This window comes from Priestia sp. YIM B13491, assembly GCF_042787605.1.
Lineage (GTDB): Bacteria > Bacillota > Bacilli > Bacillales > Bacillaceae_H > Priestia > Priestia megaterium_E.
The window spans coordinates 1-57,671 of record NZ_JBHZOR010000013.1; the positions used below are offsets into that span (position 1 = coordinate 1).

Consider the following 57,671-nt stretch of genomic DNA (forward strand, 5'->3'; position numbering starts at 1 on the left):
CCCGTGGTGTAGCGGTTAACATGCCTGCCTGTCACGCAGGAGATCGCGGGTTCGATTCCCGTCGGGACCGCCATTTTAAGAAAAATGCGGGTGTAGTTTAATGGTAAAACCTCAGCCTTCCAAGCTGATGTCGTGAGTTCGATTCTCATCACCCGCTCCAAAAATGGGCCTATAGCTCAGCTGGTTAGAGCGCACGCCTGATAAGCGTGAGGTCGGTGGTTCGAGTCCACTTAGGCCCACCATATTCCACAGTAGCTCAGTGGTAGAGCTATCGGCTGTTAACCGATCGGTCGTAGGTTCGAGTCCTACCTGTGGAGCCATACTGGCCCGTTGGTCAAGCGGTTAAGACACCGCCCTTTCACGGCGGTAACACGGGTTCGAATCCCGTACGGGTCATCTTAAAAGCAGTTTGCATATGCAAACTGCTTTTTTATTTGGAAACAATGAATGATTATACTTTTAAAAAGATATATTTTTATAGTCTTTTTTGAAAGAAATTTCTTTATAATAATTAAAAACCTCTTTACTTATTTAAATGAGTATAATGCCTGTATTACTAATAGGTATTAGAATTTAATATCATATTTCCAATATAAAATAATTTTTTAAAATGATCAAATTAAATATATCGTATAAAATTATCTTAATAAATAAAGTAAATGATAAAACTACGTAATAAAATATAGAGTTTTATCATTTACTCTAACTGACGACAAATAGATCATTTTTCTACAAATAGTCATATATTTTAAATAAATATATATAAAGTGTTTTATCATTTACACATATAAAGAACAGAAATATTAGAGTTTATATAAATTTAAAATGTTTTTTAATTTACTTTTAAAATATAAATAATAGTAAATCTAATCTTATAAAAATAAAGTTATGAATTATAACATTTCATCTATATTTTCAAATAAAAAAACTTAATGACTACATGATGTATACAAAATGTATTCGAATAAATAGCAGGAAATAAGGTTTCTGTATTGAACATGTATACAAATTGTATAAGTATGAGGTGATTAGTTGGGAAAATTAGATAAGTACGCTCGTCAATCGAAATCAAAAGAAAAAAGTAAAGTGTTACCGATTCGATTACCAGAAAGTATATATGAGCAATTTCGACAACGTTGTGTTGAGCTAGGATTGTCTATGTCAGAGGCTGGATATTTGCTAATTAAAGAAGAATTAGAAGATAATTTATACATCTCGAATACAAATGAGGTTGCTGTGACTACAGAACAACTACAAAAGCCTATACATGACGTGAACACATCGTATACGAAAAACAATACAGGTAAATCTTCTTCTTTTTCTACAAGATGGACCTCAAACCATTATGAGATTGAAAACGAATTGCCATGTCCGTTATGTCAGCAATGGTATAGCAAAGCTAATTTTTCTCGTCATGCAAAAAATCATCATACAACCACTAAGGAACTTTTAGAATGTAATGAAGATCTTGTTTATGAAATGATTGATAAACGTAAACAAAATATGTAAGGGAAATGCGTTGTTTATTAGAAGGTACCCTCTTGTTCAATTAAGAATAATTTGATTGAACAAGAGGTATATTTGGTGATGCGAAAGATAGAGAATTAAGTGATAAGTAGAAACTATTAACTTTTACATCGTTTGGAGCAACCGAACGATGTTTTTTATTTATGAAACAAAAATAAATCCAAATTCATTGGAAAGGTAACCAAACGCTTTGTTTATTAACGAGCAAATTAGTATTGGAGACAGAAAAGGTTGATTATTCAAAAATTGTAGAGGATAGAGGTTATAGGAATGTATTTACTAACAAAAATCCCTTATAAAATCTATCCTTTATGAAGAAAAAAGGACGGATAAAAAGTTGTTTTGTTAACCATACAATCATCGTTCTACTAATTCATATGTTGTTTAAAAATAGAGATAGTAGTATTTATCCTTTTACATACATAAAAAATCAATACTGGTTACAGAAGTTTCCTTTTAGGTAATATCTGCATATGCTGATATGAAATAAATCTTTATAAAAGGAGCGATCTATATGAGTGATTCATTCAAAAAAACAGAGATAGTCCCTAACAAGCTCATTGATTTATTAGTCAGTGACGTCTTTTCAAAACATGGAATTAATAAAGAGCAAGTAAAAGGACAGCTAACAGAAGAAAAAAGACAAATGCTTAAAGAGATGGTAGAGGATTTGACTAAAAAGGTCGACCAATTTGTCAATGAAACGAATTCTAAGAAAACGGGTGAAAAGTAAATAGTCTTTGCTGTAAAAGCGCCTTAAAAAGGCGCTTTTAACTCTAGAAAAATAGTTACATACCTTGGTTCGTTAGTCCAATCTCATTAATTTCTATTTTCATATATTAATACATACCATGAAAAAGGAGTGTTAACTATGTCATCTAGAGACTATTACTATTACGATTTGAAGAAAAAGAAGAAAATAGACAAAAAAAACCATTGTAAAAATGATTGTAATGATTGTAAGGTAGATTTTCATAAAGAAGATGAAGGCAGCAACCAGCGTTTTGATGTAGAAGTACTACAAGATGCAGATCAAGTTTCATTAGTAGACCAAGAATCTGAGGAGTTAATTTGGATCAAGGATTCATGCGATATTAGAGTTCATACAACAGATACCCAAGCAGCAGTTTCTATTCAAGTGGCTTTACAGGTAGCAATTGCTGTAGTAATTCGTATCGCAATTGGGGACAACATTGAAGATAATGGTGTTTTCCAAGAATTGCTCCAACTGTCAGAAATTGAACAGGTAAATAAACAAAAAATCTTTATTGAAAATTCAAAGGATATCACGATCACAACTACTGATACAGATGTTGCTCTTAACATTCAATTATTAGTTCAGATCCTAGTTGCGATTATTGTTATTCTGGACATTTTTTAATTAAAAACTAAAAGAGGTGAAAAAAATGAGTGAAAAAAAATGGAGAGCATTAGATCATTGTAATAACGCTAGATTTAACAATGGGGTTCTGCAAGAGGCAGATCAGGCAGCCCTCACCGAGCAAAAATCTTTTGAAAAGATTATTGTTAAAGACTCCGAAGGTGTTACTGTAAGAACGACAGATACACAGGTGGCAGTGAGCATTCAAGCAGCTTTACAGGTAGCTATAGCGATAGTAATACGTGTTACAATTGGCGATAATGATGAAGGAGAAGCGGTTATCCAAGATTTGAAGCAATTTGCTAGTATTAAGCAAAAAAATGCCCAAAAAACAGTTATTGAAAATTCAACAAATGTAGAAGTTACAACTATTGATACAGATATAGCTGTAAATCTACAAGTATTACTTCAAATCCTAGTGGCTATCTTAGTTTCATTAGATATTCTATAATCAAGATACCGAACGGTGGAATTTGGAATTCAATTAACTCTTCATTGAATACAGTTCAATTATTTAAATAATATTTTCAATGACGGCCTTTAGAATTTTAATTTAAGAATGCATTTGGCTAAATTTATTTGCTACCTTCTTACTAAGAAAAAGGGAAGAGATAAAATGCTTCTATCCGTAAGGAGGGGCTTTTTTATGTGAATTTTAGAGTGGGTTTCTAGCTCATATTAAATATAGTTAATAGTTAAAAAAATCCCTCTAAGTATAGCGTCGTCCCTATTTCTAAAAAGGAGGTTTTTTACACTGTCTTCCTAGAGGGTGAAGGATAACTTCTGCTTTTAGTACAATTTTCATATTTGTGCTGATAATTTATTAAGGTAAATTATTTTACATAATAATTTTATCTAAATCCCATAAAGCTAAAGATTTATCAGTGTATGCCATGTTCATCTCTGTACAATTTTCATTAATAACTAAAATTGGTTTTATAAGATTAAAAGGATGAATTTCCAAGTTGAGAGGTCGCCACTCTCCAGTTTTAATATCTATATTTTGTGAGACGTTAGTGAAAGTTGTTGTCAATAAATACTTTGATTTACTCCTTTTAAAATTAACAAGGGCCGAATGAATATCATCAAAAGAGAGGTGTACCAAACAGTCTCTGCAAAGAATTAAGTCAGCTCTCGGCAGGACATCCTGCAGTATGTTAAGGTTAAGAAATTTTTTATTGTAGGCTGAATACTTTTTATTATTCTCTTCGATTAATTCTGAAACAATATCTACACCAGTATATAATTCTAAATTGGTCTGTACTTCTTTCATCCAGTGAAAATCGCCACATGGAGCGTCCAAGAGTGTTTTTATTTGGAGACGTTTTATGAGAAGAGATAGTTCTTCTATTATTGTTCTTGTTTGGAAGAGTGAGGAACCAGAACCTGATACAGACTCAGAGCTGCCCCATGAATTTTCAGTGTAAATGTTTGTGAATATTTGTTTTATGGGATTTGTCTCTTTATGACTTTCCTCCTTATCGCAGGATGGTTGAACTGTTATTTGATCAAAGTAAAATAAATGTTTCACCCAATCCTGAATGGCTTTATCTAAGGAAAAAGTATCATTAACGTATTTTCGTACTTTTTTACCTATACCCTTTAATTCATTTCTAGATTCTAAAAGTTCATTTATTTTATTTATAAAACAGTTAGGGTCATTAGTGTTTAATATAAGATGATGAGTATCGGATGGCGTCACGTCTTTTACATACCCAATATTTGTTGAAAGTACTGGTATTCCACAGGCATATGCCTCAAGTACAGGTGCAGGTCCTCCTTCATGATTACCTGTAACAATTAATAAATCGAGACTGTTATAAAAAGCAGGCATTTCGTTTGAAGGGACAAATGATTTCATAGTAGCTTCCCTAAAACGTACTCGAGGATGGTTCTTAAAGGCTTCAACAATTTGTAGATAAGTAGTATAGTAATTTTTACATGTTTTCTCAGTATCCCCAACCCAACCAATGACAAATTCATCGGAGCTTAACTTTGTTTCGTCTGGCATAAAGTGGTCTGTATCTACAAATTGTTTAATATATTTTACGTTAGAATTTGGAGAAAGATTGCTAATTAGTTTTGCTAAATTGGAGTTAATCGCCCCAATAGATTTTATTTTACTCAAATACTCTGTAATAAAGGAATGGTTAAAGATTGGTTGATCAGTCCATTCACGAAATGTGTGGTGATTTTGCATAAAATAATAATTAGAAACAGCTGCGGAGCTATCTACCCTTATTCCCTGTGATATTAACGTTTGAGCAAGTCCTAAACACATAGTAGAGATAATATCAAACTTATTGTTTAAGGTTTCTGGTCTAAGGGTTGTTAATTGCTTAGAAATTTCGTCTATAGACATAATTTCTAAGTTGGTGTGATACTCCTTAATTAATTGAGCATGCTTTCCTAAAACCCACCAATCCACGTCAAATACAAGTAAATGTTTTTTCATATGTGTATCTCCTCCTCTTTAGTTACATTATTGGTAAAAATAAGAATTTTTTTTGATGGTGTCAGCTATATGCGATGGTAATTCTTTAATTTTAGATTGGAGACGTTTTATTGCATCGCGTCCTAAACCTTGCTTGTTTTCGGTATAATAAGCACATATGGAAATTTCATAATCAAAAAGATACTCATAAACATGATAATCTACAAAGAGAATATCTTCTTGAGGAAAAGGTATCTGTTTACCTTGTAATGCATACATCAAAGCTATGTTGTTTTTAGATTTAAGTCGATGCATTTTTGCCAGGTGATACAAAGATTCAGCTCTAGTTGGTCTATAATCCCAAGCTTTTTGGTAATAAAGGATAGACAGAGAAAAAAACTGCTCTTCTTGAAAGGCTAGGTTATTTATGGCTGATTGATTAACTGTCAATTTATTTTCTTCTGATTCTTTAATTAGCTGTTCACGCTCGAAGGAAGATATATTGGCTAAACGTTCATAACACGAACCTGTTTGTAATAGAGAATAATATACTTCTTCTACCCAACCACCAACTTCAACTCTTTTTTTGTACCATTTGATGGCTTCTTCAAGTTCATTCAGACATGAGAAAGTTTGTGCTAAGTAAAACATATACCTAGCTTTTAAATCTGGTGGGGTTTTTTCATCGTTAATTCCTTCTAGTAATAATTGTTTGTCTCGTTCGAACTTATCACCCCTACTGCCACCATCTGTTTGATCATAGATAACCAGACTATCGATTCTTCCCTGTGTACCTGAGTAGTTTAGCTGGTCCGCCTCTAATCTAGAATGGTCTATATCCCAATATTCATGTGTAACCCCTATAGATTTCCATGGTAAAGAAGTCTTGAGAAGACGAATAAGCCAATACTTTATTTGATTATCATATTGCATAGTAAGATATAAATCATTTTCTAAACTGGACTTGTCAAAGTTAGGCTGCACTTCTAAGACCATATCAGCATCAAGCAACAATAAGTAATCTGCCTCTGGATAAGTCTCTTGTGCCAAAGATGCAGCTAAAGTTCGGTTATATCCAAAATTTTTGAAAGGTTCATGATGAACAGTGCCAGGTATATTATTTTCTCTACACCAGTTTTTAATAATTTCGGGTGTATTATCAGTGGAACCCGTGTCACAAATAGAAATAAAATCAATAATGGATTTACTCGCATTTAAACATCTTTCTATAATGCTTGATTCGTTCTTTACAATCATACAAAGACATAATTTTTTTTCAGGTTTGTTAGAGCACATTTTTTTTGATGTACTTTTTTTCAATATTCTAATCCTCCTCTGTTATTGTTATAAAAGTTTATTTAGTATAGCCTACATATGTTTTTTAACTTTAAACATATGCTACAAACAGTAAAGTCACTTTTTTAGTTACCCGCATGCCGGAGAATAAGGGGGTACTTGAAATACCGTGAGTATCTTTACCTGTAGAAGAGTACCAGGTGCACTTTTTTAGTTAGAATATTTAAGTGACTAGTGTTAAGTGTTGAAAATACAAATTTTTAACATCTTCTTTTAGAGTTCCATCCTTGTCATTGAGAAATATTTAGAGAATTTTTAATCTGGAGGAGAATTACCTAAAAAACCAAGATCATATAGAAAATTCGTTTCGATAATAATTCAATGTGTCCTCTAATCCCTCTTTTAAGGTATAATTGGGCTCCCATTTTAATATTTGCTTTGCTTTTGTATTCTCCAATCTGCTATGGAGGATATCACCTTGACGTGTTGGGAGATTGATAGGCGGTTGAGTGATGAATAAAGTGGGGTTAAGTGATAAAAGCAACTGATACAGCTCTTTAATGCTCGTCTTTTCATTGCATCCTATATTGATAATCTGGTTTTTACCTTTTGTAATTGCTTTTATATTTGCTTCAGCAACATCTTTTACAAATACAAAGTCACGTGTTTGTTCACCCGTTCCATATATGATTGGTGATTCCTTTTGTAATATCTTTTTACAGAAGATTGAAACAACCCCTCCTTCACCTGAAGCGCTTTGTTTAGGTCCATATACATTGGCATACCTTAAAATGATGTAATCTAGATCATATAAGGTATGGTATACCTTCATATACAATTCTACGACAAATTTTGAAATCCCATAAAAGGATAAAGGACTAATTGAGAACGATTCTTTTATACTGCAGTCCTCTGTCACGCCATATACTGCACATGAAGAAGAATAAATAACTTTTCGAACTTTGTATTCATGACAGCAATTTAATAAGTTAATGGTTCCTAAAATATTTATAGAGGCATCATTTTGTGGATTTTTAATGGAATTATTAACATCTACCTGAGCAGCTGTGTGAATCACTATTTCAGGTTTTTCTTTCTTAAAAACTTGATTTAAATCAAGTGACTGAATATCCATAGAATAGAAAGAAATATCTTTAGGTAAAAATGATTTTTTACCTGTTGAGAGATTATCAACGACGACGACCTGATAACCTTCTTGTAATAATCGTTCAACTATATGGGAGCCAATAAATCCAGCTCCGCCAGTAACTAGTACTTTCATTAAGTCCACCTTCTTTTCTAGTTTTTCATGGTTTGAGTAATAAGGAAATGGTGTGCTTTATGAAGAGCTAATACAAATTTATGTTATTTGTGGTTTAAATTTATTTCTTCCTCTCAATAATTATGAAATGGATAAATATAATTATTATTGTAAATTTATTTTCCACTGATTTTACTATGAACTTTCTAAAAATATATTTGTATCTAAACTTATTTTTAAGGGTAATACTAAATTTAGTACAATTATTAATGTGATTACAGTCTGTATAAATAATAAAAAATTAATATTTTTTAGATTTATAATCAAAATTTGCTTTAAGTATGTTTTATTGATAAATGGATTAAAATATATCCAAATTTTGAAGTTTAATAATTTTTTACTAGCTCCTACATATCGTTTATAGAAAGTTTTTAAATAAATGTACCAGTAGTTAGGAAAATTCGAAAAAGACAATGAATATCAAAATTTTTAACTTGTAATCTGATACCGGAGCTTAAAATATCTAACATATAAAAGGAGTAGCCAATGTTTTAATTTTTAATATCATTTATTTTAAACAGTTAAATTATATAAAACCTCCATTCGTTTCATCGAGGTTTAAGAATAAAAATAATTAACATTTTATGTAATTAAGGGCGATGTGTGCAACAAAGGCTAATTTATTAGAATAGAATAGTCTTAGTATATTGAAGTTTAAAAATCTCTGCATTAAAATTTGTTCTAATACACCTTCAATAATTGTAGATATATGTTGAGTTCTATTTGAATATTTCAGATAATTATTGAAAAAAGAAGGTTTACTTTTAAGTAAACCTTCTTCATCTTTAAAAGATAAATTTTAAATGTACACCTTTTTTAAGTTGATTTTAATAAATATTGTTAAAATTGCTTAAGGGGTGATACTACCTTAAATTAATCGATTATAATACTTATATTTAAAATACTAACAATAATGGTATCAACAGTAATATACAAATAACCACGAGAGAAATCATTATTAAATGGTTTCTTCAAATAATTGTTCATTTAACATACCAAAAACTTCACTTTTGATGTCGAAAAAGAACTTTTGTTTCATCTGTTAGTAAGTAATAATAGAAGAACGCTTCCTGTTGGATAGAAAAAGAATATAAGGAGCACTATATTTGGGCCCGAACAGTAACTAAGCTTTTTACTCTATAGAGGGGGAGGGTTGCTATATTATTAAAATAGGAAGCCATTGAGGTAAACTCTTTATCCCGAAGAAATATAAATACTTCGTTAATAAGAACTTGAAGATTTATTATTGTTCCTAATACTGAGTCATAACATTCTCTCTAAATACAGTTACAGCTCTTATATTAACTGCTTCACGTGCTAGTAGAGTACTTGTTTTGAACTTTTAATAGATAAGAATGGGATAATCGAATTGTATCTTCTTAGTCCACTTCTGTTAATTCAGCGAGAATACTTTTTTTAGTTTTTGTTGCTAAAAAAGTGATATTGAGATGTAGAAATAGCCGAACCATTAGCCATGATTGATGCAGTTATAGTTACCTTGGTATCAGAAGTATTTGGTGCCACATCTGGGACAGCCAAAAAGCTACCCATAGCATTTGTAGTAACAGGGTTATTAGGGAAGCTAACTATGTCAGATGAGCTGCTTAGTTTTACATATACGTCTTGTATTGGACTTTCATTACAAGTTACTTTACCTGTAACTTCAAATAAATTGTTTTTTATTGAACGAATACTTAGTGTAATACCAGGACAAGGTGATTGATAAAGCGACTTTTTTATTATGGGCTTACTACCACAATTACAATTATGTTTCATATCATTCACTTACCTTTCTTTAAATATTGTCAATTATCATTATGTGTACTTGTTTTATGTTTAAAAACAACACATACATGACTAGTATTGATTAAAAGTTAATGTAATCCGGATAGTAACTTCCGTTCTGTAAAAAATTATTAGTAGCTAAAGGAACTTACTACCCTCTTATAAACTTAGATAAAATAAAAATAGGTGGTAAAAGACTCACTGTAATTATTGTATTCTGTTGATATGATAGTGGCGATTCAAGAGAAAAAGCAACTCTAATATAGAGTCGCTTTTTCATGAAAATTAGAAATTCTGACTACATGAAGGGCAAGGTCCACCAGTATTTTGAAATACCACATTATCAACCAAAGCTTCTCCGCCTGGTGCTGGATTCCCAATGTTTTGGAAAGTAATACAAGCAGTTGTTGCATTAGCTGGTGCGCATACAACAAGAGTATAATTTTGGAAGACACTGCTTGGTTGGTTACTCGATGTTACGATGTGTGGAATATTGTTCGTGAATATAGGATTTGTTGTAGAAAAACCTCCGCCGACGAGACCGGTTCTAGTGATCAGAGGAGTACATGGTCCGAGAGTGGTGCCTGGGAAGGAAACAGAGGCAACTAGTATGCCACCATCCCTGATTTGTGTTTCGAAGGAAAGCGTGTGGCAGCAACCTGGGGAAACTTGAACCTCCTGACTTATAAACCCTGGTGTGGTTATTGCACCTGGAGTAGCTGGAGTATCTAATCCTAATATCGAGACAGATTGGATAACGGGTGTTGTAGGGCTCAAAACAAAACGTCCGCTATGAGCATCATTTGTACCGGTGACTACAGTTCCGGTTCCGGCCCAACCTGTTGGTGGTGTTTGACCTAGTGGTGATAAATCAAACCCAGGATTCGTGAGTGTGTTAGTACATGGGCAGCATCCTGATGGTCCAGTTGGTCCAGTTGGTCCAGTTGGTCCAGTTGGTCCAGTCGGTCCAGTCGGTCCAGTCGGTCCAGTTGGTCCAGTTGGTCCAGTTGGTCCAGTTGGTCCAGTCGGTCCAGTCGGTCCAGTTGGTCCAGTTGGTCCAGTTGGTCCAGTGCCTCCAGTACCTCCAGTACCTCCAGTTGGTCCAGTTGGTCCAGTTGGTCCAGTGCCTCCAGTACCTCCAGTACCTCCAGTACCTCCAGTTGGTCCAGTGCCTCCAGTACCTCCAGTACCTCCAGTTGGTCCAGTGCCTCCAGTACCTCCAGTACCTCCAGTTGGTCCAGTGCCTCCAGTACCTCCAGTTGGTCCAGTCGGTCCAGTTGGGCATTTTCTACATTTTCTGCATTTTTTCTTTCCGCAATCATGACAACAATCATGATGATGATCATCACAACAATCATGACAACAATCATCACAACAATCATGACAGCGATCATGATGATCATGACATTTATCTTTTTGATGCTTTGCATTTTTAAGCTCAAAAAGATTTGATAGAATTGAGTCATTAGTATTTATTGTTGAATCAAATAATGTGGAATCTAATAGATGCTCAATAATTTCTTTTTTATTATTATGTCTTCTCTTACTCAACGAAAAGCCTCCTTTCAAGAACAGAAACAAAACATGCTCCTACAAAGATAAAAGGAACCAAACGAAGTTATTCAACATACATAATTACACATAAGTTTTTCTGAATTTTACTCGCTTATTATCCTTGTTAAATTTAAAATTAGATGGAGAGAAGTGTACCTTGTTCTTAATTAGTTATTTTATTTTCCTAGCTTTATATTTTATGTGAATTTTCTTGGAGGTGTGTGGGGTTATAACTATGAATGGAAAATTTTTTGGAAAATAGAACCAACTTAACGAATCGTCTCAAACTAATCTATTGAATCAACTTTATAATGGTGGATATCACCCATATACCTTTTGGAAAATACTTCAGTTTTTTGTATACCAGGCAGAACTTGATAACAATAAAATTTTCTCAGGGAAGTGCAGTGATTTAAAATTAGGGATTATATGAGGATATATAGAAGAAGCACTTACATTATTATTAACTCTTTGTTGAGGTCTAACATAATCAACTTTCTTATCAACTGGAACGTTCTCTGCGCAATAATCACTTGAATGAACTGCTTGCCACCTGTTAAAAAAGTAAATTCTTTTAATTTAATGCTTTTCTTAGTTAAAGATGATCCCCGGAAGCTACATTTCATTATTAATAACTCGTGTTACTTGTATCTTCTTCTTAAACTTTCTCAGATCCGAATCATAAGTTTACCTAATCTCAGTTATCTATCTTGTCAATTAGTGTACGTGTTCCTAATTGCTTGTAATTGATGTGCCAGTTCAAATATCCCCTCTTAATCAACTTTTTATGGATATATCTACCTTTAGGAGAATGACATAATTATTTCAAACTCTTTTACTATTATCCTGAATCTTTAAAATTCATAGTCTATCATACGAAGTTTAAACTGTTTATTCTTTTGCTTGTTACTAATTTAAATTTAACAATCTTTCCTTATTTAATTGTTTTATTTAGTTATTACAATAAATTGAACTGTCTTTTCTTCAATTTAACCTGTAACAGGGAATTAGAAACTCGGTTATAACAACGAAAATGTAAAAAAATAACATTGTGGATTTGGCAAGCATCGAATATAAAATCAAAAAATATACTCACTGAGGAAATGGTTCTGAAATAAAACAAGAAATTTTATCCTTTGTAAAAATTGAGAAAAATATAGAATGAATTTTAATTAATTATTTAAAAGGAGGAAATCCTAATTGGGAAAATTAAATTTACTACTAATTATTAAAGATTATAGTCAATCGGTTCATAGTGAGCCTTATTATCTCCAAACAGAGCTTTCAAAAATCGCTAATTTGTTTGTATGGAATAAAGATGGAAGTATTCGTAATATCCTTGATAATATTAACTTTACCCCTGACTTTATATTAATTTATGTATTCGAAACAGGTGGTCCTAAAATTACTGAACTTAGTAGTTTAAATATTCCATATGGAATATATTTAGAAGACCTACATTACTTGCCTGAACAAACAAGTGAAGCAATGAAACGTGAAAATGTTAAACATATATTCACATGTTGTAGGGATGCTTTCACTAAATATCACCCTGAATTTTCTGATAAAGCTAAATGGTTCCCCCATCATGTAAACACTGAAATTTTTATGGATTATCAGAAGGAGAAAGACATTGATATGTTATTGATGGGTGCCACAGATCCGTACTATTATCCTCTCCGATATAAAATTCTTTCAAGTTATAAAGATAAACCTAATTTTGTATGCCATCCACACCCAGGATACAGGGACATTCACAAAAATGAATTTAAAAATGTGTTTGTTAAAGAGCACTATGCACAAGAAATAAATCGAGCTAAAATATTTTTCACGTGTAATTCAATTTATGAGTATACAGTCCTAAAATATTTTGAAGTACTTGCGTGTAAAACTTTATTACTTGCTCCGAGTTCAGATGAAATCTTAGATTTAGGCTTTAAACCAGGCGTACATTTTGTAGAAATAAATGAAAATAATTTTATGGAAAATGCTGAGTATTACTTGACACATGATAAAGAGAGAGAAGAAATTAGTAGAAATGGATTTGAACTTGTACAAAAGAAACATTCAACCTCTCAACGAGCTCAAGAATTAATAAAAATGATTGATGAAATATTAGTAGAGCATTAATTCAGCTCTCTTCTGTGTATATATTTTAGGTAGATATTATAATAATCATAAGTGAATTCATAGAATTATTGGCTATTTAACTCCTCAAGCTAAAGAAGAATCTTTTACATCAAACACCTTAAAGTTAACTTTTGATCTCTAATATATTGATTCAATATATCTTCTAGACATTTTTAAAACCCAAAAAACAGAGGTTTCCCTCTGTTAAATACAATCTCTCAAAGTATACCTTTTATATATGTTTGCATAATTTTACCGCTTACCATCGAGCTATATATTATGTGTACTGTATGGATGAGTTTCTTAGAAAATAACCCTTTTTTATTTTAAAGAATAAAATTATCTTTCTTAAATAAATTAAGAAAGATGCAATGAGACAGTAACTCAACTACTGCAATATTAAGACTAGAAAAAATTTCAGTTGGCATTAGGGGAGTTTTTTTCTAGTCTTATGCTGCGGACCATATAGATTTTTAACTAACATAATCATTCTTTGTGAAAACATGCCTCAAAAACGGCTTTAATGTCCAAGTGTTCTTAGCTTTTTCCAATTTATTAATTTAGAGCTTTCATACGTCATCGCTCAAGTATCACCGTTTTAGGCACGATTAAATGCGTATTCCTATAAAAACACCATTTGAAAAGTTAACTAAGGGTTTAAATCCCCAACTTTTAAAGGTTTGAAAGGCCCGTGAGTTCCCTTTACTTACATAACCAGTCGCTCCTCGTATTCCCTGCTTCTTAGCGTACTCTACTAAATTTGGTAACAAGGAATGAGCAATCCCTCTTCCTTGATATTCGGGATCGAGAATTACATAATCAATAAAAATTATATTTTTAAGTAAAAAACGATAACAAAAAAACCCTATTTTTTCACCTTCGTTATTACAAAGAACAATAACTTCATGTGCACTTCTTAATATATTTTCGAATTTTTTCGATTCTACATTAAAATTATCAGTGGCTAAATTAATCAAATAAGGGTCATCTTGGTAAGGAATTCTTTGGCGTAAATACATTTATATCCCCTCTATTTTATTCAAGTTTTTTGTAAAAGGAGAAAATATAAGGAATCGTAAGATTAATAAATTTTATGTTTTTACAAGTGCGTCAAACATGTTTTTGTTACTAATTTTTTCTCCTTTAGTCTCCTATAGTAGTGTATGTCCTTAGATAAAATTAGCTTGGACATTTTGATTATGAAATGATGAATAGATATAAATTTAATAATAGAATAAATAATTGCGAATGAATCTTGTTAATATAGATTGAATTTCCGACGACAGTTCAAAGTGTCAGGATATTAATGAAAATAAGCATAGGTCAACTCTGCTTCTGAAATTATTGTTGTTATATGAAGTTAAAAATGTATGTAGATTCTTTGATTTCTAGCTTTAATTCATTAATTTTTTATATGAGTAATGATATTAGCCGAGACCAATTCCTCTTTAAATGTATATATTATATGGACAAACAATAAAGGGGGTGACAAATTATGAGTAAACGTATACAAAGCGACCTTTTGCTTCTCTCTTTATTACTTTCTTCTAAGACCAAAAAAACAACATCTAAGTCTGAACAGAATGAATTTGGTGATTGGAAAGAGCTGAATTTTAAAGACCAAAAAGATGGAAAAGAGCATAGTAAACACAGTAAAGACGATAAACATCATTGTCATAAAGATAAAAAACATCATTGTCATGAAGATAAAAAGCATCATTGTCATGATTGGAATGATAGTAAAGGAGGGGATAATTTAATGGGCCACGAAGATTGTGGGTGTAAGAAAAAATTCAAATGTGATTGTTGTTGTACAACAGGAATTCGTGAAGAGCTTGAAAGATTAGCAGGTCGTCGAGTACGTGTTCTTACTGGTGACACACAATTTACTGGGGATGTTGGAGCAGTAGATTGTGATACTCTTGCATTAATACCTCCAGCAAATTTCCTCCCTGCTAAAATTTCACTTTGTGCAATTACAGCTGTTGTTGAACTTCCTGCAGGTACAGTTTAAATCTAGTATAAATCTACCTGTTAGTAGAATATAGGAAGTAATTAATTGATTTTTCTAGTAGTGCATAAACTTATTTGTTTTAGTATGCTTATATATCTATAGTATAGTGTTCACACAGTACTTCAAAGGTAGAATAAAAAGGAGTTCCAAACAGTATCATTAAAAAGTTTGGAACTCTTTCTAATTTCTTGAAATAAAAGAATATTTACATAATAAATAAATCATTTCACTATCTAAAAAAAGCGAATAGGTATGTAGAAACCTCAAATTCTATGATAAAGCAGGATACTATTTTTCTATTCTTCGTTTACAGTACAGGCTTCCTATACAATATAATATTTCACTAGTTCTCTCAAAGACTAGTTCATAATGTATTAGGATGCAAATCTTTTTGAACAGCTTTTTGTATTACAAAGAACGAATATAATTAAAAAGAAATAAGTTTATAGAGATGCTAAAATTTATCCCGTACAAAAAACTATAGATAAATTTTAACATCTCTTTTTGTAACTTCATATAATTAAGATTACGAAATAATTCTCTTTCTGCTTTGGTGGACTGTGATTAAACTTATGAATATAATATGTATAAGAGTTAAGCCAACTTTATAAGGAGGAAAATTAACTAATGAAGGATATTCATGTTCTTTTACTTAGTTATTCAAGCTCAAACTCATTAAAGCAAGCTTTAGCCTCTCTAAATTTTATTCGTAATCGTATAAAGGATATTACTGTTGTGGAGGAATGCAATGTATCCTTACGGCTAAGTCTCCCTTCTATAAATAAAGAAATTAAGTATATGAAACTAATTGGTGAAGACCTAGGGGTATCATTAAATGAGTATGTCCATAACTTACCTTGTGAATATGTTTTATTTCTTTATGATCAAGATTATTTTAACTCAAATATAAAAGATACAAAATTAGAATTGTATGGGAACCATTATGTAATGACCTACCCTTATATAATCAAAGGATTAGTTATACAAAGACCTCTTTTAGTTAAGACTTCTTTCCTAAAACAAGTTAACTTTTTTTCTAAATATCAAGTTCCCTTTAAAGAGGCTGTATTGCCATCATGGCTCTCTAGGATTAATAAATCAAATATTATAGTGGTAAGGGGTGATTTTGTAAGTCAAATAGTTAAAAATACGTCCAAATATATAATACAAAAGCTTAATTTTATAGAAAAATACCAATATGAATCGGAATCAGATGGAAATTCACCTTCAATTTCAGTTCTCCTTGCTAATTACAACATGGCTGATTATGTAGGAATAGCCATTAATTCATGCCTTTTACAAAGCAATCCACCAGAGAAAATACTTATAATTGACGATGGTTCAACGGACAATTCTTATAAAGAATTAGAAAAATGGAAAGAATCACCTGAAGTTAAACTTTTTGAACAGGATAATAAGGGAAAGGCCAAAGCATTAAATAATTTAATACCTTATATTGAAACAGAATTTGTTGTTGAGTTAGATGCAGATGATTGGTTTGATCCAGATGCTTTTTCAACTATTAAAAAACATTTAAAAAATTTGCCAGATGATGTCGGAGTTCTTTATGGCAACTTAAGGAATTGGGTGCAAGAAAGTCCATATATTGTAAAATACAAAGGGGTAAGAAAAGGAAAACCAATCACTAATAAAAATGAATTACTTTCTTATCTATTTCCTGTAGGACCTCGCATTTATCGTACTTCTGCTCTGAAGGATAATAATGGTTTTCCAATAATTAAGTTTGAGGATGGACGAATGTATGAAGACGTAAGTATATTAAACGATTTATTAAAAAATAAGCGCTTGTTATATGAAGATTTTACTGTTTATAATGTTAGAGCACACGAATTCAGTATTACAAAAAAAAACCACCCCAATTGGAGCGATTTTCTCAATTATCTTGATTAATTAAGCATTTTGAGGAAGTCTTATATAATCAATCACTTGAAGTGATATAACTACTGGATCACTGGGATTACCATATGAAGAAACCTCGCGTACTGTAATAAGGTCACCTGAAACTGCTAGGAGAAGGTATTCTTGTGCTACCAAATCATCAACAAAAGCAATCTGGATAGTCTCACCAATGTGATTTTCTAATTCTGCAGATAAAAAATCTTCAAACATGTAATCATTCCCTCCTTAAATTTCCGCAACTGTTCGAATTTTAGAAATTGGAATCAAAACTAATGATCCTTGATTTTCAGCTAAAACAATATAATCTAATTTAACAGCGAACAAAACCCCTGAGAATTCCTCAGAAGACGTTGTGATCCGAACTTTTCGACTTTGTCGAGTTAATAAATAGTTTCTAAAATCATCTGAAGTGGTACAGTTACAAGGATTTTCTCCTGTAACTGGTAAATTAGCATTAGCTGAAATTATATTTGAATTAGCAGAATTACCATATTTTAATGCCAATAAAATCATCCTTTCCTAAAACATCATTTTTACATTACTATCTTTATTTTATAGTATGCTTGTTCAATTCTTAGCGTACCAAGCATTTTAATCATTTTATTCATAAATTTCCGTTCGACTTAGTAGAGTATAGAAAAAAAGAGTAAAAAAGTTTTAATCTTAAAATTCGAACATGGAATAAGATTGTTAGTTTAGAAATTAAGCAAATTAAAAACTTAAGTTATAAATATATTCAGCCTCATTACAAACAGGCTTGATTAGATGATGTAGTTTGTAGTGACTAACGCTAGGCATTTGTTACTTTCTAAAATAGAATAAAAAAGACTATCCAAAAAGATTTTAATCCGAACTTGAATAGGTTAGTATTTATAAATAGCTTCATAAGTTAAACTTTTTTATATTTTCTTCAGGGGAATAAATAATTTAGAATTAACTTTCATTATTTTTTTTCATGAATTCTTTTAAAGCTAAAATAATTCTATCTTGTTTTTCAAAATTCATAAATGGAAAAATAGGAAGAGCTAAAACTTTAGTTGCGGCTTTTTCTGCAACTGGGAAATCACCTTTTTTATAGTTTAAGTAGTTGAAAGCTTCTTGTAGATGAAGAGGGATAGGATAGTAAATAGCAGAAGAAATCTCGTTTTTCTTTAAAAAGGAGGCTAATTGATCACGTTCATCTAATTCAATACAATACTGATGAAACGTATGCTCTCTAGTTTCTATTATCCGAGGTGTTTTTAATAAACCGTTTAATTTGCTTGTATACCTTTTGGCTACTTCGCTTCTTTTATGCAAGAAAATATCTAAATATTTAAATTTGACGAGCAAAATAGCAGCTTGAAGTTCATCGAGCCTGCTATTCATTCCTATGGTAGAATGTATATATTTAATTTTGCTTCCATGATTTCTTAATGTAATAATTTTTTCATAAAGACTTTTATTATTTGTGACTATCATTCCCGCATCTCCATAACTCCCAAGGTTTTTAGATGGAAAAAAGGAAAAACAACCAATGTCTCCAATTGCCCCTACCCTTTTTCCATTATACTCAGTACCAATCGCTTGGCATGCATCTTCTACTACTTTTAGATTAAACTCATGAGCTATTTCCATTATCTCTTGCATTTTCGCTGTTTGGCCATATAAATGTACAACAAGAATTGCTTTAGTATCAGATGTTATTTTTTCTCTTATTTTTAATGGATTAATATTATAAGTGTCTTCTTCAATATCCACAAATACTGGTTTTGCACCAACATGAGCAATAGCCTCACCTGTTGCAAAGAATGTAAAAGGAGTTGTAATTACTTCATCACCCGGACCTATGTCCAGTGCTTTAAGAGCCAAGTAAAGTGCGTCTGTTCCATTTCCTACACCAATACCATAAGAAGCTTCTACATAAGAAGCTATTTGTTTTTCTAATTCTTTTCCTTTTTTTCCTAAAATATACTCTCCGCTTTCTAAAACTTCTTTTATTGCTTTAAAAATAGGTTCACGGAATATTTCTAATTCTTCCTTTAAGTCAACCATGGGAATCATATTAAAATCAGTCCTTTTTTTAAATTTTGTTCTCTAATTACCTATCCCTATATAGTTTATACCTAACTGGTTTATCACTTCTTTATTTAGAGAGTTTCTTCCATCCAAAATAATTTTGCAATTAACAAAGTCCTTAAAATTTAAGGTTTCGTATTGTTTGTGAAAAGCCTGAAGAATGATAACATCAATCTTTGACGTCAATTTATCGCTTAAAGATAAAGGTGTGACAGCGTAGTTTGCAATTTCATTATCAGTGAACAATGGATCATTTAAAAATATGTTTGCTTGTTTTTGTTTTAAATGATCTATTAATAAAAGAGTAGAGGATTTTGTTGTTTCTTTTACATTTTCTCTAAATGCCAACCCTAAAATAAGAATATTTTTATGATGTAGAGCTCCAATTGTATTTTCAATTTTTGTTATTGCATAGTTTGACATTGTGTCATTTATTTCTCTGGATAACTGGGTTAATCCATTTTTTAGACCTCTGTTAATAAAAAAATAAGGATAAATAGGAATACAATGCCCTCCTACACCGACTCCTGGAAAATGGAGGTGCGAGAAAGGCTGGCTGTTACTGGAGGCTATAACCTCCGGCATATTGACCCCTTTTTCCTCAGCGAATTTTGCAAGTTCATTTGCTAATGCAATATTTACATCTCGATATACACATTCTGCTACTTTTGAAAATTCTGCAGTTTCGAGAGAACTTACTTCTATTAAATTACAGTTCAATGCTTTTTGATAAAAGGAGGAGGCCATTTTTAGACTTACCTCATTTAGACCGCCTACAACTTTAGGATATTTTTTTAAATCCTCTATAATCCGATTAGAGTAAACTCTTTCGGGGCTATATGCTAAATAAAAATCTTCTCCAGCTTTTAAGCCTGAATGTTCCTCGATTTTCTTCCCGAATCTATTTCTCGTATCTCCTGTTGGAAGAGTAGTTTCAAAAATAACTAGTGTACCTTTTCTAATACCTTTGGCAATAGCATCAACTGCCGGGTCGATAAAACGGTAATCCACTTCATTTAGTTCATCAATTAGTACTGGAACAATTACCACAACTATCCCTGATTGCTTAACTGCTTCCGTTGTATTAGAGGTTGCTGTTAATGTTTGATTTCTGTGGGCTTTTTCTACTAATTGTTCTAATCCAGGTTCATTTTTAATATGTGATTTTCCTTGGTTTACTGAAGTAACTACTTTTTGATTAATATCTGCCCCGTAAACATTAAAGCCATTGTTTGCGAAAACAGCAGCTAAAGTCAGTCCAATTTTCCCTAAACCAACGACAGCTACATTTTTTAGGGATGAGTCTATTTCCATCATTTTTATAACCTCATTTCATGTTGTCTGTTATCTCTTCATAAACTATGTTTTTGGTTAAATAAATGATTGGACTATTTATTCTTTTATGGAATAACTTAGTCTAGGAAACACCCTTATAGTTTTCCGTAAATTTCAATATAGCGATCTACTACCTTATGAATATTATGGAAATTTTCAACATAAGATCTTCCTTTTAACCCCAATTTATTCCACTCGTTTTTTTTGTTTATAACGTCTTTTAAAACATTGGTTATTGTATCTGGGTTTGCATTTATAACTGGGAATGCTTCAGGATATTTCTTTAATAAGTCATCACGAATATAGCAAATTACTGGTTTTCCTAATGCCATAGCCTCTATAGTAATATAACCACAAGCTCCAATTCTCAATTGATCAATAACGATATCTGCCTGTAGTAAAAGCTGCTTTGTTTCTTGATGAGACATACCTTCTATTAATTTAAAATCATGTTGAATTCCAGAGGACTTTAACTCATTTACTGCGTCTAAAACAAACTCTGTACCTTTTAAATTACGTAAAGTTGGTGCATGTACAATGAGAGGTAATGGATTTGATTCGGGGTAACGGGGTTGAAATTCTTCAGGATTAATTGCATTGGGAATAACATGAACTTCCTTATAATAATCTTTAACATAACTCTCAAGTTCATAATCCTGAACAATTGCATGATCAATATAATCTGACAACAGTTTCAAGTTTTCATGAATCTTCTTTTCAGTCCATTCTGGTTTTACACAAACGTAAGGATTAAGACTTCTTGCAACTGAAAGAGAGCGAACTTCCGACCCATGGTGATGGACAATCATTTTCTTTCCAGACTTTTTCAAAAATTCTAGGTCACTTTTATCTGGAAGAAATGTCTCTCCAAAGTGAAAATGAAATATGTCGTATTCCTTTATTGCTTGATTCATATAACTTTTAATCTTTTCTTCTCGTAAATCGATGGGAATAGCATTAAAATTTAAACAAATATCCGGTTTGAAATTATATCGATTAGTATAAAAATGACAGGAGGTTGCATTGACCCCTTTTAAGCGTAAAGAACTGCATAAGTCAATCATGGGAGACCCATATGGAAGATGTAATATACGCATTTTTATTCACCTTTTTCATTTTTTTATTAAATCACTTTACCTTGGTTACTCAATTGATCATAGACAGCGAAAAGTCGTTTCTCCATTTTTTCCCAACAGTATAGTTCCTCCATTATTTTTCGTGCATTAACACTCATTTTTTTTAATTCTTTTCTATTATTACAGAGATGAAGAATAGCTTGGCAGTAGTCTTCTACTGATGCCTCTGATTTGTTAACTACTAAACCACATTGATGGGTTTGTATGAAGTTTTTTATGTCAGTGCATTTATTTACTAGAACAGGAAGACCATTATTTAAATAACTGAAAAGTTTATTGGGCATAGCATACATATTATTAAGTGAATGAGCCGTATTCAGATCAATCCATCCTATATCCGCATTTTCCATCTCCTTTGGAATATGGTAATAATTAACCCAATCCACAAGTTCTATTTTATTTGATAGATGTGAAGGGATTTTCACTATATCCTGATCAGATTTCTTTGCCCCCCCAATAATTTTAAATTGAACATCCATTTTCTGATTACAGATTTCAGTTATTTCTATTATCTTTCTCAAATTCCCCCTTGTTTTGCCCACAAATCCTTCATGTACGATCCGAAAAGTGGTTTCATAAAAATCTTTAGGTTCATAATTAGTTGTTAAAGGAGGAGAATTATAAATAACTTCTACTGGAAGGAAAGGATTGATAGATAGGTACCACGCCTTAATTGATTCAGAAACTGTAATAACATAGTCTACTTCTTTTAACATTGATTGAAGTAAAGACATCATGTGTTTTTTCATTAGAGTAGAGGTGATTTCATGTGGATCAGGAACTAGTTCATGACTATCATAAATTAATTTTATGTTTTTTTTACTTAATGTTTTTAATGCTCGTTTTATTCCAACTCCTGAATATAAGGAAAAAAATTCATGGGCATGATAGATATCTGCCTCTTCGGAAAGGCCAAGCTGAGTTAGAGGGTCTATAAATCTTCCTTGTTTTTTGGATTGAAGATTATAATTTAGCTTCTTTATATGCTTTTCTAAATACATCCGCTCATAAGTTACAATTTTAATCCCTTCATATATAAAAATCTGAGAATGAAATTGATTAGTAAAAAACGTTCCGTCTATATCAAATAAATAACCATTAATCCTAGGGACTATCATAGTCACGTCATAGCCTTTACTTAAAAGACTTTTGGCTTCTTTTTTAAAAATTCGTGCGTCTAAAAAAGGATGCTCTGCTACTAAAAAACAAACTTTTATTTTCATTTTTCCTCCTGAAAATAAATAAAATTATACTGTAAGATATTTCGTAGTTTTTGAGTCTAATGAATCGTAAACGTTAAACAACCTATCTTCCATTTTTTCCCAAGAATAAAAATTTTCCATGATTCTACGGGCATTAATACTCATTTGTTGTAACTCTTCCTTATGGTTATATAGATAAATTAATGCTTCAGTATAGTCATTAGCTGTTGGATTCACTTTATCAATAACAAGGCCACAATGGTAGGTACGTATAAATTTTTCCATATCACTGCATTTATTTACTAAAATTGGAATGCCGTTATTAAGATAACTAAAAAATTTATTTGGCATGGCATACATATTATTAAGTGAATGAGTTACCTCCAGATCTATCCACCCTACATCCACATCTAACATTACATCAGAAAGAGAATAATAATCTACCCAATTAGTAAACATCATATTTGTTTGTAAATGTTGAGGGGTATCAATAGTTTCACCGTACCTTGGGCCACCAATAATTTTAAATTGAAAATCCATTATTTTTCTACATGAATCAGTGATAGAAAATATTTTGTTTATATCGCCAGTAGTCTTGGAAAGATTTCCTTCGTGACAGACAACAAATCGGTTATCATGATTCCCTTTTTGGTTGAATTTGGATGATAGTGGAGGAGAATTGTAGATTATTTCGACTGGGAGTGAGGGATCCAAAGATAAATACCACGATTTGATGGATTCCGAAACTGTAATAATATAATCAACCTCTTTAATCGAATTAAGAAGCATTGTATACCAGGCTGTTTTTGTTTTATCATTTATCTTGGTGGAAAAAGGATCTGGGACTAGCTGACGGCTATCATAAACCAACTTTACATTTTTTCTTTTTTGTTCTCTGAGGCTTTTTTTAATTTCACTTCCATAGTAAAAAGAGGATAGTTCATGTGCATGATAAATATCTGCCTCTTCAATGAGTCCCAATCTATAAAGGGGATCTGTTAATGGGTTAGATGTTCTTTTACTGTCATCATAAGTTACGACTTTTACTCCTTGATATAAAAAAGTTGGTTTGAGAAATGTCTCAGTGAATGGTTTTCCATCAATATTATATAGATAACCATTTTTTCTAGGAACAATCATGGTTATGTCATATCCTTTTTTTAGGAGGCTTTTTACTTCGTTTTTAAAAATTCTTGCGTCTAAAAATGGAAGGTAACATAATAACATACATACTTTTTTACTCATCTTATTTTCTTTCACTCTCCTACTTTTACCCCTGTTTTAAACTTCATATTTTAAGATCATAATGAATTATAAAAAATTAAGTAGACAACGACAGGAGTATTTTTTATTAAGGTAAACAATAGCTCATTGTTGTTTAATAGATTTACTTTCATAAAAGTTTAACCTGTAATAATACTTAGAAAAATTGTTCTAAGTATAGTTCGCTTAATAACTATATAATCTTAGTCTAGAATAGTAAAAACTCACATAAGAAAACTTAGCTTGTTATTCACGATTTGCTCATAAAGCTTAAGTAACCTTTTCTCCATGTGCTCCCAAGAGTATAATTCTTCCATCACTTTACGAGCATTCTCACTCATTTGTTTTAGTATGTCTTTATTCTTATGAAGATAAATTAGGGCATTTGCAAAGTCCTCTGCTGTAGCATGGGTCTTGTCAACGACTATTCCACATTGATGGCTACGTACAAAGCTTTCCATTTCATGAGACTTATTAACTAAAATGGGAAGTCCGTTGTTTAGATAGCTAAAAAACTTATTTGGCATAGCGTATGAGCGGTTAAGCGAATGGTCTAATCCATCAAAGTCAATCCACCCAACATCTACTTCTTCCATTTCCTTTGAGATTGAATAATAATCAACCCATCCGGTCAATTTTATATTACTTCGAAGATGTTGTGGTAATGTAAATGAATCACCAAACCTTGGGCCACCGATAATCTTAAATTGAAAATCGATGCTTTTCGAACAGATTTCAGTGATATCAAATATTTTGTCTTTACTACCTTTTTTATAATCAATATTTCCTTCATAGCAAGTAATTAATTCATTTTTGTTGTAGTTTTTCAATTTATATCCTTGAGCTAATGGAGGAGAATTATAGATAACTTCCACAAAAAGTTTTGGATCTTGAGCTAGATACCATGATTTTATAGATTGAGAAACTGTAATAATGGAATCAACTTCTTTAAGCATATAAAGAAGTTTTTCTTTTAAACCTTCTCTTACCTCTTCAGTGTATCTTGTATCAAGAGGATCTGGAGTTAGTTCGTGACTGTCATAAATTAGTTTTACATCTTTTCCTTTTCTTTTTTTCATTATTTGTTTTATACCGATTCCAGCAAAGAGGGAAAGGTATTCATGTGCATGGTAGATATCTGCATCTTGTAATATTCCAAGTTGTGTTAAAGGATTATTAAATGCATTTTTTTCCCAGGTTTTCATATCACTTCTCACTTTGCTCAATGGGCCTCTGCTCTCTTCCCAATGATAAGTTATAATGTTAATCCCTTCATGATTAAAGGTTGTATTTAAGAATTGATTGGTAAAAGGAGTACCGTCTACATCGAAAAGATGGCCATTCTTTCTAGGTACAATCATAGTTACATCGTATCCGTTTTTTTGTAAAGTTTTAGCCTCCTTTTTAAAAATTCGTGAATCCATAAATGGATGATCTGCCACTAACATACAAACTTTCTTTTTCATATCCTCCTACCCTTCTTTAGTGAAGAAATTTTTATTTTTGCATAAAGTATTATATATGCAACCGTTTATTTCAAATTTTTTATTTCACATCTTGTTCAGCAAATTATTCTATCCTTTTATAATATTTTAAAGATTTAAAAATGTCCCTATGAAGAACTAAGAAAATTATTAAAGAAATCATGGAACTTAACTATAGCGTTTGTATTATGGACTGTGAGATAAAATGAGAAATAATATAGCTTAATTAGAGAAAGCTACTGTGTTGTAAAAAAAGGAGATATAGTAATGATTAAAATTTTAACTATTATTGGAGCAAGGCCACAATTTATAAAGGCCTGCATGTTATCTAAGACCTTTAGCCTGAATCCAAATGTTAAAGAAATTATTGTACACACAGGTCAACACTACGATGAGAATATGTCCAGCATTTTTTTTAAACAACTTAAACTTCCGAAGCCAGATTATTTTCTGGGAATTGGATCAGATACTCATGGGAAACAAACAGCCAAAATGTTAATAGAAATCGAAAATGTGATGATATCAGAAAAACCAGATATTGTATTGGTATACGGAGATACGAATTCAACTCTTGCCGGTAGTTTGGCAGCATCAAAACTTCATATTCCTATTGCGCATGTAGAAGCTGGTTTACGTAGCCATAATAAAAAAATGCCTGAAGAAATTAATCGTATATTAACTGATCATCTTTCTACTTGGTTATTTTGTCCATCTGAGACAGCAGTGAAAAATCTCGAAAGTGAAGGTATAAAAAAAGGAGTATACAACACTGGGGATATTATGTATGATGCTATTCTCTATTATAAGAATATTGCCTTACAACAATCTGTTATTCTTTCTAATTTAAATCTTCCCCCTAAAACCTATTCCCTTGTTACTATACACCGGGCCGAAAATACAGATGACCCTCAAAGGTTAAAGTCATTACTTGAAGCATTACGACAAATAAATGGCATTGTTCTCTTTCCTATACACCCACGGACTAAAAATAGAATCAAACAATGGAACCTAGATAATTTGTTTTTATCCTCTAATATTAAAATGATAGATCCTCTTGACTATTTCGATATGTTGGCTGTTGAAAGTCAAGCAAAAGTGATTCTAACTGACTCTGGAGGTGTACAAAAAGAAGCGTATATGTTAGGTGTACCCTGTATTACATTACGCGATGAGACTGAATGGGTAGAAACTGTTTTAGGAGGTTGGAACAAAATAACTGGAGCTAATATGGAGCGTATCTTAAAAGCGGTAGAAACCATACAGATTCCAAAAGATAGAATTTCAATTTTTGGAGATGGGCATACTTCAGAAAAAATATGTAAAATTCTTACTAACTTAACTGGGAATAATTAAGCTATTAGTTTTTTCAGTGTGAAGATTATCATAGCGTGATATTAACAACCTTTTATTATGTTAATTAGAAAGAAATGAAGTGATTATGGAATCACTTCATTTCTTTCTATAAAACCGAGTAAGTATTTTTAAAATTTTTTATTTATTTTTAAGAAATCTTCAAACTAATAAATTGATTGGCTTAAAAAAGATTATGTTGGGAAATATAAACTTTTACATATTCAACTTAATATAATTTATTTAATAAAACTAAATTTTCTTCTTAATAAAAACTTCAAACTTTTACTTTTTTAAATGTCAGTATACATGCTCTTTGAATCTATAACGTGATATTAGGAGTACTAATTTATTTTATTATAGAAATCCATACCTTTTTATAGCCTAAACATACAATAAATTATAAGGATAGAGAGGGTGAGGTGATTAAGGTGATTGATGTTTTGATTTTTGGTAGCTGTGTAACAAGGGATACCTTTAGCTTTTTTCCTGAGGAATTTAAGGTTGTTGATTACTTTGCTAGATCTTCACTCATTAGTCTTATGTCTGAAGATTTACCGATTGATGAAAGTGATCTCAATTTATCCTCCGCTTTTCAGAAGAAAATGATTTTATATGATTTTCAAAAGGTTTTTTTAAAACAAATTCAACAGTATTCGTTTGATTTGTTGATTATAGACTTAATTGACGAGAGGTTAGATTTGTTGAAATATAACAACCGGTATGTTACTCGATCAGGTGAATTAGTTAATTCGAAATTTGAACAAAGTGAAAGATACTCGTTTGATCTGGTGATGAGAAAATCTGAAAAAACCCATGAACTATGGGAAAAAAGCTGTGTCCTCTTTTTTAGTAAGCTTTTAGAGTATATTCCACCAGAAAAAATTATTCTAAATAAAGTGTTTTGGTCCTACAAATATAGGGATGGAAACAAAATTTATGATTTTCCAGATGAAAAGTTACAAATAATTAAAAATAATAATAACATCCTCAAAAGGTATTATTCTGTCATTGAAAGTCAAGTACCTAAAATTCACTTTATTGATTACCCCTTGATGGATTTTATAGCTGATAAAAATCACAAATGGGGCCTAAGTCCATTTCATTATGAACAAAGACATTATTTAAAATGTAAAAATAAAATAAAAGATATATGGATGCAAAATAAACTGTAGAAAGTATAATTCTCTTTTCATAGGGGGGATTTTTTGAAAACCTTATATTATAAATCTTTTACTACTTATTAGAAATATTACTTCCAAAGAGTTTCTTAAAGAAAACTTTATAGCATTCTTTGGTTTTAAAATTTTATGTAATTACAGTTGATGAGGATTCTGTTTCTCTTATTGTCTTAAAAGAGGCAAAAACAACATGGAAATCAAGAAGTATTGAATGTCTAAATAATATTATATAGTGAGATAATAAACGGTCTAGAATGCTTATTTATAATAAGGCTAGAGCTTCAACATAATTAAATTTTAAATAGTACTAAAAATCATTTATATAATTTGAAAGGGGCAGAGTTATATTACACTAAATTCTGCCCGAAATAAAGCTTTATTCATACATGATTTTTTTTGAATGACATTATAAGTGAATAATTTTTGTGACCTTTATGTCTCTAATTTTTCTGCATTAAAACCAGGTATCTACACCTTCAATTCTAACTTTTCATCCTTCGTGCAGGAACTCCAGCAAATACTTCATCATCACCAATGTCTTTAGTTACGACAGCACCTGATCCAACGATAGTTCTTTTCCCTATTGTTATACCTGGCAAAAGAGAAGCATTATTACCTATCTTTGCTTCCTGTTTAATATATGGTCCGATTAAAGTGTATTCTCGTGCTCCCATATATTTATCATTTGACATTGACACACAAGGGCCTATGAAAACATTATCTTCAATTATAGTATCACCGGTAATATATACGAGCGTTTGTATTGTACAGTTTTTACCAATCCTACTATTCAATTCTACAATGGCTGCTCTGCCAATTACTGTTCCTTCCTCAACTGAAACATTTTCTCTAATACTTGCATGGTCTCCAATAAACACATTCTCAGAAATCAATGTGCCTAAATAAATAGATACAACATTTCCAATTTTTGTGTTGTTCTTTATAATCAGTTGATTATAATTTTGACTAATTTTTCGCATTCTTTTATTGCTACCGGGTTGAATTCCTAAAACACAATTAGAACCAATTTCCACGTTATTCCCTATTTGAGTACCCTTTAGAATTACTGTATTATGACCAATTATTACATTCTCACCAATTTTGACTCCTTCTTCAATCACGGCATGTTTTCCCACTCTCGTATTTTTAGGTATGTTAGCCACCAAACTCCCCCTTTTTTATGGTGAAATTTTTTTTTTGATTTGTTGAACTAATTGCTGGGCTCGAACTTGAATCGAATGATTTTGATGAACAAATTTGTATCCTTGATCTGTAATTTTTTTTCTTTCTAAATCATTATTTAAATAGTAATCCGCCTTTTCTTTAAAGTTAGATTCATTAATGGAAACAAAGTGAGTTCCAGGAATGAAACCTAGGTCTTCTAGTTCTTTAAAAGTAGGAGCTAATAAAAGGGTTCTGCAAGCAAGCACTTCGTAATACTTCATAACTGGATAGTAAAAGATAGAGGGACAGGTGAAAAATATTTTAGCTCTGTTAATCTCTTTTGCATATTTTTCACCTATGTAAAAAGATTCTTTTTTGGCCTTATTGATTTTTTCGTAACCTGGATGTTGATGGTAAACGAATTTTGGCTCTGTTTTGTAAAAATTGAATATTTTTTGTCTTAACGGATAAACATCATTAACGGCTCCTATCATTAACAAGGTAATATCTTTTTTAAGTCCATGGTCTATATATATTTCTGTATTAATGGAATGGGGAATCCATTCCATTTTATTCCTGAATTCAGGATAACTTTCATAAAATTTATCTCGAACAATTGAAAAAATATATTGAATATTATTCTTTTTTATGTAATGCCTGCGTGGTTCTGTAAATCTATGAATATCATTCACAAGTAATCCTGTAGGAATATTTATAGAAAAAAGCCCTTTTACAACTGGAGACATTCGAAATCCAATATCATTTGCTAACAGAATAAAGTCAGGTATGGTAGGAATGGTATTTAATATCTTATCTATTCTTCCTGATTTCCTCCATATCGTTAAATTCGTTAATTTTGCAAGCTCTCTTTCTAAAAAATATAAATTTTTATCCACTAAATCTGATGTATCCTCTGAGATAAATAATAGGTTTATCAAGTTTACATTCCCTCCCTATTTTAGCTTTTTAAGTTATAGATTACATCTTTAGGAACTAGTATAAATTCAATTTGATTTTTTTTGGCTGTAATAGTCCAATCCTTTTTGTAAAGCAAGCATAGGATATATGAGCAATCTATGGAGAGTGAGTGATTTAGAATGAAAGTTGGAGTAATTGGTACAGGGAGTATGGGAGAAAACCATGTGCGCACCTATACTTCTTTATCAGGTTATTGTCAACTTGTTGGAGTTTATGACAGTAATAAAAACAGAGGGCTTGAAGTTGCGAATAAATACCAGATAAAGCAGTTTGAATCAATAATTGAATTGCTTCAAGTAGTGGATGCTGTAAGTATTGCAGTCCCTACAGAATATCACTATGAGATCGGTCTAGCATGTATTCAACATAAGGTCCATATGTTGATGGAAAAACCAATCACAAAAACTGTTGCTGAAGCAAAAATATTAATTAAGAAAGCAAATGAAGCAGGGGTAAAGATACAAGTGGGGCATATTGAACTATATAACCCTATGATTAATGTGCTTAAAAATATATTGATTAATGAGCAAGTTATAGCTATAGATGTACATCGAATGAATCCTTATGATCCAAGAGTTTTAAAAATAGACGTTATTCATGATTTAATGATTCATGACATGTATATTCTGAATGAATTACTAAATGATGAAATTATTGATTTTTACGCTATGGGAAAAATAATAGATAATACAAATAAACACGCAATAGTAGGTACTAAATTTAGCAATGGAATTATAGCTCAACTTACAGCAAGTTTTAAATCTGCGGAAAAAATTCGAACGATTAATATAGTAACAGAAAAAGGATTAATAAAAGGGGATTTGTTAAATAAAAAAATCGAAATAAAACGATCACCAGAATGTTATATAAAGCCTGGGAAAAACTATACACCACATGGCATAATAGAAAGTATTGAATTCCCGTATAATGAACCACTAAAATTGCAATTAATTGATTTTATTAATTGTGTAAAAAATGACACTGCTCCTTTAGTGACTGGAAAAGATGGTCTCAAGGCATTAACTATGTGTAACAAGGTAAGTGAATTTATGAACAATCAATCCAACCAAAGTAAGAATTAAGCATTATTTAAAGTAACTTTACTTGGCGTTAAGAGTATTAGAATTGGGTGTACTAAAAAAGTTATTAATACGATATTTACCCTTGTTATTCCAGATTAGCAGTTTCAGAAGAGAGATTTTTGGGTGTGAATTTATTAAATAATATTATCAGCCAGAATTCTTTCGGAAATTAAATGACTAATAAATTCTGATTGAATTTTTATTTAATACTAGGTGTGAAACCTACAAGTTTTAGATACACAGTACACAAATGCTATCAATTTAAAAAGAGTGTACGAGTAGTATTAAGGTCTCAAATTACGTTTAGAAATAAGGGTTGAAGGTGAAACACCAACTAGTTGCTATAAATAGTGGTAGTACAGAAAATAAAAAGTTTAAAAGTAGAACTGCTGTATTACAGTTCTACTTTTATAGAAGTATATATCTACATAAAAGGTAATATATAAATTTGCGGTAAAAAAATCATGATTTTAGTAGTTTCTTCACTTTCCAAAAAGCTTATTCCAGAATCCTTTTGGTTTTTGCTCTAGATTTTCTTGAGCGGCCGCTATGAGCTTTTTTGTATCATTAATTTCTCTTAAGGCACTAGTCAATTTTTCGTCTCTTTTTTCTAGATTATTTTCAATATATTTATCCTGAGAATCTAGTTTGTCTGTAAGTTGCTTTATCAGTGTTCCTTGTTCATCTAAACGTTGAATAAGAGCAAGTTGAAATTGCTCATCTTTTTCAGATCGATCAAGCAATTCTTGAACTTTGTTTTCAAGAGAATCTATTTTTTTTTCAAGATTTGACTGTATATCTACAGCTTCCGTTATAACTTCTCCTTGAAGCCACTGGTTAACCATCTTATAACTCCAGTTTTGCTCTTGAATTCGTTTCTTTATTTCAATTAATAAATCGATATTGTTTTTGGTATATCGACGATGGCCGCCTTCTGTTCGCTGAATCTGGAGGTTAAACTCTTTTTCATATAAACGGATCAAATCAATACTTAAACCAGTTAGTTTCACAGTATCTTTTAGAGTATAGACAATTCCTTCATCTGTATTTTTAGGCATTTTTCTAGAGTTCTCCTTTCTTTATCGAAAATCTAGATTGATGAAACCCTTTATTACACAAGGGTTCATGAGGATTCTAGAATGTACTTTCACTAGGTTTTGTTTGAGGATTATGCAATTGATTAACTTCTAGAAAATTTCAAGATATTCCTCTTTTTTTAGAAATCTATTAATTATTTTAAATCATTTTGATAATCTTAGTCCATTTTTAATTCTAGAGAAAATTGCTGAGGTTTCAAGAACAGATTTCTTAGCTAATTTGGAATTTCATTAACTAACTATAAATTCCTTGGGGGAATGAGTTGAATTTATTATGTTAGAAATCTTCAAATAAACAGCTAAAGAGTTTTTTGAAATATGGAGGTTAATCATCGTACTTGGTCACTGTAAAATAAATTCTGGAGTACTTAAATGCTTTGATATAAGGGTTATAAGCAATTCTAGAATGTAGTTATACTAGCTTTAGTTCGAGGTTTATTATCGGCTTTGTTTATAATTTTTAAATGGGTTTCCACACAAACCCACCTTTATTGTTTTTTCATTACTATTTAGGTTACTTATTATTGTAATTTAAAATTATTAAAGATCTGTGCAATGAAAAATTATATTTTTTTAGATAATCTATAAGTTTGCCCTTATATAATTGAATCAGTTAGGCAGGACAATTTTATAAAAAACTACTTTAAATTGCGATAATTAAATTATTGGACTTCTACTTCTTTTTATTATTTCAATTGTTTTTTCTAGTCTCACATTCTTTTTTTAAAAAAACTAGAACGGATAGAAGCATTGATAATAAAAGGTTTAACCCAATTCTAGAACATACTTTCACAAGACTTAAGTCGAGGTTTTTTCATTCGTTTTTATTCTAGAATATTTAGTTCGTTTTCTAAAATTCCGCCCTACTTTTCATTGTAATTTATCCTTTATCTCGACTAGCTGTATGCGAATATCACTAAATACACGTACAGCAATATGGTGAGTGATCCAAATGACGGCGATTCTCTTTGATTTTTAAGTTAAATTTAAGTTCAACTTGTTATTTGATTGTATGGATAAATAATAGTGAGAAAATATTAAGTTTAACTAAACAACAAAAACCCTTTTATAGTGGGATTTTAAATGATTAATTAGTTGAACTTGTGAACAACTCAAAAACTTAACGGATGTTTAGAATGGAGAAAAAGAATTCTAAAGCTAGAGGATTTTTACGTATGAATCAATCTAATGGGTTGAAGTGGTGGTGATAAGGATTATGGCGATAGATTAGCAGAAAAGCCTTAACGATAAAAAGTTATTTAAAAAGCAACAATATGTTGCTTTTTAAATCGTGAAAAAGAAATGATATGTTTTATGATGACTTTAAATATCTTTTATATCGATACAAAGCATGGCGGCTGGACAAACCAAAGTAATAAATAATCTGCTCATTAGAATAGCCTTCAAGAAGCTTGTTTAGTATACAACTGTTTCGAAACTGCGTAGATCTTACTTTAGCTTGTAAACCTGAGCGTTGAACTTCTTTTTCAATCATACGCTTTACACCAATTAGACTTATCCTTCTAGGTTTATTTAAGTTGTAATCGTACCAATAAACCATCTTTTGAGGGTGAAAAGAGAGAAATAAAGGGTCATCTGTATAATCTTTCGGCTTAAATAGTGAGGGGATAGCTGAAAAATAATTGTATATTATTTTTTTATCCTCACTAGAAAGATCCAAGATACGTTTTCCTTTGTCAGTTGTAATAGTTAATGCATTTTGACTAAAATTAATATCCTTTATATTTAAAGATACTACTTCATTGATTGTAAGACCGTAATGAAGCATTAGAATTAATATTGATTGGTTACGAGAAGCTATATGCTCGTGTATTTTTAATTGTGTATCTGTTAGATTCTTATGACTTATCACAGATTCCAAAAGTAGGCATGCATCGTTTTTACTTATAAAATCATTGTCAGTTAGCTCTCTCTGTTTTTTTGTTGTAGCTTTGAGCACTCCAATTTGATGAATTAGGTCGTAAAACCTTAACAAGCCATTTAGATGTGAAGTTACACGCCTTAAATTGGCTTCTGATAAGTTTTTTTCTTTTAAGTAGGTAAAGTATTCTTCATAGCATTCCCGTCCTTCTGGCAAAGTTTCTGGCTCCATATGGGGATGCTGTTGATGTAACCAGCCAAAAAAAGCATTTAAGTCATGTTTGTACATAGAGATTGTAGAATGTTTTTTGCCTGATTCCTGCAAATGAACGAGAAGACGTTGAACTATCAAGGGAATATCCACACAAACTACCTCCTATCTAGGTAAATTTAATATACTATTAGTGTAAATAAAAATAAAAGACGGCCCTTAAGATGGATCTTATATTAAGTATTGTATATTAAATTTACCCTCTGATCAAAAATATCTTACGCTTAAAAATATAAAAACCACGTCATTCAATGGCGTGGTTTTATATTTAACTCTCATTTGAAACTTGATTGCTCAAGAAGGTTTGGTAGATCTCTCTTAATTGTTTATTTTTGAAGTCATTTATTGCTCTTGGCTTAAGTCCTGCTTGTTCACGCTTTTCTAAGTCTTTTTTCATATTTTGAATTACTTCTTGCATTGCTAATTCGTGGGCTTTTTCTACTTCTTCTTTGGTTGGTTCTTTTGAATTTAAAACTAACGTCTTTTTTAATTCTTGAATCCGAATAAGTATTTCTTCAAAATCCTTTTGGGTTCTCTCTTCCTTAAAGAATAATTCCTGCCTTTCCTTTAATGTTGGATTTTCTAAAACTCGATCTTTATCTTCAATTTCTCTTATGAAATCTGGAACCAATTCTTTTCTGATAGACTTTTTAGGCTTCGCTACCTTCGATTCTTGTGATGCTTTCGCATAGTCTTTTTGAATGGACTTTATTACGTAAGAATGCGGATGAGTGATATCTCCCATAATCAAACGATCTTGCGTGTATTTGATATTTCGTTCTACCTGCTCTTTCGTAAATTCTGATAAAACCCACTCAACTTTTTCCGGCTTAACTCCTAAGCCCACCAAATCATGCTGCAACCTATTTTCCTTTTCGTTGCCTGTTAACTCTAATGGTAGCTGATTTGATTCGGGCTCTTTCTCTTTAACAGCGTTAACACCGTTCAATGCAGGCGAACTAGTAATAATAAATTCTATGGATGTTACTTTTCTACCTGTTTTTATTTCAACGAATTCAAAGTAAATATCTGTTTTATTATTAATTTCCTTTTGAGCCACTGCTAATACTTTGCTCTTAAAATGACCATACTGTTTATACTTAGTAGGTTCAATAGCTAAAAAATGACGTAATTCTTCAAGAGTTAGCTCCCTTTTTCGCAGACGCTCATATTGCTTAAGCAGCTCATAAATACGAATTGAATAAACCGAATTCAGTCTCACTACATTCTCCAATTGATACGAAGTGAATTTTTCTTTAAGTTCTAAAAATAAATACTTTAAGCTAGGATGAAATTGTAATGTTATGTACCCTTCGTTTTCTTCATAGATAGACGTAATTACCCAATTGTAATTTCTTTGTCTGCCTTTTTCTTTTATGGTAAGAATTTTTGTTTGAAGGCCATTCACGATTTCTTTTAAGTAAGAGTAAAAGCCTGTGCCTTTCTTATTACCTACGATTTCAATAAAGTCTTTAGCTCGAAATCTATATGTCTTTAACGTTTCATCATTAGGTTGTACTTTAGATGCCATGATTAAAAGAATTCTTTGCTCTTGTAAAGACAATTTATATGTACTCTCAATGAGGATGTTTGATTTGGTTACCCAATTTTTTATATTTATACTTTCCAGATCATATGGTTGAATGACAGTCGTTTTCTTCATAAAATCCCCCATATTTTTCTAAACTATCACTAAAATATCATAAAAGTGATACTGTGTAAATTACATGTTAAAGATTAACCTGTCCTTGTAATTTAACTATCACGCAAAATTAGTGATACTTCATGAGGATTTTTAACTTTAGAAACCTTAAAATTCTTGATTTATTAAACTCCATCTTCATTTTAATGCGCAAAATTGGTGATAGTTGAAGCATGTCTGTATTTTTAACGCAAAATTGGTGATACTTTAAGCGCATCTATATTGTCCACGCAAAATTAGTGATAGTTAAGCCGTAATTACATTTTTCACGCAAAATTAGTGATAGTTCGCGCAAAATTAGTGATAGTTTCACGCAAAATTAGTGATAGTTTCACGCAAAATTAGTGATAGTTCGCGCAAAATTAGTGATAGTTCGCGCAAAATTAGTGATAGTTTAGCTTTATAAACGTTGTAATACCAGTATCTATAGACTGCCTAAAACAGTAAAACAATAAAACAAATATATAAAACAATATATAAAACAGTAAAACAACATAAGAGAGTAGTTGTTTATTTACTTTATAACTTTCAAGATTAACAATTGAGTAAAGGGATACATTTGTAGTGAGGTTTTTAGAATATTAGCAGTATATCCAAATGAACTAACTTCTAATCATAAGCAAAGTACAGAGTTTTATAAGAAGATCACGAATTCTTATTGAATTATAAGATTAATAGACGGTATAATAGAGTCACCAAAACAGTGCGGAATATAAAAAGACTCCAACGTGTGCAAGTGGTGCGCCAACACCCTTACACCGTTAACCCTAAACCAACTAGGGAAAACACCTGTCGAAGTCCTAATACATAAATTTAATTACGCCTTTATTTTATAGGATAATTAGATTTATTTCAAGGGCGTAGTCTGTCAAAAAATCCGACATCGTTTTCCTGTTTTTTGGGATGCGATGTCTTTTTTTGTTCCTGAAAAGGAGAGGATAGACTAATGTCTACTACGCGTATGATTACGACAGAAGAATTTGATTATATGAAAAATTATCAGAGTTTCACAGAAAACCGTTCTCAACATCAATCAATGAAACGAAAATTACTTAAAGAAATTATCAACCTTTACGGAGAGAAGTTTTATCGTCTCCACGAAGGAACTAGAAAAGCTTTGGACCGACTTTGTTGGTTTGCTGCAGAAAAAGGTTTTTGCTTTCCTGGTAGTACATATTTGGGTCAGACATATGAAAAGTCAAAAGGAACAATCGATCGTCATTTAAGAGAACTACGAAAACAAGGACAAATTGTTACTGTTTATCGTCGCTGTCCACATAACAATGGGAAGGGGAATCCGGTACATTTATTTGTCAATCATCCCTATTTTGATCATTGGGTTAATTATTTACAGCTTAATTTAGAGCCTGATGTTGACGCAGATGTTGACGCAGAAAATGAGCAAAACGATTGGGGGAGTAAGAGTAAAGAGACAAAAAAATGTTCTACCTATAATTTATCTTTAAAAGATTTTAATAAATACATACGTAATAATGTAAAGGTTAAGCTTTCATCTGATTATGCACCATCTTTTATTCCAACTTCTTTTAAAAATACTGTAAAACCTTTTTTTTCTTATGCAGATGATATTTATAAATTATGGGGAAAGGTACGTTTATCTTATAAAATAAGTCATCTTGAGCAACCCTTAGAGGATTTGGTTTTCATTGCTGTTCAAGCATTTAAGGAGACTGTTTTTGCTTATAAGAGAAAACGAATCAAGGGTACTTTTGAAGCTTATTTTTTTGGAACACTTCGAGGTTTATTTAGTGTTGAACGTAGAAGAGAAGTGCAACGAATCTCAGATAATCCATTATTTTATAATTTTTTAGAAGTGTAGATGTGATTATTCTTTATTTAGTTTGAGTATATAGAGAAGGACAAGTTATGATATGGGTTCGTATTTGTCAGTATTGTATAGCATAATGGCAGCCAACTAGTTATTTAGTTTTCTTTACTTTTATCAAAGGCGGTTGTTTTTTTGATATCTTCTTCATCAATATTTCTAGAAAAAAAGCTAGATAATTCTATCTTTTGAGGGTGAAGACTAAAAAGGCGGCCATACTGGTTTTAAATAATAAAGCCATGATCAGAACTTTTAAAATTTTAAATTGCATGGCCGCCCATATTTATTTAATATAGTTACTCTATTCAAAGAAATTTTAAAGTATAGAGTAGAAACTAGAAATTTATATTCTTTTCTGTATGCATACACTTAAAACTTGAACAGTAAAATTTCGCTGTAAAATACTAAGAAATATTTTTAAATAGGGGCCATACTAAATTGTTGTTTCCTAAAAAAGGTGTGAATCAATCTAGTAATAATAACATCATTTAACTCTATAAATATGAATAAAAAGTTTGCAAAAAAGTAACAACTATTAGTTAGTGTTATTCTGTTCAATATATACTTCCAGGCCGAAGCATCAAGAAGGTTAAAGGGGACGTTCACTAAACAGATTCTACTTAATCTTCAATCCAGTTTAATGACATTTTGTAACCCATAGTCAAGATGGATTTGGTAGAGAGAATCGTGGTTATAAGGCGGATTTTGTAATTGTCAAAGAAAACAATCGAGGTTAAGTTAAGAATAGAGAAGGTTGCTGATCTATTCTAGAACAATGGTCTAACTATGCAAATAAAGCTCTAGACCAATCTTAAAACAATGAACGTATCACATACCTTTTTTATGAAAAGCGTGTATTCGAAACACTTTCAATGATTTATTTAGGATATGCTGTAAACGGTATCGAGGAGAAAGGCAATATTAACTGTGATCGTCATGATCAAATTGAATCACAGTTCCTGAATGTCAGCAATAATTATGATCGTGTGAGAAATTTAAAGCATAAAATTCAGCAAAATGAAGAAAAGGTAGTTCAAAGTATAGAAGAAGAAATAAAAACTAAAGAACACACGATAAAAACGATATCAGGCATCTTTGATGCTATTCAAGAGTCTACTCGTAGTGAGACATTTACACAACAAAGACAGCAATTAAGAAAAATGAGAATTACAAATATAAATAGATTAAACAATCAAGGGCCAGAATTAATCGTTAGAAATAAAAAAATTGCCTTAAGGCAATTAGGAACAACTTAAAGTTGTTTTGCTTATATTTCAGCTATTTAAAAAAGCTCTCTACATCCTAAGAGAGCTTTTCTTTTGATTTTTTGGTATAAAGTTACATGGGTTTTCCTCAAAAAATAGGAGGGTCTTATGATGGATTAAACGGAAAAATTGTTAATGGGTATTGAACGTATTTTGAGCGTGCCTTCTGATTTAGTTCAAGAAGTAGATCGCCTTAAACGTGTTGAAGAAGAATGTCAGATGCTTAAAGAAAACTTTTTTAAAAACAACTGACATCGTCTGAACAAGACGTTTTTGCTCTTGCACTTGATGACCATTCCATCACGGAAATGCAAGATATTTTGTTCAAAGAAGAGAGCATAATTAAGAATCAGAGACGCAGCATTCTACAAAAATCAAACGTTTCTTCCATGTTATTCAATAAATCCTTAACGACTTATATAAAGTATCATGGACGATATATGTTGTGATATTTCTAATACTTAAGACAAACTTTATTAAAAAATGACACTTTCAAGGGGTATTATGCTTTGTATTCATATATGTAGCATATAATATTTTCTTTTTATGCCTGTTATATAGGCAACTACAAAGATTCTTTAAAAATAAGCTCAAGTGGGATGCAATTTTTAAGATTGTTATTGGTAGATATCATAAATTACGTTAGTAATTATGTAGCTATCAATAACTTTTTTATTTTCTACTCCTTCTTATATTTAACGAGCGAGTGGGGGAGGCATAAGAAGTATATGCATAGAAAGGCTGCTTTTCATACAAGAACTATTATTTGAAAAGGGATGAAAGCGTTGGTAAATCAACGATGTATAAAATTATGTATAAACGATAAATATGGTGTGTTCCGGAAAGAAGTATTATGTAAACTAGCTAGTTATATTAAATAATACTCTTAGATAGGACCCATCTGAAGGCTTCCGTCCACATAATAAGCATTGAGTGTATCACAATCAACACTTGAGTCTGAAACACCTAATGGAGAACCAATATTAGTAAGAATGATACATCCTTCATCACGTCTTCCACGCCCATCAATGAACCAACTAAAATCATCCACAAAAAGCTTTAAATTCGCTCCTGTTGCTGGATCAATTAGATCAAGTTCGAAACTTATCTGTTGAAAACCTGCTGCTGATGCTTGTAGATAAAAATTACGTATGATATTAAATTGAGGACAACAACGTGGTGCTTGTTTTTTAGCTATGCTTTTTCACCTCACATTTAAAAATAATATACTGCATTCTATAAATATTCATAGCTCGTCCACTTTGTTTGTTTGTTTGTCTTAATATCTAGCCCATTTTCATTAAAATGATTAACATTAACTATCGTAATATGTAATGGGAACAAGTTTACTGTTGAAAATCTTTTTGAAATAAGAGCATCTTGATACCAAAAAGGTTGCAAGTTAAAGGTAACATGGGTATTAGAACATGAGGATAATTGAAAAATTTCTATATTAGTTCCTTCAGCCCATTTTTGATTCATATGAGAAAAAGCCGTTAGCGTTTTAGTATCTAACGGCTTTTTTATTCCTGTAACACTCATTATGTTAACTACCCTTGTATATCATATACAGCTTAAAAACAGAAAAAACTACCCTGGTGTGTGATAGGATAGTTTTTTCTGTTTCATGAATGGTAATCAATTGTTAGCTGACGTTGCAGAGCGTCTTTGGTAGTTTGCTCGAATTGTCAAATGGTATTCGTATTTGATAATTTTTCTGGGCTAGAACCCTTTTTCATTCTTCATTAATAACAAATTACGCTAATGCGCATTTAATAATAAGAGCAAACTGTATACAAGTTAAAAAGTTCATTAGAAAGGAGAAATATATAATGTGTAACAATGAAAGTTGTTGTCCACCTGCTCAGATATTTCAAGAACGTATTAGTGGTAATTTTAATGGAACTGGAGCAGCTGAAATAGTATGGAGTGCACCTGCAGGAGCTTATTTTGCAGGGACTTTTGAAATTTTCAACTCAGCTTCCAGTCCCACTACAGTAACTGCAACAATGACATCTACTCCAGCTGGTGCTTTAAGTGCTGATCCAGGGAATTCTGACACTCAATCTGTTGATCGACCAACTGATTTTACTATTACAGCTGATGCTGGAGATAGTGGTAAATATTGTATCACCTTGTATAAGCGTGTTTTGGCATAGTTTAGAGTTCATATTATAAATTTAGATATGAAGAAAAGTGTTATTCTTTCCCCATAAATCATAGAAAGAACCGTATTTTTTGTGTTTCAAAGTTTATGACTCTTGAAAATGTGAAAGCTAAAAAAGGATATTTAAGGCGATTAAAAAATTTATTAATCTCTAGATGGTGAAGTAGCAAAGGATATTTCTAAACAGTATTTTCCTTCTAAAATACTTGTTGTACATTCTTTTGAAATCATAATTGATTTGGCATCCTCAGCAGTGACAGAGAGTGTATTTCCGGGAGGTACAGTAAATTCAATAGGGCACTGAATGTATCGGTTAATAGTAGCTTTGATAAATGAAGTACTTATAGAACTATTAAATACAGATAGCGTCACTGTAGATTTCCCGCAAATTTCTTCCCTCCAAATCTCCAAGTTCTTAATTGAATGATTTAATAAAATATTTCCAGATAGGCTATTTTGGACAATATCGTATAAATTCGATCTAGGGTTAGAACTTGGACACATATCAATGACAGAAAATGAATTTGATTTATATACTTTTTTAGCACGTTTCCCCATCAGTCCTCACCCCTATTTAAACGTATCAACACTACAAAATATTTTAAAACATCTAATTAGTTCCTAATTTTATCTTTTTTGTAACTTTTGTGTACAAATAGACATTTAATAATGTAGCACAAGCTATAGAAAATATCTTAATGTGAAAGGATGAAGATTTAATGTGTAATTCATCTAATGGTAATGGAAGTTGTTGTCCACCTGCCCAAATGTTTCAAGAAACCATTTGTGGTAACTTTAATAACTCTACTGGAGCAGCTACAACAACAACAGTATGGTCTGCGCCACCAGGCGCTTATTTTTCTGGAACCTTTGAGGTTTTCAACTCAGCTTCTAGTCCAATAGCTACACCAGTAACTGCGACGATGACATCTACGCCAGCAGGTGCTTTAAGTGCTACTTCAGGAAATTCTGACACTCAATCCGTTGATCAACCTACTGATTTTGCTATTACAGTACCTCCTGGAGCTAGTGGGAAATATTGCATTAATCTATATAAGCGTGTTCTCGCATAGTTTAAAGTTCATCATTTTAAAACTAATCGTATAGATTTTGTGAATTTTATACGAAATCTCGAAAAAGGTATCTTTATAATTTAAATAAAGATACTTTTTTTATCTACATGGTATGGAAAAGTCATTCTGCCTCTGGCACTCAGCTCTTAAAAACTAGGAAAAACTCTTGTGTGTGGGTGAAGACACTGAAAGAGTATTTATTTACAAAGAATTAACGACTTGGGGTTACTTAAACAAAGTGTATACTCAAGTAAGAAATAGACCTTAGAAGTGATTCTCGAGGCCTTTTTCCTATGATTATACAGAATCTTTTATAGTCTACTAAACTTATTTATTTACATGAAAAATTTTATAGACGAGTTTCCTAAAGATAGGTTAATGAATATGATGTGATTGAGGGACCAATATGGTATATTATCATTTCATTTTGTTAATTTTCATAAATAAAAAAAGATTTCCTTACTTTGTTCAAAATAAATTCTATTGACTATAGTATCAATTACATCATCAAGCCTTTTTGCATAATAATAAGGGTACTATCAACTAAATATAGAAAAATTACCAATATGACTATTATAGGTTATTTAGGAAAGGCACTTATGCAATATAAATAGTCTATCATATACTATTTATATAGATTCGAAAAGAAAATAAACCTGGGAAACTGCTAATGGGATCCGGGTTCAGAATGATTGGATCATGGAAACTTACTTGGTATTAAATGTTACTTTTGAAGGAACGATTCCAGTCATTATATACAATACCAATGGAATGATGTTTTCTTCTGAAATCATCAGTATTTTTGATGTTCTGCGGATTCACACGAACCTTAACAATGTAGATACCTATATTGATTTAACACATGAAACCGTACTTCGAGACTTTCTTATAGAGGAGTGAATTATATGGGAAGGTGCAAGTGTTTTTGTGGACGTCTTGAAGAACCTACCGGACCTACCGGACCTACCGGACCTACCGGAGCCACGGGAGCTACAGGAGCCACGGGAGTTACAGGAGCCACGGGAGTTACGGGAGCCACTGGAGTTACGGGAGCCACGGGAGCTACAGGAGCCACGGGAGTTACAGGAGCCACGGGAGTTACAGGAGCCACGGGAGCTACAGGAGCCACGGGAGTTACAGGAGCCACGGGAGTTACGGGAGCCACGGGAGCCACTGGAGTTACGGGGGCCACGGGAGCTACAGGAGCCACGGGAGTTACAGGAGCCACGGGAGTTACAGGAGCCACGGGAGTTACAGGAGTCACTGGAGTTACGGGAGCCACGGGAGCCACTGGAGTTACGGGGGCCACGGGAGCTACAGGAGCCACGGGAGTTACAGGAGCCACGGGAGCTACAGGAGCCACGGGAGTTACAGGAGCCACGGGAGTTACGGGAGCCACGGGAGTTACAGGAGCCACGGGAGTTACGGGAGCCACGGGAGCCACGGGAGCCACGGGAGTTACAGGAGCCACGGGAGCTACGGGTAGTAACAGTAGCACAAAAGCTATTTTGTTTTCTGGAGCTAATACGGGGTTTCAAAGGATAGCTGGGTCTCCAGGTGCAAATTCCCAAGCCATACCTTATGTAACAGGTGGAGCAGGGAGTATTTTAGGATTTTCGGGATCTCTAGATATCAATAACTTATCGCCTGGAACTTATAATTTTTCACTATGTTCAAACGTAATTAACAATGCTGCAGCCCCAGCTGCAGGTAACATTATATCTACTATTGCATTAACGGTAACTGCTACAACGTCCGGAACTTTTAAATTTGCCATTCGTCCTATAGATGTAGGACCACAACCCGTGTTTGTTTCAAATGGTGCACCATATGTTACAGCTCCAGCTACAGTTACATGGACTAGTAATATTGCAGGAAACCCTGTGGCATTTAGGGATGCTATTTCACTATATGCAAATCCCTCCCCTGCATCAACTGCAGTGTATACTATATTCTTAAGTACTGGTATTTAAGAAATATATCTCTTAAAGATCTTAAACCTATTCTTTCATGTAATAAGCAATTTAATTTTTATATCTTATAAAATTAACTGGGATTTCCGGTATTTAAATAGGCAATATGTGATTAGAATCATATTGCCTATTTAGCTTTTATCACGTAAGCAAGATACTTCAATCCTCCCAATGGATAAGATTTGGATTTTTATCTAGGATGGATAGGTACTGATCTATGTTTCCATATAACCCTTCGGAGTCAAGTTCAACATATCGGTGAAATTTCTCTAATCGATCTTGAAGTGTTGCCCAACCTAAATGGATTAAACGCAGTTTTGAGGTGCAGTTGGGAAGCTCAAAAATATTTTTGGGGAATCTTCCGCAATGCTGTGGTGTCTCCCTCCATGTATAGTCAAAACTTTCTCGATATCGAATTAAAAAAGGTCGATAAGTCAGGTGAGATCGCCAAAATGAATCCTCCCGATAATGAGTATCGTTCCAAAAGTCATATAGACGAAAACTGAAGACATCATAATTCTTTTGTTCAAGGATTTTATGGATCTCAGAAACAAACTTTTTTTCAAACATTTCATCCGCGTCTAGATTTAGAATCCAATCAGGATTCGTTTTTAGCGTTTCTTCCCATTGTTGTTTACGTAATTCAATTTCATTGGAAAACTTTGAGGTTGTATTCTTCACAAGATGTATTGGAATCCCTTTCAGAGAGTCCAAACAAATATCAATCGTATTATCGGTACTTCCATCATCAATAATAACAGCATCGTTAATATATTGACGATGTTCCTTCATAACTCTCTTAAGATAACGGTGACTTTCGTTTCTAACAATCATCGATAATGTTAATTTTTGACGGATGCCACATAAAACATGAATATCTGGTCGATGCTCCTTATTAAAAGTTTTTTTATATAATTGAGTCTCATTTAGAAAATTTTGCGTCCCATTAAGATCAGATTCTCGATAAATATGATAAGCTGGGTAGTGAGTGTCAACATATAAAGAAAAACCTAACACTACTGCTCTAATACAAAAATGACGATCTTCCCCCCAAAACGAAAGGTTTGAAATTGGATTAAAATTAACCCCAGATTCTAACGCCTTACGGCTAATTAATGTACAAGCTCCTAGTCCACCAACTTCATAGATACCAGGTGTTCTCATTTGCATAATAAATTCCTGGTGACGATGAATAATTTTTTCATCAGTTAACCGTTCACCTCGATATTGCTTCCATTGTTTATATTCATCAGATAACCAAACCTGGGGCTGTGGTTCAGAATTAGGTTGCCATTTCGTCCAAAAAATTTCAGATATAATATCTTTATTCGAGTTTACTAATTGTTCAATCGTTTCGGGATATAAAAGTAGATCAGAGTCTACCAAAAATAAATAATCATAGTGAAATTCAATAGCATGTTGAATGATTTTGTTTTTAAATTCTGATACTTTCCAAATTAAATGTTCATTCCAATGGTGGGTAGTACTATCACACACGTAATCATCACATTGTTTGGATGGATAAAGAGTGACACCTTTTATATTTTCTTCAAAATCCATCAGAAGTTGGCTTGATTTTGGATCCTTATTGTCATCAACAAATAAAAATTCCAATTCAATGTCATCCTGTTTTAATCTTTTTAATGATGTTAAAAATTCATTTAAGATACTCGGTTTCTGATGTATTGGACTACCGACTAAAACACGCTTCATATCTCTATTCTCCATGGGGAGTACCCTTAGCTTCTTTTTTTTGCAGTAAAGATTCTAAATAAGCTTTGTTGTGCAATACACTCGGATCTTTTGGTCGATATTGAAGTGCAACCTCATTATGATGGTATGCCAATTCATGCTCCCCCAGTTGGTCATAACATACACATAATTGTAAATGAGGAAGCCATGTTGAAAAAGTTGGATTTATAAATCCCCAGTTATCTTTTGGGACTTCCATTTGAGTAGCAAGTTTATACCAAAAAACTGATGTTAAAAATTCTTTTTTTTGAAAAAAATAAAATCCTAGACGACAACAAAATTCTGGACGTGGACTATCAAACTGAAATGACCTAAGTATTGATTCGATTTCTTTTTCGAAATCCCCTAATTCAAAATAACAGTCTGCTAGCTTACTACATGTGGAAATGTTGTCCTCTATCCAACCCATTTTGGTTTTAAGGAATTTTTCATAGTAGTAAATCGCCCTTTCATACATTTGATGATCTTTTAATTCATTAGCAAAATAGAATAAATCCCTCGGCGTAAAATCTTTTCCTTGAGCTAATTGCCTTTCATAGATCAAAAGATTACGGTCTACATCATGACGTTTACTTTTATGGGTAACCGCAATATCACTATTAAGGATGTTTCCCCAAACTTCAAGGTACTCATGTACCATACCAATCCATTGGAACTGGTTTTCACGTTTTACAAGCCGGTTTCTTTTTACACGAGATGTGACATTTCCATACTGATCAACAGATAAATGATAATCCATTGTAACGGTATCTATCGAAGGGTCAAGAGTTTCCTTTAACTTTTTAAATTTCTTCCGATCGACTTCTAATAGAATATCATCTGCATCCAGCCAAAAAATATAATCCTTTGTAGCCTGCTGAAAGGCATAATTGCGAGCTTTTGAAAAATCATCAATCCATTCAAAATCGAAAATCCTATCAGTGTATTTAGCTACAATATCTTTTGTTGTATCGCTCGAACCTGTATCAATAATATTAATTTCCTCTACCAAATCTTTAACCGACTCTAAACAACGTGCAATCGAATCTTCTTCATTTTTCACAATCATACATAAGCATATCGTTATCATTTATGACACCCTTTCGGATTCTTAGATTGATTGATTTTATATATGACCTATATTCAGAATGCACGGTTTGTTAAAGGTCCTTTTCTGGTAAGTGTCGCTAAGTAATACAAAGGGGGAGAAAACAGCCTTGTTAAAAAACATATCCAGTCAAAAAGACTAAAATTCCTCTTAATCTTAGAATCCCATATAAAAAGTGACTTGTTATGTCTTGACTACATGCAATTTTAGAAAAAACATAAGAAAAATGTATATTTACATTAGGACAAGATGATATTTGAATCATATAATATGGTGAGTGTTACGTGGCGAAAACGATTTGGGGTCTACTTGTGAAAAATGGTTAATGAAATTAAATTTTTATAACAATACTGTAGATTTAAGCGTTGGTTTACAAGAACAAAGCTTTGAAATATTATTTAACCTTTCGGGTATACCTCTTTCAGGATACGGTGGTGATTTTAATTATGTGTATGGGTGGAAATTGTTGCCCAGATCGTCTTTTGGTGACCGATGAAATCTGCGGAAGTTTTGACACGACTGTTGCTACCGTACCTTTGACAGTCTATGATCAGGATACGTTTATTATTTCATCAGGAACAGTGAGTATTTTTTATGACCAAGGTACTTCAACTACTATTACGTTTAGCGTGAACGGAACTCCGTTTTCGACTCCAGTTCCAAAAGGAAATACCATTTCACATACCTTTAGGAATATCGATTCAGTTTCGATCGATACAACAGGGGCTATCGGGAAATACTGTATAACACTTCATTATCGATTATAATACTTTTAAGTTTATCAGGGCTTGACCGGCAGTTAAAAACGGTTAAACCCCTGTTTTTTGTATAAACTACAGTAAATTAGTGATTAGCCAATGACAGGACAATTGTATAGCCAAGTGGTTGCCAAGTTGTTTACTTATCTTTAAAACTATCCTCTGAATATGTTGATCCGTTCCCAACAGCCTATTTTTCAAAAAAATTAGGCTGTTGGGTATTTATATAGCGATAATACTTGTAAAATTAAAAAACGGTGGATTCATTAGAAACTTTTAGAATAGAAAAGTTCCTTATATAGTTATATAATTAGAAACAACTTTAAGCTGTTTCTAATTGCCTTAAGGCAATTTTTTATGTTTAACGGCTAAGATCTGGGCCTTGATCCTTTGATTTATTTATATTTGTAGATCTCATTCTTCCTAATTGATGTCTTTGTTGAGCTTGTTCTTCACTATGAGTAGTTTGTTGAATAGCATCAGAGATGCCTGATATCGTTTTTATCGTGTGTTCTTTGGCTTTTATTTCTTTTTCTATACTTGGAACTACCTTTTCTTCAAGTTCTTTGATTTCAGCTTGTCGTTTGCTTAAATTTTCTGGTCCTTTATATACCTTTTCCTTAAGGTTATCTCGATAATGATTTGCTTCGTTTTGTAATTCTTCATAATGCTGACGTGCTTTTTTAGAAACCAAACGTTTTGCTGCTTCGCCAGGGCTATTAGTTAATTTATCAAGCTCTTGTTCTGTTTTTTTAAGTTTAGTAACTTGATCTTTTATCTTATTATGATGATCTTTTTCTGTTTGAAAGATTTTTAAATCTTTTTTTAGTTTGTATAGATCATCTTCTTGATTTTTAATGGCTTTTTCAATCACAGATAACGTTACTGGGTCTTCTTTGCTATATCTACATGTTTCTCCAGTTTCAATGCATTTTCATAGTTTAGATATTTTCCGGCTGTTTTCAGGGCAGGGTAATGGGAGCTTACTTCACCAATTTTAGCCATCTTAATGGCTTCTTCTGCTTGTAATAAAGCTTTTGTTTCTACTTGAATCTGTTGCTTTTCATACTTAATTTGATGCAGACAGTTCTCTTTTTGTTCAGAGAATTCCTTATAGCGTTCGTAGAACTCCTCTTCATTTGAGAAACGAAGGGATTCTTTATATGTTTGAATACTGTTTTCATAGCTTGATTTGTTGCTTTCTAAGTCAGAAATCTTATCGAGGTGACGAAGTTTCATCATGTTATTTTCTTTGAGTTTAAAAGGATTAAGTGACCCCTTGAGGTCCTCTGCCTTTTTTTCATTCTGTTTAATTTCACGATTTAAATCTCTTACACGATCATAATAGTTGTTGATATTTAGGAACTGTTGTTGCTGTACTTGGAAATGACGTTCAATTGGATCGTGACAATCACTGTTCAGTAGTTTTCCCTGTATAGAATAGGAAATTTTGTGTGATGCCTCACGGTATCTTGAGTAGTTTGCTCAAGAAATAAAATTTTATTCTTAATAGGCAAGTTACCTAAAGGAAAATAAAGGCATATGATGCAGTTCGAATAATTTTCGTCTCACACTTAGAATCCTTTTAATTTTATTTTTCACCTTCATCATTTACAAAGTCAAAAAAAGAAAAAACAATCTGTATTGGAAGACAGATTGTTTTTTCTTTTAAAATAGAGATGGCTTTATCGAAGTGGCATTCCTAGAGCCTTCTCTAATACTATTCAAAACCTTTTCAGATGATGAATTCCAATAAAATCCAAAGTACTAGACATATATATATAATGTGCATCTAAAAACCAGAAAAGCTCCCAGGCGGCAGGGAGTTTTTCTGGTTTTTAACAACTGTAAAGCCGTTAGGGAGGGTAACTAATTTACTGGGATTCAATGGAATGGTTCATTCATTCTATGTAAAGTAATCTAAAGGGTTTATATATATCTACAAAAATCTTGATATTTCTATCAGTGTAGAGTATGGGCGAGCATTTTCTCTTTTTATACATATCTTAAAAGTATTAAGCATGTAGGGGGTGGAAATATGGGCTTTGGAGGTTACGGTGGCTGTGGTTATGGCGGCGGTTACGGCTATGGCGGAGGCGGCTGTGGTGGCGGCTTTGCCTTAATCATTGTACTATTCATTTTATTAATCATTATTGGCGCTTCTTGTTTTGGCGGAGGCTTTGGTGGCGGTTGCTAATAATTAAAGATCATCTTTCTTTTAATTATTATTTACCCTTATTTCCCGATTTGAAAAGTTAGCTTTATGCTAGCTTTTTTATACATAGCAACAGCCGATAAGGTACATTATATTAACTAAACATTTATACCATATACAGTTTAAAGAAAGAAAAACCAACCTTTAGGAATCAAAGAATGGTTTTTCTTTTCCCATAAGGGTGGAGAATGATATTTAGGTTTTATTTTCCAAATCTTAAACATTCGTCAATATATTGTGTTAATAGCTATTCAAAATGCATCATTAACATTCACGAACAAATACCGAAACACCAAATACACCTAATCTTTCACTAAATACTTGTTCAAATCCGTTATCAAGTAAGCACTTTACTGCAATTCTATAACTGTCACCTGTTTGTAATAAACGTTGACATGGTCTAGCGCTGCCAATAATAGTTGTTTTTACAATTGTACGTGGTGCTTGTATAACTAAAGGATTTCGCTGCCAAAGGATAGTTACAATGTCAGGAGGTTGAGGGATAGATACATCGCCAGTACCGGTATAATTACTTTTACTAAAATCACTCATGCTAATCACCTCTTTTCTTCTCTGTATTAAATGAACATAAAAGGGGGTTGCTTGTACAAATTTTTAAATAGTTCTGTATAGAAAATACAGTCAAAAAAAGTAAAGAGTTATCTGCTAAGCTTATAAACTTTTTAACTACCTCTACCAATTATCAAAAAGGTATTTATTGAAGCCCTTGAAATACGAAGTCCTGAGTAATTCGTTTAAATTAACTTAATTTAAACAAATTACTCGTCCTCCATTTCCTCTTCTAAATTAAATTCTTTTAGTTTGTTTTTTCCACCCTTGCTGGAAACTTGGCCTTCCTGATTTGCATTTTGCCCACCCTTTTTAGCAATTTGCCCACCTTGATTTGCGTTTTGTCCAGCATTTCCACTAATTTGTCCACCTGTTTCTGCATTTTCATTAACTCCAGCATTTCCACCTTGATTTGCTAGATTATTGTGAATGTTAATGTTAAAACAAATCTTTTCATGTTCTTTATTTTTTTTATGACCATTGTTATTTCCGTATTGGGGGTATGATTTATCTACATAATAGCTATCATCTTCAGGGTTATAGTCCCAATAATACTTTTTTATTGTAATCACTCACCTTTCTATTCTTTCTCTATTAATATACTCATTAACTGAAAAGGTGTTTGTATGCTTGTCCTACTATTTTAAAGTTTTTATTGATGAAATTCTTAGGTATACAATGTAAAGGACTTTACTACTGAAAGGAGACATTATGTTAACTAAGGTTGTATAGGATATACAGTCTGAAAACAACAAAAGCCACTGAACCTAATCAGTAGCTTTTTCTTTCCTCTTAAGGAATGGAGAGTTATCTTATGATGCCTCACCGCGTCTTGTGTACTTGGCTCTAAAACAATTAGAAGGGTGTTAATTTATAATATGCAAAGTAAGAATAAAGGTGAGGACAAGCGCTTGTTTTATGTAAAAATTGTTCTATCTTTGTATCTTTTTCTTAATAAAATTCATTATGTTAACTAATATTCCTCTAAATTAAGTTCGAAAATAAGCTGGTAATTACGGTCAGTTAAGTCGATTTCAATGATTTGAAAATCTTCTCCGTACCAATCCGTTTCAGTAATAATTAATTTGGCTGTAATGAAATAAAATTCATCCGAAAAATGAGGACGGAACTTGTTTCCTACCTCTTTCCCTACTGCCTTGTGCTTTTTGAATTCCCGCAAGTACAATTCCGCATAAAATGGATGGTCTCTCCAAAAAGATCTAGCGTTCTTTTCAACATGTAATTGGATATAGGTATCACGCTCTTTGGTACTCATTTTCCTTATATCGCGAGGGTAGTCTAAAATGTGATCCTCGATAAATGATCTCTTTTCATCATGAAAGAAATCACCATACAGCCCTTCAATCGAAAAATCATCAATATGCGCTCTAATACCAAAATCCTCTTGTTCTTCTAATTCTCGGTTAACAAGAATAGTAAGTACTTCTTTTTCATTCTCAGCTTTAGCAACAGCAAAAAAAGACATACCTGCACTGATGGCAAATAGTTTGGTCACATCGTGCCCCTCCTGAGATTTTAATTTGTTATCTTTCCTATGATATTCAAGATTTCTGTTATAGGCAATTAATAACTAAATAACCTTTTTAATTTTCGTTATTGAATATGGTGATTATATCCTGTGGCAGTTTAATCAACACTCATTCTAGGAGGAAGCTTAATATGCCTAAAACAACGCCTGGATTTAAGCGTTTAAATGCTGATATACCAGAAGAATTGTTTAAGGAATTCGCTAAGAGATGTATTGAAGAAGGTGTAAGCAAAAAAGATTTTCTTGTTCAACTTTTGGAGAAAGAACTCTTTAAAGATTCAAAAAAGTGGAAGAAAATAACAAAAATAAAAGGGCACTTTCCCGGCAAGGAAAGCACCCCATGTAGAACTCGTAAGGACCCTTATTATAACATGGGTTGCCCTTAAAAAACAGGAGGTTCTTATCATGGATCAAACTGAAAAGTTATTGATAGATATTGAAAATGTTTTAAGTGTAGCTTCTGATTCAATACAAGAAGTAGATCGTCTTAAACGTGTTGAAGAATAATGTCAGATGCTTAAAGAAAAAATTTTAAAAAAATAACTTATGTCATCTGAACAAGATGGTTTTGCTCATGCACTTGATGACCATTCTATTACGGAAATGCAAGATATTTTGTTCAAAGAAGAGAACACAATTAAGAATTAGAGACGCAGCATTCTACAAAAATTAAACGTTTCTTCAATGAAAGAAGCGATCGATTTTTATAAAAAAACTACCCAAACTTCTTCTCAAAACCGCACGAATTATCATCAAAAAATCTTTCAAAAACTCATTAAAACTTCATGAAAGTTGAGGAAGCTTAAAGGGGACAGTAGGTCAACATCTGCAAAAAAGTGTAAAAATCAATGTCGCCACTAGGTCAACATTAGGCGTTTTTTTAACTCTTTAGGTCAACAGCAGGTCCACAGACTGGAAGTTTTCGTGGGGTCATTTTTTTGGGACTGAAAACGTTGTTTTGCTAGGCTTTGCCTAGCCCCCACACCTATGGTGGGGGCAAAAACCCCTTATGCTCTTCTCTACTCCTACTGGAAATTTTGCAATTTGATAGAAAAGGAATGATTTCATGGATATCTTTTTACGAAATATTGATCCGGTTGCTATGCAAAAAGTTGATGAACTAGCGAAAGAAAATGAGATGTTTCGCCAACAATTTTTGAAAGAACAATTCGAAGTAATATCTTTTTTTGATGAGCAAGTAGCAGGAGAAAAAAGATTAGAAGCTATCATTGATCAGAACATCGAAATGATGAAACAATGTGCGATATCAATTGAAAAGATGAACGACATTATATATGAACTGATGGGAGATGTAGAGGAGTAATGGAAACACAACGACGTATGATTACACTGGATAAAGAAACGGATCAATACATCCAGGATTATATGGATGAACATAAACTCCGGTTCCCAGGAGAAGCGATTATGGATATCTGTAAAAAGTATCGAGAAGAAAAGAAGAAAGAATGGTCGTTAGATTACATTACGGAAACGGTTAGTGAAAATCTTCATGATGTATTAAATAGTGAACTGAAAAAGATTCGATTAGGAACAAATAGCGCAGATAAGAATACACAAATTCTTATCGAGTTCATGAATGGATTGTATTTTCACCACGGTTATGATGCGATTATGACAACGGATCTTCTAGAACTAGAAGCAACTAAACTTGCCAAAAAAGTTGTAGGTGAACGTATTGTGAATCAACGACAAAAACGGCTGGATAAGGAATACCCTAAAAGCTAAAATAGCCTTTAAGGTTAATATAATTAAGAAATTGGTGAACAGCTTCTGTCATAGAGAGTGTATTCAACTTTAAGATAATTCTTCTTATTTTATTTTTTGATGCCTTTTGAAAATATACAGTAACCAAACAAAAAAACTCCCAGACGGCAGGGAGTTTTTTTGTTTAGTTATAACTACAAATCCATCAGGGAGGTGAACTGACCTGCTGAAATTAAAGGATGGTGAAAGTATGTTCTTTGGAGGCGGCGGTGGTTTCGCTTTAATCATCGTATTGTTTATTTTATTAATTATTATCGGCGCTTCTTGTTTTGGAGGCTTTGCCGGTGGTTGCTAATAATTAGAGATCATCTTTATTTTAATTATCATTTATCATCTTAAAAGGCCAGCTCTATGCTAGCTTTTTTATTTATATTTGCTGCTATATATAGCAATTGCCAATAAGGTACATTATGCCAACTTAATTTTATATGGTATACCGTCTAAAATAGAAAAACCTACTACTCCTGTACAGTAGGTTTCCCCTGTTTAGAATAGGAAATTTTCAGGCGATACCTTACGACGTCTGGGTAGTTTGCTCAAATGATAAAAGGATATTCATAATGGGCAGGTTACTTAAATCTAAATTGGTGCATACTTTTAGGTTTAAGAGTGGTTTTCTTATTATATGATTTGTGAAAAATAGGGATTCTGAAATGGTGTGAATTTTTTTATACAAAATGAAGGTGTATATAATATATCTTAAAAAGAGAGGACTGTTCTATACATAGCTTTTTTTATTATGTACTAAACCTGTTATTTTGGCGGTGGTAATAACAGGTTCAGGGGGTTAGGCACCTTTTCCTTGTACAAGGATACTCCATTCTATGTAAAACTTCTTAAAAAGCTTGTACGATTGTCTGTATATTAATGATTAATTTGAGTTTGTATATTTTAGGCGAGCATTTTTATTACTTGTACATATTATAAAAATATAACGTGCAGGGTGGTGAAGATATGGGCTTTTTCGGTGGTTACGGTGGTGGCTGCGGTTTTGGAGGCGGCTATGGGTATGGTGGTTACGGTGGTAACTCAGGTGGTAGTTTTGCTATTATTGTTGTTCTGTTTATATTATTAGTGATTGTTGGTTGTACTTGCTTTAAAGGTAGTTATTAATAAGTAAGTAAATGAAGTTTATAAGGCTCTTTTCCTCATTAATCCGATGGAATAATGAATTCCATCGGATCCTATTTCTAATAGAATTTTTGTAAGCTAGTTTGATAGATATTTAAATATTAAATTCTTATTTTACATAACAAATAACAAGTCTTAATTTAAACATTCTACTTTTATTTCAAAGGGGATTAACAGCAACCACCATAGCTACCGTATCCATATGGGGATCCATAGCCGTAACCACCATAGCCACCGTATCCATATGGAGCTCCATAGCCATAACCACCATAGCCACCGTATCCATATGGAGAAAGTAAAGAACCGGCTAATAAACCACCAGCTAATCCTCCTACAAAGGGACCACCAAAACCAAAACCAGGTCTTCCAAAGCCGAACCCTGGACGGCCGAAACCGAAACCGGGTCTTCCAAAGCCAAAACCAGGTCTTCCAATAAACCGTTCATCTGCATGGTTTAACTGATTTTCTTGAGAATATAAACTAGGTAAAAAGTGTATTTCTGAATTCATGAGCGAAACCTCCATTTTTCTTATCAAATCAAGAATATGCATTTACCTAGTTTACCTCTTGGGTTAGTGTCCCTGTTTTGTGAAAAATAAGTAAAAAGTAATAGTGTTTTGAAATAAAAACCACAATTTTAAAAACTATTAGGGTCGGGTTTAATACTAGTGATTTTTATTTAAGAATTAAACATGCTCATAAGTGTTTATGGATACATACAATACTTTAGCCCATGTAAATTATGTTCCTACTCCTTTAGTTTTACTCAAACCTTATAAAAGGAGTGATAGTATGTCTAGTTATGGTGGATGTGGACTTGGTGGGGGTTTTGCCCTTCTAATTGTCTTATTTATTCTTCTTGTCATTATTGGATGTAGTTGTTTTAGTGGTGGCTACGGAGGCTTCTGCTAATTCAATAAAAAGCCTTTCAAATGAAAGGCTTTTTACATAGACCCATTTATTTTAAATCCTTTTAATTGTAGGCAAGTTTCTAAAATATTATGAATGCATATGATGAAGTTAGCGTACCCCGCCATTTTATTCTAAGAGCAACCTTTGTTTTTTTGATGTATCCTCGACTAATTAGAAAAACTCCTGATTGTGGTTGAAATCAGGAGTTTTTTGCCGTTCATATCAAAGGATTTGGAGGTTATTGATATGCGTATTGTATAGTATGTCGAAGTGGAAAAATGGTATGGACAAGTATAACTAATTCTTCATGTTCTAAAATATTTTTTCCTATTAATAAGCGTTTTGCTTATACAAAATTTTGTTTTTTTCATAACATGTATTATTCGCATTTGGAGGTGATTTTATGCCAGGAAAGCGTAGTGGTGACCGTCGTACCGGTAGTCGTCGTACTTCTTCTCGTACTCGTTTAGATAATTTTCGAAGAGGAGATCGAATTCAGGTGTTTTCTGCTGGACGACAAATTGATGGCAACGGAATTTTTATTCGTGTAGAAGATGGTTTCTTAGTTTGGAATGATAACTCAGGTAATAGAAATACTACTAGCCTAGAAGGTATTAGCGTTCGTAGATTGAGTAGTGGTAATTGTTACTGATTTTTTGGACGCGCTCTAACCTAATATTAAAAGAAAAGCTCTCTACTGCTTAAGAGAGCTTTTTGAATTAGTAAGATTTTAAAAAGATAGTAGAAATCAAACAATAAATTATATAAGTAGAATTAATTTATTAACATTAAATTTCTGGTTCTTAAATTTTCAAATCTATTTAGGCGAGTGTTTTTATTTTTAAAATGATTCTTATAAGCTATTTTATGGTGCGGCTTCTTGTCTCACCATAAAACAAATTATCGATAGAAAAACAAAAAGCAGCCCTTTAAAAGACTGCTTTTTTTGACGCTATTATAACTTTATCCTCTTAAAAATCTAATTATTGTAACTGAAAATCCTAACTATATCGACACAATATTGTGTTTAAAACACAAATAT

Annotated in this window: 53 protein-coding genes, 4 tRNA genes and 1 pseudogene; 29 read left to right on the forward strand and 29 right to left on the reverse strand. The window is 32.2% G+C overall.

All coding sequences use genetic code 11. From position 1 onward, the window contains the following. Positions 1-86: 86 nt before the first annotated feature. From ACFX4E_RS25120 to ACFX4E_RS25155, 8 genes are all read left to right on the forward strand, one after another. Positions 87-160 (forward strand) — tRNA-Gly (locus tag ACFX4E_RS25120). Positions 161-165: 5 nt separating this feature from the next. Then, positions 166-242 (forward strand) — tRNA-Ile (locus ACFX4E_RS25125). 3 nt (positions 243-245) lie between these two features. Beyond that, a tRNA-Asn gene (locus ACFX4E_RS25130) sits at positions 246-320 on the forward strand. 4 nt (positions 321-324) lie between these two features. Next, positions 325-396: transfer RNA gene (locus tag ACFX4E_RS25135), tRNA-Glu, on the forward strand. A 636-nt stretch (positions 397-1,032) separates the two neighbouring features. After that, positions 1,033-1,509, forward strand: coding sequence for a hypothetical protein (locus ACFX4E_RS25140; RefSeq protein ID WP_377260017.1), 477 nt, complete (start codon positions 1,033-1,035; stop codon positions 1,507-1,509). Positions 1,510-2,041: 532 nt separating this feature from the next. Next, positions 2,042-2,260 (forward strand): spore coat protein, encoded by a 219-nt coding sequence (locus tag ACFX4E_RS25145; protein ID WP_377260014.1) that lies wholly within the window; start codon positions 2,042-2,044, stop codon positions 2,258-2,260. 138 nt (positions 2,261-2,398) lie between these two features. After that, entirely contained in the window at positions 2,399-2,908 is a 510-nt protein-coding gene (locus ACFX4E_RS25150) for a spore coat protein (RefSeq protein WP_377260011.1), read from the forward strand. Positions 2,909-2,933: 25 nt separating this feature from the next. Continuing rightward, on the forward strand, positions 2,934-3,359 hold the full coding sequence (locus ACFX4E_RS25155; RefSeq protein ID WP_377260008.1) for a spore coat protein: 426 nt from the start codon (positions 2,934-2,936) through the stop codon (positions 3,357-3,359). Between the two features lie 387 nt (positions 3,360-3,746). Here ACFX4E_RS25155 and ACFX4E_RS25160 read toward each other — a convergent pair whose 3' ends face one another. The 5 genes and pseudogenes from ACFX4E_RS25160 to ACFX4E_RS25180 all read right to left on the reverse strand — a co-directional run. Beyond that, positions 3,747-5,363 (reverse strand): glycosyltransferase, encoded by a 1,617-nt coding sequence (locus ACFX4E_RS25160; RefSeq protein WP_377260006.1) that lies wholly within the window; start codon positions 5,361-5,363, stop codon positions 3,747-3,749. A gap of 27 nt (positions 5,364-5,390) precedes the next feature. After that, the gene (locus ACFX4E_RS25165) at positions 5,391-6,638 is read right to left on the reverse strand and encodes a glycosyltransferase (protein ID WP_377260020.1); all 1,248 of its coding nucleotides are present in this window, start codon (positions 6,636-6,638) and stop codon (positions 5,391-5,393) included. A 349-nt stretch (positions 6,639-6,987) separates the two neighbouring features. Further along, the gene (locus tag ACFX4E_RS25170; RefSeq protein ID WP_377260003.1) at positions 6,988-7,920 is read right to left on the reverse strand and encodes an NAD-dependent epimerase/dehydratase family protein; all 933 of its coding nucleotides are present in this window, start codon (positions 7,918-7,920) and stop codon (positions 6,988-6,990) included. 1,455 nt (positions 7,921-9,375) lie between these two features. After that, positions 9,376-9,735 (reverse strand): hypothetical protein, encoded by a 360-nt coding sequence (locus tag ACFX4E_RS25175; RefSeq protein WP_131334204.1) that lies wholly within the window; start codon positions 9,733-9,735, stop codon positions 9,376-9,378. Positions 9,736-10,029: 294 nt separating this feature from the next. After that, a pseudogene (locus ACFX4E_RS25180) lies at positions 10,030-10,812 on the reverse strand (hypothetical protein); the annotation flags it as partial. 1,686 nt (positions 10,813-12,498) lie between these two features. Between ACFX4E_RS25180 and ACFX4E_RS25185 the strand changes: the two are divergent. Next, positions 12,499-13,428, forward strand: coding sequence for a glycosyltransferase family protein (locus ACFX4E_RS25185; RefSeq protein ID WP_377579984.1), 930 nt, complete (start codon positions 12,499-12,501; stop codon positions 13,426-13,428). Positions 13,429-14,036: 608 nt separating this feature from the next. On the opposite strand, the gene ACFX4E_RS25190 is transcribed toward ACFX4E_RS25185, so the two are convergent. Next, on the reverse strand, positions 14,037-14,447 hold the full coding sequence (locus tag ACFX4E_RS25190) for a GNAT family N-acetyltransferase (RefSeq protein WP_025753412.1): 411 nt from the start codon (positions 14,445-14,447) through the stop codon (positions 14,037-14,039). A gap of 476 nt (positions 14,448-14,923) precedes the next feature. Between ACFX4E_RS25190 and ACFX4E_RS25195 the strand changes: the two genes are divergently transcribed. Beyond that, on the forward strand, positions 14,924-15,442 hold the full coding sequence (locus tag ACFX4E_RS25195) for a hypothetical protein (RefSeq protein WP_377259918.1): 519 nt from the start codon (positions 14,924-14,926) through the stop codon (positions 15,440-15,442). A gap of 627 nt (positions 15,443-16,069) precedes the next feature. Continuing rightward, positions 16,070-17,353, forward strand: a complete 1,284-nt coding sequence (locus ACFX4E_RS25200) for a glycosyltransferase family 2 protein (RefSeq protein ID WP_377259915.1) — start codon at positions 16,070-16,072, stop codon at positions 17,351-17,353. Here the strand turns inward: ACFX4E_RS25200 and ACFX4E_RS25205 are convergent, their stop codons facing one another. The 8 genes from ACFX4E_RS25205 to ACFX4E_RS25240 all read right to left on the reverse strand — a co-directional run bounded on the left by ACFX4E_RS25205 (position 17,354) and on the right by ACFX4E_RS25240 (position 25,822). Next, positions 17,354-17,572 carry a hypothetical protein gene (locus ACFX4E_RS25205; RefSeq protein ID WP_306386277.1) on the reverse strand — a complete coding sequence of 73 codons (219 nt, stop codon included), beginning with the start codon at positions 17,570-17,572 and terminating at the stop codon, positions 17,354-17,356. Between the two features lie 15 nt (positions 17,573-17,587). Next, positions 17,588-17,866: an LSm family protein gene (locus ACFX4E_RS25210; protein ID WP_306386278.1), complete on the reverse strand. Its 279-nt coding sequence runs from the start codon at positions 17,864-17,866 to the stop codon at positions 17,588-17,590. 429 nt (positions 17,867-18,295) lie between these two features. Continuing rightward, positions 18,296-19,405: a DegT/DnrJ/EryC1/StrS family aminotransferase gene (locus ACFX4E_RS25215; protein WP_306386279.1), complete on the reverse strand. Its 1,110-nt coding sequence runs from the start codon at positions 19,403-19,405 to the stop codon at positions 18,296-18,298. Between the two features lie 33 nt (positions 19,406-19,438). Next, positions 19,439-20,737, reverse strand: coding sequence for a nucleotide sugar dehydrogenase (locus tag ACFX4E_RS25220; protein WP_306386280.1), 1,299 nt, complete (start codon positions 20,735-20,737; stop codon positions 19,439-19,441). Between the two features lie 113 nt (positions 20,738-20,850). Then, positions 20,851-21,852, reverse strand: a complete 1,002-nt coding sequence (locus tag ACFX4E_RS25225) for a glycosyltransferase family 4 protein (protein ID WP_306386281.1) — start codon at positions 21,850-21,852, stop codon at positions 20,851-20,853. Between the two features lie 26 nt (positions 21,853-21,878). Beyond that, a complete protein-coding gene (locus tag ACFX4E_RS25230) occupies positions 21,879-23,114 on the reverse strand; it encodes a glycosyltransferase (RefSeq protein ID WP_377259911.1) in 1,236 nt (411 codons plus the stop codon). Between the two features lie 24 nt (positions 23,115-23,138). Next, the gene (locus ACFX4E_RS25235) at positions 23,139-24,353 is read right to left on the reverse strand and encodes a glycosyltransferase (RefSeq protein WP_306386283.1); all 1,215 of its coding nucleotides are present in this window, start codon (positions 24,351-24,353) and stop codon (positions 23,139-23,141) included. A 227-nt stretch (positions 24,354-24,580) separates the two neighbouring features. Continuing rightward, entirely contained in the window at positions 24,581-25,822 is a 1,242-nt protein-coding gene (locus tag ACFX4E_RS25240; protein WP_306386284.1) for a glycosyltransferase, read from the reverse strand. A gap of 288 nt (positions 25,823-26,110) precedes the next feature. On the opposite strand from ACFX4E_RS25240, the gene wecB reads away from it, so the two are divergent. Next, positions 26,111-27,193: a non-hydrolyzing UDP-N-acetylglucosamine 2-epimerase gene (gene wecB, locus ACFX4E_RS25245; RefSeq protein ID WP_306386297.1), complete on the forward strand. Its 1,083-nt coding sequence runs from the start codon at positions 26,111-26,113 to the stop codon at positions 27,191-27,193. A 428-nt stretch (positions 27,194-27,621) separates the two neighbouring features. Beyond that, on the forward strand, positions 27,622-28,365 hold the full coding sequence (locus ACFX4E_RS25250) for a DUF6270 domain-containing protein (protein ID WP_377259905.1): 744 nt from the start codon (positions 27,622-27,624) through the stop codon (positions 28,363-28,365). Positions 28,366-28,853: 488 nt separating this feature from the next. Here the strand turns inward: ACFX4E_RS25250 and ACFX4E_RS25255 are convergent, their stop codons facing one another. Together ACFX4E_RS25255 and ACFX4E_RS25260 are read right to left on the reverse strand one after the other, a co-directional pair. Further along, on the reverse strand, positions 28,854-29,534 hold the full coding sequence (locus ACFX4E_RS25255) for an N-acetyltransferase (RefSeq protein WP_377259902.1): 681 nt from the start codon (positions 29,532-29,534) through the stop codon (positions 28,854-28,856). Positions 29,535-29,549: 15 nt separating this feature from the next. After that, on the reverse strand, positions 29,550-30,473 hold the full coding sequence (locus ACFX4E_RS25260) for a glycosyltransferase (RefSeq protein ID WP_306386287.1): 924 nt from the start codon (positions 30,471-30,473) through the stop codon (positions 29,550-29,552). A gap of 159 nt (positions 30,474-30,632) precedes the next feature. On the opposite strand from ACFX4E_RS25260, the gene ACFX4E_RS25265 reads away from it, so the two are divergent. Further along, entirely contained in the window at positions 30,633-31,595 is a 963-nt protein-coding gene (locus ACFX4E_RS25265; RefSeq protein ID WP_377259899.1) for a Gfo/Idh/MocA family protein, read from the forward strand. A 482-nt stretch (positions 31,596-32,077) separates the two neighbouring features. Here ACFX4E_RS25265 and ACFX4E_RS25270 read toward each other — a convergent pair whose 3' ends face one another. The 3 genes from ACFX4E_RS25270 to ACFX4E_RS25280 all read right to left on the reverse strand — a co-directional run bounded on the left by ACFX4E_RS25270 (position 32,078) and on the right by ACFX4E_RS25280 (position 36,507). After that, positions 32,078-32,653, reverse strand: a complete 576-nt coding sequence (locus ACFX4E_RS25270) for a MerR family transcriptional regulator (RefSeq protein ID WP_377259896.1) — start codon at positions 32,651-32,653, stop codon at positions 32,078-32,080. 1,351 nt (positions 32,654-34,004) lie between these two features. Next, positions 34,005-34,937 (reverse strand): tyrosine-type recombinase/integrase, encoded by a 933-nt coding sequence (locus ACFX4E_RS25275; RefSeq protein ID WP_377259893.1) that lies wholly within the window; start codon positions 34,935-34,937, stop codon positions 34,005-34,007. A gap of 175 nt (positions 34,938-35,112) precedes the next feature. Then, positions 35,113-36,507: a replication initiation protein gene (locus tag ACFX4E_RS25280; protein ID WP_377259889.1), complete on the reverse strand. Its 1,395-nt coding sequence runs from the start codon at positions 36,505-36,507 to the stop codon at positions 35,113-35,115. Between the two features lie 985 nt (positions 36,508-37,492). Here ACFX4E_RS25280 and ACFX4E_RS25285 point away from each other — a divergent pair. Together ACFX4E_RS25285 and ACFX4E_RS25290 are read left to right on the forward strand one after the other, a co-directional pair. Continuing rightward, positions 37,493-38,386, forward strand: a complete 894-nt coding sequence (locus ACFX4E_RS25285) for a transcriptional regulator (RefSeq protein WP_377259886.1) — start codon at positions 37,493-37,495, stop codon at positions 38,384-38,386. Positions 38,387-39,264: 878 nt separating this feature from the next. After that, positions 39,265-39,648: a hypothetical protein gene (locus tag ACFX4E_RS25290; protein ID WP_377259883.1), complete on the forward strand. Its 384-nt coding sequence runs from the start codon at positions 39,265-39,267 to the stop codon at positions 39,646-39,648. A 1,245-nt stretch (positions 39,649-40,893) separates the two neighbouring features. Here ACFX4E_RS25290 and ACFX4E_RS25295 read toward each other — a convergent pair. Beyond that, the gene (locus ACFX4E_RS25295) at positions 40,894-41,199 is read right to left on the reverse strand and encodes a hypothetical protein (protein ID WP_377259880.1); all 306 of its coding nucleotides are present in this window, start codon (positions 41,197-41,199) and stop codon (positions 40,894-40,896) included. Positions 41,200-41,489: 290 nt separating this feature from the next. Here ACFX4E_RS25295 and ACFX4E_RS25300 point away from each other — a divergent pair, with 290 nt between their 5' ends. Further along, on the forward strand, positions 41,490-41,816 hold the full coding sequence (locus ACFX4E_RS25300) for an S-Ena type endospore appendage (protein WP_377259877.1): 327 nt from the start codon (positions 41,490-41,492) through the stop codon (positions 41,814-41,816). A gap of 152 nt (positions 41,817-41,968) precedes the next feature. On the opposite strand, the gene ACFX4E_RS25305 is transcribed toward ACFX4E_RS25300, so the two are convergent. Continuing rightward, positions 41,969-42,382: an S-Ena type endospore appendage gene (locus ACFX4E_RS25305; protein WP_377259874.1), complete on the reverse strand. Its 414-nt coding sequence runs from the start codon at positions 42,380-42,382 to the stop codon at positions 41,969-41,971. A gap of 209 nt (positions 42,383-42,591) precedes the next feature. Between ACFX4E_RS25305 and ACFX4E_RS25310 the strand changes: the two genes are divergently transcribed. The 3 genes from ACFX4E_RS25310 to ACFX4E_RS25320 all read left to right on the forward strand — a co-directional run bounded on the left by ACFX4E_RS25310 (position 42,592) and on the right by ACFX4E_RS25320 (position 44,870). Then, a complete protein-coding gene (locus ACFX4E_RS25310) occupies positions 42,592-42,897 on the forward strand; it encodes an S-Ena type endospore appendage (RefSeq protein WP_377580004.1) in 306 nt (101 codons plus the stop codon). Positions 42,898-43,596: 699 nt separating this feature from the next. Beyond that, the gene (locus ACFX4E_RS25315) at positions 43,597-43,797 is read left to right on the forward strand and encodes a hypothetical protein (RefSeq protein ID WP_377259868.1); all 201 of its coding nucleotides are present in this window, start codon (positions 43,597-43,599) and stop codon (positions 43,795-43,797) included. Between the two features lie 5 nt (positions 43,798-43,802). Next, positions 43,803-44,870 (forward strand): collagen-like protein, encoded by a 1,068-nt coding sequence (locus ACFX4E_RS25320; protein WP_377579993.1) that lies wholly within the window; start codon positions 43,803-43,805, stop codon positions 44,868-44,870. A gap of 159 nt (positions 44,871-45,029) precedes the next feature. Here the strand turns inward: ACFX4E_RS25320 and ACFX4E_RS25325 are convergent, their stop codons facing one another. Next, complete coding sequence (locus ACFX4E_RS25325; protein ID WP_377259968.1) at positions 45,030-46,583, reverse strand: glycosyltransferase; 1,554 nt, start codon at positions 46,581-46,583, stop codon at positions 45,030-45,032. Positions 46,584-46,587: 4 nt separating this feature from the next. Beyond that, on the reverse strand, positions 46,588-47,691 hold the full coding sequence (locus tag ACFX4E_RS25330; protein WP_377259965.1) for a tetratricopeptide repeat-containing glycosyltransferase family 2 protein: 1,104 nt from the start codon (positions 47,689-47,691) through the stop codon (positions 46,588-46,590). A gap of 452 nt (positions 47,692-48,143) precedes the next feature. Here ACFX4E_RS25330 and ACFX4E_RS25335 point away from each other — a divergent pair, with 452 nt between their 5' ends. Continuing rightward, complete coding sequence (locus tag ACFX4E_RS25335) at positions 48,144-48,476, forward strand: S-Ena type endospore appendage (RefSeq protein WP_377259962.1); 333 nt, start codon at positions 48,144-48,146, stop codon at positions 48,474-48,476. 352 nt (positions 48,477-48,828) lie between these two features. On the opposite strand, the gene ACFX4E_RS25340 is transcribed toward ACFX4E_RS25335, so the two are convergent. Both ACFX4E_RS25340 and ACFX4E_RS25345 read right to left on the reverse strand, forming a co-directional pair. Beyond that, positions 48,829-49,341 (reverse strand): hypothetical protein, encoded by a 513-nt coding sequence (locus ACFX4E_RS25340; RefSeq protein ID WP_377259959.1) that lies wholly within the window; start codon positions 49,339-49,341, stop codon positions 48,829-48,831. 8 nt (positions 49,342-49,349) lie between these two features. Next, a complete protein-coding gene (locus ACFX4E_RS25345; protein WP_377259956.1) occupies positions 49,350-49,709 on the reverse strand; it encodes a hypothetical protein in 360 nt (119 codons plus the stop codon). 796 nt (positions 49,710-50,505) lie between these two features. Between ACFX4E_RS25345 and yjcZ (ACFX4E_RS25350) the strand changes: the two genes are divergently transcribed. Further along, positions 50,506-50,664, forward strand: coding sequence for a sporulation protein YjcZ (gene yjcZ, locus ACFX4E_RS25350; RefSeq protein WP_057237973.1), 159 nt, complete (start codon positions 50,506-50,508; stop codon positions 50,662-50,664). A 282-nt stretch (positions 50,665-50,946) separates the two neighbouring features. Here the strand turns inward: yjcZ (ACFX4E_RS25350) and ACFX4E_RS25355 are convergent, their stop codons facing one another. The 3 genes from ACFX4E_RS25355 to ACFX4E_RS25365 form a co-directional block, all read right to left on the reverse strand. Beyond that, the gene (locus tag ACFX4E_RS25355) at positions 50,947-51,234 is read right to left on the reverse strand and encodes a hypothetical protein (RefSeq protein WP_367043174.1); all 288 of its coding nucleotides are present in this window, start codon (positions 51,232-51,234) and stop codon (positions 50,947-50,949) included. Between the two features lie 227 nt (positions 51,235-51,461). Then, complete coding sequence (locus ACFX4E_RS25360; RefSeq protein ID WP_367043172.1) at positions 51,462-51,824, reverse strand: hypothetical protein; 363 nt, start codon at positions 51,822-51,824, stop codon at positions 51,462-51,464. 401 nt (positions 51,825-52,225) lie between these two features. Then, positions 52,226-52,768 carry a hypothetical protein gene (locus ACFX4E_RS25365; protein ID WP_367043170.1) on the reverse strand — a complete coding sequence of 181 codons (543 nt, stop codon included), beginning with the start codon at positions 52,766-52,768 and terminating at the stop codon, positions 52,226-52,228. 164 nt (positions 52,769-52,932) lie between these two features. On the opposite strand from ACFX4E_RS25365, the gene ACFX4E_RS25370 reads away from it, so the two are divergent. From ACFX4E_RS25370 to yjcZ (ACFX4E_RS25390), 5 genes are all read left to right on the forward strand, one after another. Beyond that, a complete protein-coding gene (locus ACFX4E_RS25370; protein WP_367043169.1) occupies positions 52,933-53,187 on the forward strand; it encodes a YlcI/YnfO family protein in 255 nt (84 codons plus the stop codon). 680 nt (positions 53,188-53,867) lie between these two features. Continuing rightward, positions 53,868-54,125: a hypothetical protein gene (locus ACFX4E_RS25375; RefSeq protein ID WP_377259952.1), complete on the forward strand. Its 258-nt coding sequence runs from the start codon at positions 53,868-53,870 to the stop codon at positions 54,123-54,125. Further along, positions 54,125-54,547, forward strand: a complete 423-nt coding sequence (locus tag ACFX4E_RS25380) for a hypothetical protein (RefSeq protein WP_377259949.1) — start codon at positions 54,125-54,127, stop codon at positions 54,545-54,547. The genes ACFX4E_RS25375 and ACFX4E_RS25380 overlap by 1 nt, the downstream gene beginning before the upstream one ends. A 229-nt stretch (positions 54,548-54,776) precedes the next feature. Beyond that, positions 54,777-54,881 carry a YjcZ family sporulation protein gene (locus ACFX4E_RS25385; protein ID WP_377259946.1) on the forward strand — a complete coding sequence of 35 codons (105 nt, stop codon included), beginning with the start codon at positions 54,777-54,779 and terminating at the stop codon, positions 54,879-54,881. A 659-nt stretch (positions 54,882-55,540) separates the two neighbouring features. Next, positions 55,541-55,699 carry a sporulation protein YjcZ gene (gene yjcZ / locus ACFX4E_RS25390; protein WP_082603808.1) on the forward strand — a complete coding sequence of 53 codons (159 nt, stop codon included), beginning with the start codon at positions 55,541-55,543 and terminating at the stop codon, positions 55,697-55,699. Positions 55,700-55,887: 188 nt separating this feature from the next. Here the strand turns inward: yjcZ (ACFX4E_RS25390) and ACFX4E_RS25395 are convergent, their stop codons facing one another. Further along, the gene (locus tag ACFX4E_RS25395; protein WP_377259943.1) at positions 55,888-56,226 is read right to left on the reverse strand and encodes a hypothetical protein; all 339 of its coding nucleotides are present in this window, start codon (positions 56,224-56,226) and stop codon (positions 55,888-55,890) included. A gap of 283 nt (positions 56,227-56,509) precedes the next feature. Here ACFX4E_RS25395 and ACFX4E_RS25400 point away from each other — a divergent pair, with 283 nt between their 5' ends. Then, positions 56,510-56,629, forward strand: coding sequence for a YjcZ family sporulation protein (locus ACFX4E_RS25400; RefSeq protein WP_074684359.1), 120 nt, complete (start codon positions 56,510-56,512; stop codon positions 56,627-56,629). A 403-nt stretch (positions 56,630-57,032) separates the two neighbouring features. Continuing rightward, positions 57,033-57,281 (forward strand): hypothetical protein, encoded by a 249-nt coding sequence (locus tag ACFX4E_RS25405; RefSeq protein ID WP_098334702.1) that lies wholly within the window; start codon positions 57,033-57,035, stop codon positions 57,279-57,281. The last annotated feature ends 390 nt before the right edge of the window (positions 57,282-57,671 follow it).

Excerpts from the sequence above, each read along its gene's own strand:
- ACFX4E_RS25145 (WP_377260014.1), top strand. The coding sequence starts at position 2,042 with ATGAGTGATTCATTCAAAAAAACAGAGATAGTCCCTAACAAGCTCATT.
- ACFX4E_RS25150 (WP_377260011.1), top strand. The coding sequence starts at position 2,399 with ATGTCATCTAGAGACTATTACTATTACGATTTGAAGAAAAAGAAGAAA.
- ACFX4E_RS25155 (WP_377260008.1), top strand. The coding sequence starts at position 2,934 with ATGAGTGAAAAAAAATGGAGAGCATTAGATCATTGTAATAACGCTAGA.
- ACFX4E_RS25160 (WP_377260006.1), bottom strand. The coding sequence starts at position 5,363 with ATGAAAAAACATTTACTTGTATTTGACGTGGATTGGTGGGTTTTAGGA.
- ACFX4E_RS25165 (WP_377260020.1), bottom strand. The coding sequence starts at position 6,638 with ATGTGCTCTAACAAACCTGAAAAAAAATTATGTCTTTGTATGATTGTA.
- ACFX4E_RS25170 (WP_377260003.1), bottom strand. The coding sequence starts at position 7,920 with ATGAAAGTACTAGTTACTGGCGGAGCTGGATTTATTGGCTCCCATATA.
- ACFX4E_RS25175 (WP_131334204.1), bottom strand. The coding sequence starts at position 9,735 with ATGAAACATAATTGTAATTGTGGTAGTAAGCCCATAATAAAAAAGTCG.
- ACFX4E_RS25190 (WP_025753412.1), bottom strand. The coding sequence starts at position 14,447 with ATGTATTTACGCCAAAGAATTCCTTACCAAGATGACCCTTATTTGATT.
- ACFX4E_RS25195 (WP_377259918.1), top strand. The coding sequence starts at position 14,924 with ATGAGTAAACGTATACAAAGCGACCTTTTGCTTCTCTCTTTATTACTT.
- ACFX4E_RS25200 (WP_377259915.1), top strand. The coding sequence starts at position 16,070 with ATGAAGGATATTCATGTTCTTTTACTTAGTTATTCAAGCTCAAACTCA.
- ACFX4E_RS25205 (WP_306386277.1), bottom strand. The coding sequence starts at position 17,572 with ATGTTTGAAGATTTTTTATCTGCAGAATTAGAAAATCACATTGGTGAG.
- ACFX4E_RS25215 (WP_306386279.1), bottom strand. The coding sequence starts at position 19,405 with ATGATTCCCATGGTTGACTTAAAGGAAGAATTAGAAATATTCCGTGAA.
- ACFX4E_RS25220 (WP_306386280.1), bottom strand. The coding sequence starts at position 20,737 with ATGATGGAAATAGACTCATCCCTAAAAAATGTAGCTGTCGTTGGTTTA.
- ACFX4E_RS25225 (WP_306386281.1), bottom strand. The coding sequence starts at position 21,852 with ATGCGTATATTACATCTTCCATATGGGTCTCCCATGATTGACTTATGC.
- ACFX4E_RS25230 (WP_377259911.1), bottom strand. The coding sequence starts at position 23,114 with ATGAAAATAAAAGTTTGTTTTTTAGTAGCAGAGCATCCTTTTTTAGAC.
- ACFX4E_RS25240 (WP_306386284.1), bottom strand. The coding sequence starts at position 25,822 with ATGAAAAAGAAAGTTTGTATGTTAGTGGCAGATCATCCATTTATGGAT.
- ACFX4E_RS25265 (WP_377259899.1), top strand. The coding sequence starts at position 30,633 with ATGAAAGTTGGAGTAATTGGTACAGGGAGTATGGGAGAAAACCATGTG.
- ACFX4E_RS25270 (WP_377259896.1), bottom strand. The coding sequence starts at position 32,653 with ATGCCTAAAAATACAGATGAAGGAATTGTCTATACTCTAAAAGATACT.
- ACFX4E_RS25280 (WP_377259889.1), bottom strand. The coding sequence starts at position 36,507 with ATGAAGAAAACGACTGTCATTCAACCATATGATCTGGAAAGTATAAAT.
- ACFX4E_RS25285 (WP_377259886.1), top strand. The coding sequence starts at position 37,493 with ATGTCTACTACGCGTATGATTACGACAGAAGAATTTGATTATATGAAA.
- ACFX4E_RS25290 (WP_377259883.1), top strand. The coding sequence starts at position 39,265 with ATGATTTATTTAGGATATGCTGTAAACGGTATCGAGGAGAAAGGCAAT.
- ACFX4E_RS25295 (WP_377259880.1), bottom strand. The coding sequence starts at position 41,199 with ATGAGTGTTACAGGAATAAAAAAGCCGTTAGATACTAAAACGCTAACG.
- ACFX4E_RS25300 (WP_377259877.1), top strand. The coding sequence starts at position 41,490 with ATGTGTAACAATGAAAGTTGTTGTCCACCTGCTCAGATATTTCAAGAA.
- ACFX4E_RS25305 (WP_377259874.1), bottom strand. The coding sequence starts at position 42,382 with ATGGGGAAACGTGCTAAAAAAGTATATAAATCAAATTCATTTTCTGTC.
- ACFX4E_RS25310 (WP_377580004.1), top strand. The coding sequence starts at position 42,592 with ATGTTTCAAGAAACCATTTGTGGTAACTTTAATAACTCTACTGGAGCA.
- ACFX4E_RS25315 (WP_377259868.1), top strand. The coding sequence starts at position 43,597 with ATGGAAACTTACTTGGTATTAAATGTTACTTTTGAAGGAACGATTCCA.
- ACFX4E_RS25320 (WP_377579993.1), top strand. The coding sequence starts at position 43,803 with ATGGGAAGGTGCAAGTGTTTTTGTGGACGTCTTGAAGAACCTACCGGA.
- ACFX4E_RS25325 (WP_377259968.1), bottom strand. The coding sequence starts at position 46,583 with ATGAAGCGTGTTTTAGTCGGTAGTCCAATACATCAGAAACCGAGTATC.
- ACFX4E_RS25330 (WP_377259965.1), bottom strand. The coding sequence starts at position 47,691 with ATGATAACGATATGCTTATGTATGATTGTGAAAAATGAAGAAGATTCG.
- ACFX4E_RS25345 (WP_377259956.1), bottom strand. The coding sequence starts at position 49,709 with ATGATGAAACTTCGTCACCTCGATAAGATTTCTGACTTAGAAAGCAAC.
- yjcZ (WP_057237973.1), top strand. The coding sequence starts at position 50,506 with ATGGGCTTTGGAGGTTACGGTGGCTGTGGTTATGGCGGCGGTTACGGC.
- ACFX4E_RS25355 (WP_367043174.1), bottom strand. The coding sequence starts at position 51,234 with ATGAGTGATTTTAGTAAAAGTAATTATACCGGTACTGGCGATGTATCT.
- ACFX4E_RS25370 (WP_367043169.1), top strand. The coding sequence starts at position 52,933 with ATGCCTAAAACAACGCCTGGATTTAAGCGTTTAAATGCTGATATACCA.
- ACFX4E_RS25375 (WP_377259952.1), top strand. The coding sequence starts at position 53,868 with ATGGATATCTTTTTACGAAATATTGATCCGGTTGCTATGCAAAAAGTT.
- ACFX4E_RS25380 (WP_377259949.1), top strand. The coding sequence starts at position 54,125 with ATGGAAACACAACGACGTATGATTACACTGGATAAAGAAACGGATCAA.
- ACFX4E_RS25385 (WP_377259946.1), top strand. The coding sequence starts at position 54,777 with ATGTTCTTTGGAGGCGGCGGTGGTTTCGCTTTAATCATCGTATTGTTT.
- yjcZ (WP_082603808.1), top strand. The coding sequence starts at position 55,541 with ATGGGCTTTTTCGGTGGTTACGGTGGTGGCTGCGGTTTTGGAGGCGGC.
- ACFX4E_RS25395 (WP_377259943.1), bottom strand. The coding sequence starts at position 56,226 with ATGAATTCAGAAATACACTTTTTACCTAGTTTATATTCTCAAGAAAAT.
- ACFX4E_RS25400 (WP_074684359.1), top strand. The coding sequence starts at position 56,510 with ATGTCTAGTTATGGTGGATGTGGACTTGGTGGGGGTTTTGCCCTTCTA.
- ACFX4E_RS25405 (WP_098334702.1), top strand. The coding sequence starts at position 57,033 with ATGCCAGGAAAGCGTAGTGGTGACCGTCGTACCGGTAGTCGTCGTACT.